This window comes from Streptomyces sp. NPDC050704, assembly GCF_040654355.1.
In the GTDB taxonomy this organism is placed as follows: Bacteria; Actinomycetota; Actinomycetes; order Streptomycetales; family Streptomycetaceae; genus Streptomyces.
In genome coordinates this window covers 57672-113738 of sequence record NZ_JBFAHW010000027.1, presented here as the reverse complement: position 1 = coordinate 113738, position 56067 = coordinate 57672, and the positions used below count along the sequence as shown (strand labels likewise).

Sequence of the window (56067 nt, the reverse complement as noted above, 5' to 3'; positions counted from 1 at the left end):
GCAGGAGGGTGGCGAGGGCGGTGGGGGTGGGGTGGTCGAAGACCAGGGTGGCGGGCAGCCGCAGGCCGGTGGCCGTGTTCAGCCGGTTGCGCAGCTCCGTCGCCGTCAGCGAGTCGAACCCCAGGTCCTTGAACGGCCGGTCGGCCGCGACCTCGGCCACGTCGGAGTGCCCCAGCACGGCTGCGGCCCGGGAACGCACCAGGTCCAGCAGTGCGGTTCGCCGCTCGCCCTCGGTGAGGTCCGCGAGCCTGCGCCGCAGCGCGTCGGCGCTCGTACCGCCGTCGCCCGCCGATTCGGTGGGCTCGCCGGCGTCGTCCCCGGCGCTCAGCGCGCGGGCGGCCTCCGGGATGTCCTCGATCAGCGGGCGGCGGCGGGCGCCCGCGTAGACGGGGGTGAACCGGGACCAGTCCGTGTCGGTGACGGTGAGGGCGGTCTCGCCGTGCTCCACCGCCTCCCGCATGACGGACAGGGCGAGTCCCGGGTCCATCAGCGCGAGCCCCATGCGGGAGAGGGACTCTTCGTCCAGGTCTGCCGCCATTCCCTCGGAGCGCCAGGTGCCCCACGCCAGGGAGGTGGCGGGCAGTCCGCGAGCCCGGCGTTCGTGGGCGAGGCCGTCGAGGTGGGCGTTCGCGGCGGCGTAGGCACCCTGCGAACCGCCGCCCCAGGTCGCGGCGCCGGAGGAGAAGAGGACGAAGGCGTCCAGGTCGAGGTGGGCGGTCAGTTCGTCCAGGTGCCGGGCACCCGCCGCCTTGCCGGAGACCACCTCGTCGAGCTCTTCGGGGATCAGGTCCCGGACCTTGGTGTAACGCACGATGCCGGCGGCGTGGACGACGGCGGTCAGCGGGGTCTCCTGCGGAACGTCCGCCAGTACGGCGGCCAATGCCTCCCGGTCGGAAACATCACAGGCCGCGAACGTCACACCGGCGCCAAGAGCCCGCAACTCCCCCGCCAGCACATCGCTCCCCGGAGCCGCGGCACCCCGACGACTCGTCAGCACCAGATGCTCCGCCCCCTCGGCGGCCAGCCACCGCGCCACATGCGCACCCACACCACCCGTACCACCCGTCACCAAAACCGTCCCCCGCGGCTTCCACGGACGCACCGGACCACGCCCCGCCAACGGCGCCCGCACCAACCGCCGGGCAAACAGGCCCGTCCCGCGCACGGCCACCTGGTCCTCACCGCCGGTCGCGGCCGTGAGAACGCCTGCGAGCAACTCGCCCGTGTCGTCGGCCCATTCGGCGGGCAGATCGACGAGCCCGCCCCACCACTTGGCCTCCTCAAGACCCACCACCTGGCCGAGCCCCCAGAGTTGGGCCGCTCCCGGCCGCACGGTGTCGTCGGGAACGACCGCGACCGCGTGCTCCGTCAGCCACCACAGCGGCACCTTCAGGTCGTCGGAGCGCAGATCCTGTACGAGGGAGACCGCGGCCGCGGCCGACTCCGGCAGCGCCACGACTCCCGTGAAGTCACCGGGGACAACGCGGGTCTCGACCTCCACCTCGGCACCGGCGGCCCGCAACGCCGCCGCCACCTTCGTGCCGACGCCCTCTCTCGGCGCGACCAGCAGCCATCGCCCGGCCGGCTCCCTGGTCCCGGCCGGGGCACAGGGACGCCACACGACCCGGTACCGCCAGTCGTCCACCGTTCGGCCGCGGCCCGCGCTCACGGCGGTTCGGGGCCAGTAGCGGCGGTGCTGGAAGGGGTACGTCGGCAGGTCCACCCGCCGCGCCCCGGTACCGGCGAACACCGCCGCCCAGTCCACCTTCGCGCCCCGCACATGCGCCGGCGCCAGCGCCGACACCAGCGCGGTCGCCTCGTCCCGGTCCCGGCGCAGCGCGGGTACGCCCACCAGCTCCGGCTCGGTCTCCTCGACCATCGACACCAGCGAGCCGTCGGGGCCCAACTCCAGTACCGTGCCGACACCTTGTGCCCGCACCGCACGGACCCCGTCGGCGAACCGGACCGTGGCGCGTACGTGCCGCACCCAGTACTCCGGGGTGCACAGCTCCTCCCCCGCCACCTCCCCGGTCACGTTCGACACCACCGGAATCACCGGCTCGTGGAAGGCGACGTCGGACAGCACCTCGGCGAACTCGGCCAGCATCGGCTCCATCAGCCCGGAGTGGAACGCGTGACTGACCGCCAGCCGCTTCACCCGACGCCCCTGAGCGGCGAACCCGTCCGCCACCTCCCGCACGACCTCCTCCGCGCCCGACACCACCAGCGACGACGGACCGTTGACCGCCGCCACCGACACACCCGGCACGTCCCCGATGTCGGCCTCCGAAGCCTCGACCGCCCACATCGCCCCACCCGCCGGCAACGCCTGCATCAACCGCCCACGCGCCGCCACCACCCGGCACGCGTCATCAAGCGACCACACGCCTGCCACGTGAGCCGCGACCACCTCACCCAGTGAATGCCCGAACACCACATCCGACCGCACCCCCCACGACTCGACCAACCGGAACAGCGCCACTTCCAGCGCGAACAGCGCGGGCTGCGCCCAGCCCGTGGACTCCAACTCCTCCGCCGGACCGCCGAACACCACGTCCCGCAACGACCCCGGTACCAGCCCCTCGAAGGCCGCGCACACCTCGTCGAACGCCCCCGCGAACACCGGGAACGCCTCGTACAACCCACGCCCCATACCGACCCGTTGTGACCCCTGACCCGAGAACACCAGCCCCAGACCACCACCGCCCGGAGCGATCCCCTGGACCAGCCCCGGCGCGTCTTCCCCCTCCACGAGGGCGCGGAGTGCGGTGGTCAGGCCGGGCAGGTCCGTGGCCGTGACGGCGGCGCGGTGGTCCATCGGTGCGCGGGTGGTGGCCAGTGAGAACGCGAGGTCCGGCAGGCGGAGGTGGGGCCGGCGATCGAGATGAGCTAGGAGACCGGCGGCCTGGTCTCGCAGCGCGGTCTCGCTCCGGGCGCTGAACGTGACGGGCACGGCGGGGAGGGGCCGGCCGTCGTCCTGGTCGGGCGCCGGTTCGTCCTCAGGGGCTTGTTCGAGGATGACGTGGGCGTTGGTGCCGCTGATTCCGAACGACGACACACCCGCCCGCCGCGGGCGCCCGGCATCCGGCCACGGCTGGTCCTGCGTCAACACCCGCACCGCGCCCGCGGACCAGTCCACCTGGCGCGTGGGCTCGTCCACGTGCAGGGTGCGCGGCAGCACCCCGTACCGCAGTGCCATCACCGTCTTGATGACACCCGCCACTCCGGCGGCGAACTGGGTGTGGCCGATGTTGGACTTGATGGAACCGACCCACAGCGGCCGGTCGTCGGGCCGCCCCTGGCCGTACGCCGCCAGCAGCGCCTGCGCCTCGATGGGGTCGCCGAGCCGGGTCCCCGTCCCGTGCGCCTCGACCGCGTCGACCTCCGTCGGTGCGAGGTCCGCACTGGCCAGCGCGTCCCGGATCACCCGCTGTTGGGACGGGCCGTTCGGCGCGGTCAGTCCGTTCGACGCGCCGTCCTGGTTCATGGCCGAACCCCGCACCACCGCCAGCACCTGATGACCATGGCGGCGGGCGTCCGACAGCCGCTCCACCACCAGGACCCCGGCACCCTCGCCCCAGCCGGTGCCGTCCGCCGCCTCCGCGAACGCCTTGCACCGGCCGTCCGACGCCGATCCGCCCTGGCTGTCGAACTCGCCGTAGATGGCCGGGGTCGTCATGACGAGGACGCCGCCGACGAGGGCGAGGTCGCATTCGCCGCCGCGCAGTGACCGGCCCGCGAGGTGGAGGGCGACGAGGGAGGAGGAGCAGGCCGTGTCGACGGTCAGTGCCGGGCCCTCCAGGCCCAGCAGGTACGCGATGCGGCCGGACATGATGCTGGCGGGCAGGCCCGTGATGGCGTAGCCGTCGGTGTCCTCGGGCGAGTCGGCGAGGAGGGCTCCGTACTCCTGGGGAGCGCCGCCGACGAAGACGCCGGTGCGGCTGCCGCGCAGCGCCGACGGGGCGATACCGGCCCGCTCCACCGCCTCCCACGACACCTCGAGGAGCAGCCGCTGCTGCGGATCCATCGCCAGCGCCTCACGCGGCGAGACGCGGAAGAAGCCGGCGTCGAAGCCGGGGGCCGAGTCGAGGAAGGCTCCTCGGTGGCCGGGGTCGAAGGAGGCGCGGTGTTCCCAGCCGCGGTCGGCCGGCGGGCCGCCCATGGCGTCGCGGCCCTCGGCGACGAGCCCCCACAGGTCCTCGGGGCTGTTCACTCCGTCGGGGAAGCGGCAGCCGATGCCCACGATCGCCAGGGGTTCCGTGGCGTCGGAGGTGAGCTGCTGGTTGTGCCGGCGCAGCCGTTCGTTCTCCAGCAGGGAGGCACGCAGTGCGTCGATGACCTCGTCCGGGGATGTGTTCATGCCTCTGGCTCCCACTGGTTCTGCCGCCGGGGCTCCGTCAAGCGCAGCGTTCCGGCGAGGGGGAAGTGGATCTTCTGCGGGATCTTCGGTGGGCCTGGGGCCGGTCGCGGGCTCCGCGGCTCCGCCCACCGTTGTCACCAGGCGACGGGAATACTGAGTGCGCCGTGCACCATGTTGTAGCCGCGGTACGTCACTTCCTCGCGGGGCACCGCGAGGTGGAGGCCGGGGAAGCGGCGCAGCACGGCGGGGAACGCGATCCGCATCTCCAGCAGGGTCATGGCGCCGCCGATGCAGCGGTGGAGTCCATGGCCGAAGCCGACCTGCTGGGCCGGTGTGCGGGTGAGGTCGAGCCGGTCGGGGTCCTTGTAGTGGGCCGGGTCGCGGTTGGCGGCGGCCAGGGCCGGTACGACGTACTCGCCGGCCTTGATGGTGACGCCGCCGAGTTCCAGGTCCTCGGTGGCCGTGCGCCCGCTGGTCGCGGAGACGACGCTGAGGTAGCGCATGAGTTCCTCGACGGCGGTGTCGAGGACGGAGGGGTCGTCGCGCAGCAGGGAGAACTGGTCGGGGTTCTCCAGGAGGGCGAGGATGCCGAGGCCGATGGTGTTGGCGACGGTGTCGAACCCCGCGGACAGGAACATGTTGCTGATGCCGACGATCTCCTCGTCGTCGACTTCGTCCCCGTGCTCCTTGACCAGCATGCCGATCATGCCGTCGCCGGGGTCGGCACGTTGCGCGGCGACGGCGTCGCCCATGAAGCGCTCGGCCGCCGCGATGAGTGCCTGGCCTTCTTCGACGGTGGCGGCCAGCCCGGGCGCCGAGCTGACGATGCGGATGTACTCCTCGCGCTGCGTGTCGGAGAGGCCGAGCAGTTCGCAGATGGCCAGCAGCGGGAAGGGGAACGCGAACCCGGCCATGAAGTCGACGGGCGGGCCGGTGTGTTCCATGGCGTCGAGGCAGTTCTCGGCGATCTGCTCCAGGCGCGGGGCGAGTTCGCGCATGCGCCGGGCGGTGAAGGTGGCGGCGACCGTCCGGCGCAACCGTGTGTGCTCCGGTGGGTCCATGTTGACGAAGCTGCCCCGGGGGACCTGCAAGCCGGTCTCGTCGATGCCGGGGAGCATGAGGGTGAGCGGGGTGAGGGCGCTGCTGAGGCGCGGGTCGGTGAACATCTGCCGTACGTCGTCGTAGCGGGTGACGACCCAGATGTCCTGACCGTCCAGCAGGCGGTACCTGTGGACCGGGTCCTTCTCCTGGACCTCCCGCAGGGCGGCTCCCGGATCGAACGGGCAGACGGGGTCGCGCTGGTAGGGCAGCGGCGTTTCGACGTCGAGGGGCATCGCGCTCCTTGGGGTGGCGGGGCCCTGGCCGCGGCCGGACGCCCCGGCCCTGGGCCGATCGTGACGCTACGGCGCCGGGCCTGCCCTGGAACCCCCAGAAGCGGTTCGGTCACCCCCCTGACCTTGCCGGCCGCCCTGGCAGGGGGACGGCGTCCCGCGCCCCTGAAACCGCAGGTCGACCGGGGGTAGGGGTTGGCCCCGGGGGCGGTGCCGGAGCAGTCTGGCCGCCAGGATGCGGGTCCGGCAGCCAGGCGCCGCTCACTCGCGCGTCGCCGCCGTGGGAGTGACCCGTCCGGCGGCGGGGCCGACCCGCTTCACCCAGCCGCCGGAAGGATGCCGCCTGATGCGTGTGCTCTTCGCCACCCATTCCGAGAGAACCCACTTCTACAGTCTGATCCCGCTCGCCTGGGCGCTGCGCGTCGCGGGGCACGAGGTGTACGTGGCGTCGCAGCCCGCGCTGACGGACGACATCACCCAGGCGGGGCTGACCGCCGTGCCGGTCGGCGAGGACCACACGTTCCACGAGCAGGTGCGGCGGATGCAGGAGTCCGCCGACTCGGATGGGGCCGCCCAGGCCGACGGCGTCGAGCCGCCGCCCACCTGGGAGGGGCAGGGCCTGCTGTACCGCGCGTTCGTCGACCACTACATGAAGGGGGTCAACAACGACGCCTTCGTCCACGGGCTCGTCGAGTTCGCCCGCGGTTTCCGCCCGGACCTGGTCGTCTGGGAGCCGTACACCTTCGCGGGGCCGGTCGCCGCGCGTGCCGTCGGCGCGGCGCATGCCCGGCTGGTGTTCAGTCCGGACCTGTTGCAGCAGATGCGCGCGACCTTTCTGCGGCTGCGCGCGCAGGCCCCCGAGAGCGAGCGCGTCGACCCGTTGGAGTCCTGGCTCGGCCCGCTGCTCGCACGGTACGGGGCGGGCGAGTTCACCCAGGACGTCGCGGTGGGGCAGTGGACCATCGACACGGTTCCCGAAGAAGTGCGGTTGCCGCTGGGCCTGCGGACCGTCCCCATGCGGTACGTGCCGTACAACGGGCCCGCCGTGGTGCCGGAGTGGCTGCACGTGCCGCCCGCCCGGCCCCGGGTCTGTCTCACGGGTGGACTGACCCAGCGCGACCAGGCCGGACAGGATGCCTTCCCCGTCGCCGGCCTGGACGTCTTCGACGGTCTCGACATCGAGCTCGTCGCCACTTTGAAGCAGGCCCCGGGCGAGGCGGCGGCGGTACCCGGCAACACCCGGCTCGTCGACTTCGTGCCGCTGCTGGCGTTGCTGCCGAGCTGCTCGGCGGTCGTCCACTACGGCGGCGGCGGGACGTGGAACACGTCGCTGGGCGCGGGGGTCCCGCAGTTGCTGATCGCCAACAGCTGGTACGGACTGCTCAAGGGCCGGCATCTGGAAAGGGCCGGTGCCGGGCTGTACGTCGCCGACCGGCGGGCACTGCGCGAGCCACTGGTGCGGCTGCTGGAGGACCCGTCGTTCGGCCGGGCGGCGCGCCGGTTGCGGGACGAGCGGATCCTGGCTCAGCCGACTCCAGGTGAACTGGTGCCGGTCCTGGAGAAGTTGACGGCCGAACACCGCTGACGGCGTGCCGCGGCCCCGACCCCGGCCTGCTGCCGGGAGTCGGGGCCGGAGTGGTTCCGCTCCTCCGTGCTTCTACTGACGTGCTTCTACTGGGTGCTCCTGCCGACGGGCTTCTACCGGTGGGCCTCCATGGCCTTGCGCAGTGCCGTCGCCACCGAGCGCACGTCCGAGTCGTCGAGCCCGGGATGCAGCGGCAGGCACAGGGTGCGGTCCGCGGCCTGGTCGGAGTGCGGCAGGACCTGGTCGGCGGCCCCGTAGACGGGGACTTTGTGCAGGGGCGGGTAGCGGAAGGTGGTGTAGACGCCGGCCGCGAACAGCTCGCTCGCGACCTTGTCCCGTACGTCCGGATCCATCTGCACCCAGTAGAAGTAGTACGTCGAGCGATGGCCCGCGGGGAGCGGTGGGGGCAGCAACAGCCCGGGGATCCCCGCCAGTTCGCGGTCGTAGAGCTCGACGATCTCCTGACGGCGGTCCACGAACCCCGGCAGCCTGCGCAGTTGTACGGTTCCGATCGCCGCGGTCATGTCGTTGCCGACGATGCGCCGGCCGACCTCGGGGACGTCCAGTTCCCACCAGCGGGACGACACGCGGGCCTGGCCGAAGCCGCTCGGCCGCGCGAGTCCGTGATAGGCGAGCCGCCTGGCCCGCGCGGCCTGCTCGGCGTCGCGGACGTACAGCATGCCGCCGTCCCCGCAGACGAGCACCTTCATGGCGTCGAAGCTCCACACCGCCAGGTCGCCGAAGGTGCCGGCGGCCTTCCCGTCGGCGCGGGACGCCACCGCACAGGCGGCGTCCTCGATCAGGGTGATGCCCCGCTCGCGGCAGTAGTGCGCGATCGCGGCTATGTCCCCGGGGAGTCCGCCGTAGTGCAGTACCAGCACGGCCTTCGTACGGGACGTGACGGCGCGCTCGACATCGGTCACGGTGGGGTTGAGTGTGCGGGGGTCGACATCGCAGAACACCGGCCGGGCGCCACTGGCCGCCACGGCGTTGGCCGCGGCGACGAAACTGAGGGACGGCAGCACGACCTCGTCGCCCTCGGTCAGTCCCAGGAGCTCGGTGGCCAGGAACAGTCCGGCGGTGGCGCAGTTCAGGAAGACGAGCTGCTCGGGCTCGACGTCGAGGTGTTCGGCGAACTGCGCCTCGAACGCGGCGGTCCGGGGCCCGTGACCGATCCAGTTGCTGTCGAACACCTCGGCGACGGCGGCGAGTTCGTCCGCGCCCAGTTGCGGCTGGAACACCTGGATCACGGCGTGCTCCGCGGCGCGACACCGACGAAGAGGCCGCGGCCGTTGGGGCCGCCCTCGATGTACTCGACGGCGAGGCCGGCCCGCGTGAACGCGGTCTCGTACTCGTCGCGGGTGAACAGCGAGAGGATCTCGTGCGCGGTGAACTCCCGGATGCCGGTGGCACTCTCGGCCACGGTGTACCGCACGGTCAGCTTGGTGGCGTTCCCCTCCCGGACGGAGTGCGAGAGCCGGCTGACGACCCGGCCGTCCTCCTGCGCCACGGCACCCGTGACGAAGCCCTCCAGGAACCGCTCGGGGAACCACCAGGGTTCGAGGACGACCACCCCGCCGGGCTCCACGTGGTGCGCCATGCGGTCGACGGCCCGCTCCAGCTCGTCGACGGCTGCCATGTAGCCGACCGAGAAGCACAGGCAGGTGACCGCGGAGTAGGTGCCGTGCAGGTCGAAGGTCCGCATGTCACCGAGGTGGACCTCGGTTCCGGGCAGCCGCCGCTGGGCGATACGCCGCATTCCGGCGGAGAGTTCGACCCCCGCGGCCCGTGTGAAGCGGCGTCGGAAGGTGTCGAGGTGCTGGCCGGTGCCGCAGGCGACGTCGAGGAGCGAGTCGGCTTCCGGGTGGCGCTCGGTGACGAGGTCGGAGATCGCTTCCGCCTCGGCGGCCCAGTCCCTGCCGCGTGCGGAGTGGATGAGGTCGTAGATGTCGGCGTGGTCGTCGCTGTAGGCCATGACCGGGCGAGGAGTGGCGGAGGTCAACGGAGGTCCCTTCTGGTGCTGTTGGAGGTGCGTGCCCCGTACGAGAGCCGGTGGTCAGGGGATGCGTACGGAACTCCTGAAGCTGTTCTCGATCTCGAGGCACTCCTCGTAGACGGGCAGCAGGCCCAAGGCCTGAGCCTCGGCGAGGGTGGGAGCCGCCCGGTCGCGTGCGGAGAGGGTGACCTCTCGCTCGGCCGTGACGGGCAGTGCGATGGCGGGGTCCAGCGGCGATACGGCGTGCTCCTGGTCCGCCACGTACTCCCCCGACAGGACGTACGACATGACGGTGTCGTCGCTGAGGGCGAGAAACGCGTGTCCCACCCCCACGGGGAAGTACACGCCGCTGGGCCGGACGGTGGCGTCGATCGTCACCGCGTCCCAGGCCCCGAACGTGGGCGACCCCACCCGGAGGTCCACCACCATGTCCACGACCCGGCCGTGGGCGCAGTACACGTACTTGGCCACGCCGGGCGGCGTACGGGTGAAGTGCACGCCCCTGAGCACCCGGCGCCGTGACGTGCTGCAGTTCACCTGCCGCACCGCGGGGAACGGATGCCCGACCGCGTCGACGAAGGAGGACTCCTGGAAGGGGGCGGTGAAGCGCCCCCGGTCGTCCGGGAACACCTCGGGGAAGAACTCGAAGGCGCCCTGGACCGCCAGTGTGCGATATTCCATGATCAGCTCTCCGGGGATACGGCTCATGAGGGATGAGATGAGGGGCACCTGGGGTCCGGGATCGCCGGCGGCGGTGCGAGGGAGCGTTCGCCTCAGCGGTCCCACCAGGTCCTGTTGCGGCGGTACCACTCGACCGTCTCCGCGAGGCCGCGTTCGAAGTCGTGGCACGGTCGGTAGTCGGACGTCCGGCGCAGCTTGTCGTCGCAGATCGCGTAGCGGCGGTCGTGGCCCTTGCGGTCGGGCACGTGCTCGACCGCGCTCCGCTCCCGGCCGCAGGCGGCGAGCAGCAGTGCGGTGAGTTCGCGGTTGGTCAGCTCGGTGCCGCCGCCGATGTTGTAGATCTCGCCGGGCCGTCCCTGCGTCCGGACGGCTTCCACTCCACGGCAGTGGTCCGCGACGTGCAGCCAGTCCCGGACCTGCTGTCCGTCCCCGTACAGCGGCACCGTCCCGCCGCTGAGCAGTCTGGTCACGAACAGCGGGATGATCTTCTCGGGGAACTGGCGTGGGCCGTAGTTGTTGCTGCAGCGGGTGATCCGGACGTCGAGGCCGTGTGTGCGGTGGTAGGCGAGCGCGACGAGGTCGGACGCCGCCTTGGACGCGGCGTAGGGCGAGTTGGGGTCGAGGGGATCGGCCTCGGACCTGGAACCGGTCTCGACGGAGCCGTAGACCTCGTCGGTGGACACGTGCACGAAGCACTCCACGCCCTGCCGCAGGGCCTGGTCCAGCAGGGTCTGGGTGCCCAGCACGTTGGTACGGATGAACGCGTCGGGCTGTGTGATCGAGCGGTCCACATGGGACTCGGCCGCGAAGTGCACCACGTGGTCGGCGCCGGCCATCGCCTCGGCGACGGCTGCGGGGTCGCAGATGTCGCCGTGGACGAAGGTCAGCCGGGGATCGGTGAGATCGAGGTTCTTCGTCCGGCCGGCGTAGGTGAGCTTGTCCAGCACCGTCACCCGGGGCGCCTCGGGGCCTTCCGGAGCACGGGCGAGCAGCGCTCTGGTGTAGGCGGAGCCGATGAAGCCCGCGCCTCCGGTGACCAGGACCTTCACGCCTCCTCCAGAGAGGTCGGCGGCCAGTGGTCGGCGGTGTGGGCCCGGGCGCGTTCCATGAGGTACTGGCCGTAGGGCGACGTCGACATGGCCTCACCCAGCAGGTGGCACTCGTCCGCGCTGATGAAGTTCATGTACATGGCGATCTCCTCGACGCAGCCGATCCGTACCCCCTGGCGGCGCTGCACGTCGCGCACGAAGTGACCGGCGTCCAGCAGGCTTTCGTGCGTACCGGTGTCCAGCCAGGTGACGCCCCGACCCAGCCACACCAGCTCGGCCCTGTCCCGCTCCAGGTAGCCGCGCAGGACGTCGGTGATCTCCAGTTCGCCGCGGGCCGAGGGGGTCACCCCTTTGGCGATGTCGACCACGTCGTCGTCGAAGAAGTAGAGGCCGGGGATGGCGAGATGGGACCGCGGGTGGGCGGGCTTCTCCTCGATGGACCGGAGCCGACCCTGTCCGTCGACCTCGGCGACGCCGTAGCGCTCCGGGTCGGCGACGTGATGGCCGAAGAGCACGCACCCGTCCAGCCGCTGCGCGCTGCGGCGGAGCAACGCCGGCAGATCGGCGCCGTGGAAGAGGTTGTCGCCGAGGATCAGGGCGCAATCGTCGCCGAGGATGTGCTCGGCGCCCACGAGGAACGCGTCGGCGACCCCGCGTGGCTCGTCCTGGACCGCGTAGTCGATGGTCATGCCCAGCTGCCGGCCGTCCCCGAGCAGGCCGCGGAACAGGGCGAGTTCCCCGGGGCGGGTGATGATGAGCACCTCTCTGACACCGGTGAACATGAGAATCGAGAGGGGGTAGTAGATCATCGGCTTGTCGTAGACCGGCACCAATTGCTTGGACCCGACGAATGTAAGCGGCTGCAGTCGGGTTCCGTTTCCGCCCGCGAGGACGATCCCTTTCATGGGAAATCTCTTCGCCGTGCGGCCGCCGGAGCCTCCGGCGACCATTTCCTGGAGTAACACTCCGTCCGGGAAAGCAAATCGGTCACTTCCTTCCTTTTCCTCTTGACTGCCGTCACGAGTGACGAAGCTGCATGGAAAAGCGTCGCCGTAAAGGACTGCCCACCGATCATAGAATCCGCACGGCCCGGTGAGGTCAGCATCAATGCCCCTTAAATGCATGGCGGACCGCCCCTGTACGCCGAACCACGCCCCCTATCTCCCCCTGTTCGACCGGGAATCCTCTTCGCGCGGCACCCCTAGAATCCTTCCCGACCTCGATCCGGACAGGTCGGGCGTGGATACCCTGTGACTGTTTTTCTGTGGCCGCATTTACCGCGACCCATCCTTCTTCCCGGAGTGAACGGGTGACAGGGAGTCAGGATATGAGCACTGCCGGAGAGATCCACCACTTTCCGCTCGCCGAACCCAGCGGATTCGAATATCCCCCCTGCTACCGCAGGATCCAGGCGCAGGAACCAATGGCCCGGATACGTATGGCGTACGGCATGGACGCCCGGCTGATCACCCGGCGCGAGGACGTCAGGACCGTGCTGTCCGACCCTCGGTTCAGCCGGGCCGCGACGTTGGGTGCCGACGTGCCGCGGCCGACGCCGGTGCTGATGGAGGGCAAGTCGATCGTCAGCATGGACCCCCCGGAACACAGCCGGATGCGCAAGCTCATCGCCAAGGCGTTCACGATGCGCGGCATCGAGGCGCTGCGCCCGCGGATCGAGAAGGCGGTGGCCGCCCTGCTCGACGCCATGGAGGAGCAGGGCCCGCCGGCCGACCTGGTGACTGCGCTGGCGCGGCCGCTGCCCCTCACCGTCATCGGCGAGATCCTCGGGGTGCCCGACTTCCAGAGCGACACCTTCCGGCGGCTGGCGCACATCCTGTTCACCAGCTCCGAACCGGGCGAGGTGGAGGCGGCGTTCGGCGAGCTGCTGGCCCTGGTCTCCGAACTGGTCGCCCGGCAGCGGCAGTCGCCCTCCGACAGTCTGCTCGGCAAGCTGGTCTCGGCCCGTGCCGACGACCGGCTCAGCGAGGAGGAACTGGTCGGGTTCGCCCTCGACCTGATCGTCGGCGGATTCGAGAACACCGCTCACGAGATCGCCAACTTCGCCGCCTTCGTCCTGGGGAGCCCCACGCACCTCGCGGAGCTGCGCGCCGACCCGGCACTCGTGCCCTCCGCGGTGGAGGAGCTGTTGCGCGTCGTGCCGATCTCGCTCACCGGCGGGCTCGTGCGGATCGCCGTCGAGGACACACCGCTGAGCACCGGGATCATTCGCAAGGGCGAGGCCGTGGTGGTGGACACCCAGAGCGCCAACCTCGACCCGGCCACCTTCGACCGTCCGGCCGAGGTGGACTTCCACCGCTCCCCCAACCCCCATCTCATCTTCGGCCACGGCACCCACCGCTGCGTCGGCGCGGAGCTCGCCCGGCTGGAGCTGCAGATCGCCCTGGGCTCCCTGCTGGAGCGCTTCCCCGGCCTCGCGCTCGCGGTACCGGTCGGGGACATCGAGTTCACCACCGGCATTCTGCGCGGCCCGGTCGCCCTGCCGCTCACGTGGTGAACCCCGTGGTGGATCCTTCGGTGACCGCGCCGGAGACCGGCACCGACTCCTCCGTCTGGGTCGCCGAGCGCGCACAGCTGAACACCCAGCACGTCGAGACCATCCCGTTCTCCGCCCTGTCCGGCTGGGACTTCGACCCCGGGACCGGCGATCTGCGGCACCACACCGGCCGGTTCTTCAGCGTCCGGGGACTGCGGGTGCGCGGCGCCGGCGAGGGTGCCGTGCCCGAGTGGTGGCAGCCCGTCATCGACCAGCCGGAGATCGGTGTCCTCGGGATTCTCGCCAAGCGGTTCGACGGAGTCCGGCACTTCCTGATGCAGGCCAAGGTGGAGCCCGGCAACGTGAACGGCGTACAGCTGTCCCCGACGGTGCAGGCGACCCGCAGCAACTACACCAGGGTGCACCGGGGAACCCCCGTCGCGTACCTGGAGTACTTCGCCGGCCACCGGGGCCGGGTGCTGGTCGATGTGCTGCAGTCCGAGCAGGGCTCGTGGTTCCTGCGCAAGAGGAACCGCAACATGATCGTCGAGACCGATGCCGAGGTGCCGGTCCATGAGGACTTCCGCTGGTTCACCCTCGACGAGATCAGAACACTGCTCCGCCGGGACAACATGGTCAACATGGACGCCCGTACGGTGCTCTCCTGTCTGCCCGGGAGTCATGGGGCGACCGCGCGGGCCGGTGGCGCGAGTGGCGCCGGGCAGGCGTTCACGGCCTCGCTGGCCGCGCTGTCCCCGGCGGCCGGCTCGGCGCACTCGATGACGGAGGTGCTCAGCTGGTTCACCGAGGCCAAGGCCTGGTACGGGCTGACGGCCGGCGTCGTCCCGCTCACCGGCCTCCCCGGCTGGCACCGGACGTCGACCGAGATCGCACACGACGAGGGCGGGTACTTCCGCATCATCGCGGTGGACGTCACCGCGCCGCACCGTGAGGTGCCGCGCTGGACCCAGCCCATGCTGGCGCCCACCAGCCGCGGCCTGCTGGCCCTGCTGTACCGGACGATCGGCGACGTGCCGCACTTCCTGGTCCAGGCGCGGGCCCAGCAGGGCAGCCTGGACGCGCTGGAGATCGGACCGACCGTGCAGTGCTCCCCGGACCGGTACCGGGAGCTGCCGCCGGAGGACCGGCCGCCCTATCTCGACCACACGCTCACCCTCGCCGCACGCTCCCCCGACCGGATCCGCTACGACCATGTCCAGTCGGAGGAGGGCGGCCGGTTCTTCGCCGCCGAGAATCGCTATCTGGTCGCGGAGGTGGAGGCGGACTTCCCGGTGGAAGCGCCGTCCCGGTTCTGCTGGGTCACGCTCGGGCAGCTCAAGGAGCTGCTGCGGCACAGCTACTACCTCAACATCGAGGCGCGCACGCTCGTGGCCTGCGTGGAGTCCCTCGGATGAGCGTCCCCGACGGGTCCGGCGCCCAGCGGACGGTCCGTGTCGGCGTCCTCGGCTGCGCGGACATCGCCTGGCGGCGGACGCTGCCCGCGATCGCCGCGGAGCCGAGGACACGGCTGGTCGCGGTCGCCAGCCGGGACGGGGCGAAGGCCCGGCGGTTCACCGACCGGTTCGGTGGCGAACCGGTCACCGGGTACGAACGGCTGCTCGACCGCACGGATCTGGACGCCGTCTACATCCCGCTGCCCAGCGGGATGCACGCGCGGTGGACCGTCGCGGTCCTCAAGTCCGGGCGGCACGCACTGGTGGAGAAGCCCCTGGCGACCTGCCGCGCCGAGGCGGACGAGATGGTCGCCGCCGCCCGCGCCGGCGGCCTGGTCCTGATGGAGAACCTCATGTTCCTCCACCACAGCCAGCACGAGGCGGTGCGGCGCATGGTCACGGCGGGCGAGATAGGCGAACTCCGTTCCCTCAGCAGTTCCTTCGGCATCCCCTCGCTGCCCGCCCACGACGTGCGCTACCGGTCGGAACTCGGCGGGGGCGCGCTGCTCGACGTCGGCGTGTACCCCCTGCGCGCGGCACGGCTGCTGCTCGGCCCCCGGCTCGATCCGCTCGGCGCGGTCCTGCGGATGGATCCGGCGCTCGGCGTGGACGTGGCGGGCCATGTGCTGCTCACCACCCCGCGGGGTGTCACCGCCGAGCTGTCCTTCGGGTTCGAGCACTTCTACCGCTGCTCGTACGAGCTGTGGGGCAGCGCCGGCCGGATCGTCCTCGACCGGGCCTTCACTCCTCCGCCGGCCCTGCGGCCGGTGATCCGGCTCGAACGGCAGGACCATGTGCAGGAGTTCACCCTGCCCGCCGACGACCAGTACGCCGCGGTGCTGCGGAGCTTCGCGGCGTCCGTGCTCGACGGCGCCGAGCCGCTCGACGGGCACGACGACGTGCTCGGCATGAGCGACCTGCTGGACCGCGTCCGAACCTGCGCCCGGCGGATTCCCTAGACTCCGTCGCCTCGTTCGCGCCACCTGCCCGACTGCCCGAGGGGTGGGCCCCACGTCTCCGTGGGGCCCACCCCTCTTGCCCTTCTTGAGCGAGCCCAGGCAGCAGCCCGGCCGCTCCCGGTTCACCGGATGCCGAACTCGTCCCCGATGAGGCTCAGGAGTTCCTCCGCGCTGGCCGCGCCCAGGTCGCTGTCCACGTCATGGCCGTTCCGGTCCGCGACGGCGGGTCCGGCGGCGCCGGGTGCCTCCTCCAGCTTGGCGAGGAGCACGCGCAGGCGTACGGCGAGCGAGGCCTCGCGGCCGGGGACGTCGGTATCGGTCCGCAGGGCGGTTTCGAGGGACTGGAGGGCGAGCAGGGCCGGGTCGGGCGCCTGTACGGCGGTCAGGCCGAGCCCCTCGTGCAGGAGTTCGGCCAGGTCGTTGGGGGTCGGGTGGTCGAAGACCAGGGTGGCGGGCAGCCTCAGGGCGGTGAGGGCGGAGAGCCTGTTGCGCAGGTCCACGGCCATGAGGGAGTCGAAGCCGAGGCTCTTGAACGGCTTGCCCTGCGGCACGGCGTCCGCCGACGACAGCCCGGCGGCGGTGGCCGTCTCGGCCCGCACCAGCTCCACCAGGGCGGTGCGGCGGTCGGCCGCCGAGAGCGGCAGCAACCGCTCGCGCAGCCCGCCCGCGGGTGCGGCGGGCGCCCGTTCGCCGCCGCGCGAGCCGGCGGCGAGTCCGCGCAGAAGGACGGGGGTCGTGGGCGAATCCGGGTCGAGGGCCGAGGTGTCGAGCCGTACGGGGACGGCGACGCTCTCGCCGGCCGCGAGGGCGGCGTCGAACAGGGCCATGCCTTCCCGGGGGTCGAGCTGGCGAAGTCCCGCCCGGGCGATGCGTTTCAGGTCGCTCTCGGCGACGCCCGCGGTCATGCCCTCGCCCCGCTGCCAGGGCCCCCAGGCGAGCGAGAGCGCGGGCAGCCCGGCCGCGGCGCGGCGGACGCACAGTGCGTCCGCGAAGGCGTTGGCGGCGGCGTAGTTGGCCTGGCCGGCGCCGCCCATGGTGCCGGCCAGGGAGGAGAAGACGACGAAGGCGTCCAGGCCGAGGTGGGCGGTCAGTTCGTGCAGGTGCTCGACGGCCTCGGTCTTGACCGGCAGGACCGTGTCGACCTGTTCGGGAGTGAGGGCGGTGAGGGTGCCGTCGTCGACCGTGCCGGCGGTGTGGACCACGGCCCTCAGGTCCTCGACGGTGTCCAGGAGCGCGGCGAGCGCGGCACGGTCGGTGACATCGCAGGCCACCGCGCGGGCCGTGGCTCCGAGGTCCGCGAGTTCGGCGAGCAGTTCCGCCGTGCCGGGGGCGTCGGGGCCGCGCCTGGCGGCGAGCAGCAGGTCGCGTACACCGTGCCGGGTGGCCAGGTGCCGGGCGACCAGGCGGCCGAGGGTGCCGGTGGCGCCGGTGATCAGGACGGTGCCGGTGGCCGGCCAGGCGTCGGTCGCCGGTTCGCCGTCGGGGGCCGCCAGGCGGGCGAGCCGTGGAACGAGCAACTCGTCGCCGCGCAGGGCCAGTTGGGGTTCACCGGCGGCCAGGGCCCGGGCGACGGCCTGGGACAGCCGGATGGTGCTGCCGGGCAGGTGGTCGACGAGCAGGACGCTGCCCGGGTTCTCCAGCTGCGCGGAGCGGGCCAGCCCCCATACAGCGGCGCCCGCCGGGTCGGCCACCGTGTCGTCGGCGGCGGCCCGTACGGCGCCGGAGGTGCACAGCACCAACTGGGTGCCGGCCAGGGCGTCGTCGGCGGTCCACTCCTGGAGCAGCGCGAGGACCCGGTGCACGGCGTCGCGGGCGGCGGCCGCCGTCGGTGCGGCGAGCGGCAGCGGGACGACGACCACGTCGGGCACCGGTCCGCCGGCTCGCAGGGCCGCGAGGTCCGGGTGGTGCTCGACGGCCTCGGCGGTCTGGAGCAGGGGTTCGGCGTGGGCGTACGCGGCGGTGTCGCCGAGGACCGCGAACCGGCCCGGGAGCCGTCCCTCGGGCACGGCCGGTACGCCTTCGAGGGTGGTCCATTCGGTGTGCAGGAGCCATTCGGGGCGGATCCGCACGGTGTCCAGCCGGTCGGTCGAGGTGGGCCGCATGTGCAGGGCGGCGACGGCGGCGACGGGGCGGCCCGAGGGGTCGGTCAGCTCCACGGACACCTGGTCCCCGGTGAGATCGCGGACGTGCACCCGCAGGGTGGTGGCCTCCTGCCCGTACGTGGTGACACCGCGCCAGGCGAACGGCAGCAGCGGACCGCCCGACGTGGGTGCCGAGGGGCGGAAGGCCAGGGAGTGCATGGCGGCGTCGAGCAGGGCGGGGTGGACGGTGAAGCCGCCGCCCGCGGGCGCGGGCAGCCGCACCTCGGCGAAGACCTCGGTGCCGCGTCGCCAGGCGGCGGTCAGGCCGCGGAAGGCGGGGCCGTAGGTGAAGCCGTGGTCGACGAGGTCGTCGTAGAAGGTGTCCAGGTCGACCGGCTCGGCGTCCTGCGGTGGCCAGACGGCCGGAGTCACGTGTGGCGTGTCGGGCGCTTCCGGGACCAGCGTGCCCTCGGCATGGGCGGTCCATGGGCCGTCGGGGTCGGTGCGGGAGTGGACGGACAGGGCGCGATGGCCGGTGTCGTCGGCGGGGCCCAGCGTGAGCTGGAGCTGGACCGGCGCGTCGGCGGGCACCAACAGGGGGGCGGCCAGCGTGAGTTCGTCGAGGTGGCGGCAGCCGGCCTGGGCGCCCGCCCACAGGGCCAGTTCGACGAATCCGGTGCCGGGGAAGAGCACGGTGTCGAGGACGGCGTGGTCGGCGAGCCAGGGGTGGGCGTCCGTGGACAGCTCGCCGGTGAAGAGCGTGGTGCCGTCGGTGGCGGAGGTGACACGGGCGCCGAGCAGCGGGTGGCCGGCGGAGCGCAGGCCGAGCGCGGCCAGGTCGCCGCTCGCCCCGGCCGGGCGGGGATCGGGCCAGTAGCGGCTGCGCTGGAAGGCGTACGTCGGCAGGTCCACGTGGCGGGCGCCGGTGCCCGCGAGGACGGCGGACCAGTCGGCGTCCGCACCGGCGAGATGGGCCCGGGCCACGGCGGTGAGCAGGGCCTCGTTCTCGGGAGTTCCCTTGCGCTGGGACGGTACGCAGACCGGCGGCTCGGCATCGGAGTTGTTGGTGGGGTCGGTGTCGAGGCAGCTCTGTGCCATGCCGGTGAGGATGCCGTCGGGACCGGCCTCCAGGAAGACGGTGACCCCTTCGGCGGCCAGGGTGCGCACCCCGTCGGCGAATCGGACCGTCTCCCTGACGTGCCTGACCCAGTACTCGGGTGAGCAGGCCTGTTCGGCGGTGAGGAGCCCTCCGGTGACGTCGGAGACCACGGGGATGCGCGGCGGGCGCAGGTCGAGGCCGGCCACGACCTGGGCGAACTCGTCGAGCATGGGCTCCATCAGCGGCGAGTGAAAGGCATGACCGACCGTCAGGAAGCGGGTGCGCAGGCCCTCTTCGGTGAACCGCCGGTGGAGTTCGGTGAGGGCGGGGGCCGGGCCCGAGAGCACCACGGAGCCGGGCGCGTTGACCGCGGCGACGGCGGCTCCGGGGTGGTCGGCGAGCGCTTCGGCGGCGCGTGTCTCGTCGGCGGCGACGGCCAGCATGGCGCCGCCGGGCGGCAGTTGCTGCATCAGCCGGCCGCGGGCGGCGATGAGCCGGCAGGCGTCGGGCAGCGTCAGCACGTCGGCGAGGTGCGCGGCGGTGATCTCTCCGACGGAGTGGCCGAGGAGGTAGTCGGCGCGCACGCCCCAGCTCTCCAGCAGCCGGTACAGGGCGGTTTCGAAGGCGAACAGGGCGGGCTGGGTGTACTCGGTGCGGTGGATGGCCTCGGGGTCGGGGGCGTCGGTGTCGCTGCCCAGGACGATCTCGGCGAGCGGGCGCGGCAGTTGCGGGTCGAGGTGGACGCAGACAGCGTCGAAGGTCTCGGCGAAGACCGGGTGGGCCGCGTACAGGTCGCGGCCCATGCCGAACCGCTGGGCGCCCTGCCCGGTGAACAGCACCGCGAGCGCGCCTTCGCGGGCGGTGTCTCGCATCAGCCCGGGTGGCAGCTCCCCGGCGGCGAGAGCGGTGACGGCGGCGGTCGCCTCGGCGCGGTCGTGGACCGTGGCGGCGGCGCGGTGTTCGAGCGCGGCCCGGGTGGTGGCCAGCGAGTGGGCGAGGTCCGCGAGGGCGAGATCGGGTGCGGTCTCCAGACGGTCGAGGAGCCGGGCGGCCTGTTCGCGCAGGGCCTCTTCGTCGTGTGCGGAGAGCAGCAGGGGCCAGGGGCGAGGTGTGCCGGTTGAAGGGTCCTCGGCGGTGAACTCGTCGGCGGCGGGCGCCTGTTCGAGGATGACGTGGGCGTTGGTGCCGCTGATCCCGAACGACGACACACCCGCCCGGCGCGGCCGTCCCGCCTCCTGCGGCCACTCCCGGGCCTCGGTCAGCAACTCCACCGCGCCCGCCGACCAGTCGACCTGCGGCGACGGCTCGTCCACATGCAGGGTCTTCGGCAGCGTCCCGTGCCGCATCGCCATGACCGTCTTGATGATTCCGCCGACGCCTGCCGCCGACATGGTGTGGCCGATGTTGGACTTCAACGACCCGAGATACACGGGCTGTTCGCGGTCCTGTCCGTAGGTGGCGAGCAGAGCGTGCGCCTCGATGGGGTCGCCCAGCCGCGTGCCCGTCCCGTGCGCCTCCACCACGTCCACATCGGACGGTACGAGCCTGGCGTCGGCCAGCGCGTCCCGTATCACCCGCTGCTGCGCCAGACCGTTCGGCGCGGTCAGCCCGTTCGACGCACCATCCTGATTGACCGCCGAACCGCGTACGACGGCCAGCACCGGATGCCCGTTACGACGAGCGTCGGACAACCGCTCCACAAGCAGCACACCCACCCCCTCCGACCACCCCGTCCCGTCCGCCGCCGCCGCGAACGCCTTGCACCGACCGTCCACCGACAACCCACCCTGCCGTTCGAAGTCGGCGAAGAGCGAGGCGTCCGGCATCACGCAGACGCCGCCGGCCAGCGCGAGGTCGCACTCGCCGCCGCGCAGCGCCTGCGCGGCGGTGTGCAGGGCGACCAGGGAGGAGGAGCAGGCCGTGTCGACGGTGACCGCCGGGCCCTCAAGACCGAGGACGTACGAGACCCGGCCGGACACCACGCTGGTGGCGGTGCCGGTGACGGCGTACCCGGCCATCTGCTCCGAGCCGGGCGGGAAGAGCAGCGAGTAGCCGAGGGCGGCGGCTCCGACGTAGACGCCGGTCCGGCTGCCGCGCAGTGTCGTCGGGTCGATCCCCGCGCGTTCGACGGCCTCCCAAGAGGTCTCAAGGAGGAGCCGCTGCTGCGGGTCCATGGTGAGCGCCTCACGCGGGGTGATGCCGAAGAACCCGGCGTCGAAGCCGGCCACGTCGTCGAGGAATCCGCCGCGGGCGGTGTCCTGGGCGCGCCAGCCCCGGTCGCGGGGGAAGCCGGTGATCCCGTCGCGGCCGTCGGCGAGCAGGTTCCACAGTTCTTCGGGGCTGGTGACGCCGCCGGGGAAGCGGCAGGCCATGCCCACGACGGCCAGCGGTTCGTCGTTGGCGGCGCGGCGGCGGGCGGTGGCGGCGGCCGATGTCGCCGGGACTGCCGGAGCGTCCTGGGCACCGAAGAGTTCCGCGTACACGGCCTGGACCATGCGTCGCGGGGAGGGATGGTCGAAGACCACGGAGACGGGCAGGCGCAGCCCGGTGGCCGTGGCGAGCCGGTTGCGGAAGTCCACGGCGGTGAGCGAGTCGAAGCCGAGTTCCTTGAACGGCCGGGTGGCCTGGACGGCGTCGGGATCGTCGTGGCCCAGGGCCGCGGCGGCGGTGTCGCGGACGAGCAGGAGCAGGGCCCGGGTGCGCTCGGTCTCGGTCAGCGGGGCGAGCCGGCCGCGCAGTGAACCGGGATCGACGTCACCCGGGGTGTCGGCGACGGCCGTGCGGCGGGCGGGCCGCGTCGCAGGTGCGGAACCGCCGCGCGCCGGCCGGTCGACGGGCGGCGGCGCGGTGAGCAGTCCGGCGGGGCCGGTGGGGCGCAGCAGCAGGGAGTCGACCACGGCCACCGGGGCGCCGGTGGTGTCGGCCAGCAGCAGCGAGACGGTGCTGTCGCCGGTACGGGTCAGCCGGACCCGTAGCCGGGTCGCGCCGGCGGCACGGAGTTCGACGCCGCTCCAGGAGAACGGGACGGCCATGTCTCCCTGGTCGCCGCCGAGGGCGTACAGCGCGTGCAGGGCGGCCTCGGAGAGGGCGGGGTGGAGTCCGAAGCGGGCGGCTTCGACGCCCTCTCCGGCGGGCAGCCGCACCTCGGCGAAGACCTCGCCCTCGGCGCGCCACAGCTCGGTCAGCAGTCGGCGCTGCGGTCCGTAGGAGAAGCCGTCGGCGGCGAGCCGCTCGTAGAGGCCCTCGACCGGTACGGGTCCGGCGCCGGCCGGCGGCCATGCCGTCAGGTCCGGGGCGGAAGCGCCGGTTTCGGGGACCAGGGTGCCGGAGGCGTGCAGGGTCCAGTCGGGATCGGCGCCGGTGTCTGAGCCGGGCGCGACGGCCGAGGAGTAGACGGCGAGGGTGCGGCGCTTCCCGCCGTCGGCGCCGATCCTGACCTGGAGGCCGACGGCACCGTCCGGCGGCAGCAACAGCGGGGTGTGCAGGGTGAGTTCCTCGACCCTGCCGTGGCCGAACTGGTCACCGGCGAGGACGGCGAGTTCGACGAAGGCGGTGCCGGGCAGCACCGCCCGGTCGCCGAGCGAGTACCCGGCGAGCCAGCGGTGGTCGTGCGGGGAGAGCCGGCCGGTGAGGACCGCGCCGTCGTCGTCGGCGAGCCGCACCATGGCGCCCAGCAGGGGGTGGCGCAGCGGGCCGAGGCCGACGGAGGTCACGTCGCCGCCGCGGCGCGGGCCTTCGGGCCAGTGGCGGCGGCGCTGGAAGGCGTACGTGGGCAGGTCGACGCGGCGGGCGCCGGTGCCGGCGAAGACGCGCGGCCAGTCGATGTGCGCGCCGCCGGTCCACGCCTGGGCGAGGGCGGTGCGAAGCCGGCCGGGGCCGCCCTCGCCGCGGCGCAGGGTGCCGGTCACGACGGCCTCGTGGTCGCCGGCCTCGACGCACTGCTGGACGGAGGTGACGAGGACCGGGTGCGGGCTGGGTTCGACGAACAGCCGGTGGCCGTCGGCGAGGAGCGCGCGGAGGGCGCCCTCGAAGCGGACGGGCTCGCGCATGTTGCGGCACCAGTAGGTGGCGTCGAGGCCCGCGGTGTCCAGCTGCCGGCCGGTGACGGTGGAGTAGAAGGGCACCTGGCCGGTGCGCGGCGCGAGGTCCGCGAGGTCGGCCATGAGCTGCTCGCGCAGCGGTTCGACGTGCGGGGAGTGGCCGGGGCTGGCGGCGCCGGGGATCCGGCGGGCCTGTACTCCGTCGGCCGTGCAGGCGGCCACGAACGCGTCGCAGGCGTCGGGGTCGCCGGTGAGCGCGACGGAGGCGGGTCCGTTGACGGCGGCGATCCACAGCCGGTCGGCCCAGGGGGCGAGCCGGTCACGGACCTGGTCCTCGGGCAGCAGGACCGAGGCCATGCCGCCGCGTACGGTCAGGGTCCGCAGCGCGCGGCTGCGCAGGACGACAACGCGTACGGCGTCCTCAAGGGTGAGACCGCCCGCGATGTGGGCGGCGGCGATCTCGCCCTGCGAGTGCCCGACCACCGCGGCGGGCTCTGTTCCATAGGCCCGCAGGGTGTGCGCCAGCGACACCATGACGGTGAACAGGACGGGCTGGATGACGTCGATACGGTCGGTGTCGACGGGGCCGGGTTCGCCACGCAGCACGTCGAGGACGTTCCAGTCCACCAGCGCCTGCACGGCGGCCGCGCAGGCGTGCACGCTGTCGGCGAACACCGGTTCCGCGTCGAGCAGTTCACGGGCCATGCCGAGCCACTGGGAGCCCTGGCCCGGCAGCACGAACGCCGTCTTGCCGGTGACCGCGGAGCCCTCGGTGAGGGTGTCGTGCGGGCGGCCTTCGGCGAGCGCGGTCAGTCCCGCGAGGAGGGTGTCGCGGTCGCCGGCCAGGACGGCGGCCCGCTGGTCGAGGGGCGTGCGGGTGGTGGCCAGGGAGTGGGCGACGTCCGCGACCGGGACGTCGGGCCGGGCGGTGAGGTGCTCGGCGAGACGGCGGGCCTGTGCGCGCAGGGCGGTGGTGTCGCGGGCGGACAGAACGGCCGGCAGGGCGGTGGGCGGGAGGGCCGGATCGTCGGCGGGTGACGAGGCGTCGGGCCCGGCCGGTTGCGCGTCGGCCGCGGGCCTCGCTCCGACGGGCCCGGGCCGCCCGGCGGCGGGTGACGGTTCTTCGGCGGGTGCCTGCTCCAGGATCACGTGGGCGTTGGTGCCGCTGACGCCGAAGGAGGAGACGCCGGCCCGGCGCGGGGTGTCGGCGTCCGGCCAGGCGCGCGGTTCGTCGAGCAGTCGTACGGTGCCGGAGGACCAGTCGACGAACGGTGTGGGTTCGTCGGCGTGCAGGGTCCGGGGCAGGGTGCGTGCACGCAGCGCGAGCACCATCTTGATGATGCCGCCGACGCCCGCGGCGGCCTGGGTGTGACCGATGTTGGACTTCAGCGAGCCCAGCCACAGCGGGCGTCCCTCGGGTCGGGCGGCGCCGTACGTGGCGAGCAGCGCGTCCGCCTCGATGGGGTCGCCCAGCCGGGTGCCGGTGCCGTGCGCCTCGACGGCGTCGACCTCGGCGGCGGTCAGCCCGGCGTCGGTGAGGGCGTCCCGGATGACCCGTTGCTGCGAGGGGCCGTTGGGAGCGCTCAGGCCGTTGGAGGCTCCGTCCTGGTTGACGGCGGAGCCCCGTACGACCGCCAGTACGGGGTGGCCGTTGCGCCGGGCGTCGGACAGCCGCTCGACGACGAGGATGCCGGCGCCCTCGCTCCAGCCGGCGCCGTCGGCGGCGGCGCCGAACGCCTTGCAGCGGCCGTCGGGGGCGAGCGAGCCCTGCCGGGAGAGCATCACGTGCACGTCCGGCGTGGACATCACGGTGACACCGCCGGCCAGGGCCAGATCGCACTCGCCCGCCCGCAGTGCCCGTGCCGCGAGGTGGAGGGCGACCAGCGAGGACGAACAGGCGGTGTCGACGGTGAGCGCCGGGCCTTCGAGCCCGAGGACGTACGAGATGCGCCCGGACAGCACGCTGTTGGAGACGCCGGTCGAGCCGTGGCCGTCGATGCCGCCCTCGGTGGTGGCCAGCAGGGTGGCGTAGTCCTGCTGGGAGACGCCCGCGAACACGCCGGTGCGGCTGCCCTTCAGCGCCCGTGTGTCGATGCCGGCGCGCTCCAGCGCCTCCCAGGAGGCCTCCAGGAGCAGCCGCTGCTGCGGGTCCATGGAGTGTGCCTCGCGCGGTGATATCCCGAAGAACGCGGCGTCGAAGGAGGCGATGTCGTCGAGGAAGCCGCCCTCGCGGACGTAGCAGGTGCCGTCCTTCGACGGGTCGGGGTCGTAGAGGGCGGCCAGGTCCCAGCCGCGGTCCTCGGGGAAGGAGTCCACCGCGTCGCGGCCCTCGGCGACGAGCCGCCACAGGTCGTCGGGCGAGTGCACCCCGCCGGGGTAGCGGCAGGCCATGCCGACGACGGCGATCGGTTCGCGGGCCGCCGACTCCAGCTCACTCAGCCGCCTGCGCGTCCGGTGCAGGTCCGCGGCGACCTGCTTGAGGTAGTCGCGGAGTTCCTTGTCATCAGCCATGTGGACCGTTCACTCCTTGCCGAGTTCCGAGCGGATGAAGTCGAGCAGTTCGTCGTCCGAGGCCCCGGCGAGCCGCGTGCCGACGTCCTCCGTGGCCCCCGCGATCCCCGCCGCGTCCTGCGCGGCCCCGGTCTCGCCGACGGTTGCCGGCACACCCACGATCGCCAGGGTCCGTAGTCGGGCGGCGATCCCCGGGCGTTCCGGGTCCCCGGCCGCCAACTCGGCGAGCGCTGCCTCCAGTTGATCGAGGAGAACGGGGACGGCGAGCCGCCTCGCCGGGCCGGCATGGTCGGCCTGGTCAAGGAGGCGGCGCTCCAGTTGCTCGGCCAGGGCGGCGGGGGTCGGGTAGTCGAAGACCAGGGCGGCGGGCAGCGGCAGGCCGGTCGCGGCGGCGAGGCTGTTGCGCAGCTCCACCGCGGTCAGCGAGTCGAATCCGACCTCGCGGAACGACCTGCGCGGGTCGAGGCCCTCCGGCGACGGATAGTCGAGGACGGCCGCGGCGCGCGCCCTGACCAGGTCCAGCAGGCGCTGGGCGCGTTCGGCGGCGGGCAGGGCCGCCAGCCGCCGCGCGTACCCGGGTCCGGACCCGGCCCCGGCATCGTCGGCCGGCCGTGCCTGCGGTGCCGGGACCAGGGTGCGCAGCATCGCGGGCAGCGTGCCGGCCGCGGCGCGGCCCCGCAGGACGGCCGGGTCGGTGCGCATGGGAACCAGGACGGCCTCGTCGCCGGCCCACGCCCGGTCGAACAGGTCGAGGCCCTGCCCGGCGTCCAGCGGCAGCACACCCGCCCTGGCCATGCGCCGCAGGTCCACCTCGCCAAGCCGGCCGCCCATACCGCCGCCGGTCCCCCACAGCCCCCAGGCCAGGGAGGTCGCAGGCAGCCTGTGCGCCCGGCGCCTGCGGGCCAGCGCGTCCAGATAGGCGTTGGCGGCGGCGTAGTTGGCCTGGCCCGCGCCGCCGAAGGTGCCCACGGCGGAGGAGAAGAGCACGAAGTGCGACAGGTCCAGGTCGCGGGTCAGTTCGTGCAGGTGGTGGGCGGCGTCGGCCTTGGGGCCGAGCACGGTGTCCAGCCGCTCCGGTGTGAGCGCGGTGACCACACCGTCGTCCACCACGCCCGCGGTGTGCACCACACCTGTCAGCGGCCGGTCGGCCGGTATCCCGGCGAGGACGGCGGCCAGTGCGTCCCGGTCGGCCACGTCGCACGCGGCGAAGACGGCCCGGGCGCCCGCCCGTTCCAGGTCGGCGGCCAGTTCGCCGGCCCCCGGCGCCTCGGCGCCTCGGCGGCTGACCAGCAGCAGGTCCGGTACGCCGTGCACGGCCGCCAGGTGCCGGGCCACCAGCCCGCCCAGTTCGCCGGTACCACCGGTGACCAGCACCGTGCCGTGCTCGCGCGGCGTCGGACCGCCGGGCCGAGTCCCGGCGGCGGTCAGGCGAGGTGCGTACACCTTCCCGTTCCGGACGGCGAGTTGCGGCTCGGCACCGGTCAGCGCGGTGGCCACGGCGGAGGCCAGCGCGGGCGCGTCGGTGCCGTCGTCCGCCAGGTCGACCAGCACGAACCGGTCGGGGTGTTCGGCCTGCAGCGACAGCAGCAGCCCCTGTGCCGCCGCCTGCGCGGGGTCGCCGGTGGTCGCTCCGCAGGTCACGGCCACCACCCGGGCGCCGGACAGCCGCTCCTGCCCGAGCACGGCCTGGACACGGCTGAGTGTGTCGTACGTGGTGTGCCGTACGGCGGCGGGATCGGCGCCGTCGGCCTGCTCCCGCCCGCTGTCGGGCACCGGTTCCAGGGCCAGCACGAGGAGATCGGCGGACTCGTCGAGGGTGTCGGGTCCTGGGTGGACGTCGGCGACGCCGCCGCGGTGCAGGGCGAGCGCCTTGGCCAGGGTGCCGGCCCGCCCGTCGGCCCGGCCGAGCACCGCCCAGTGCGCGCCGGGCTCCGGTGCGGCGACCGTCTCCACCGGCTGCCAGACCGGTGTGTACAGGCCCTCGGAGGTCTCCGCCTCCGTCTGCTGCCGGGTCGTCTCCAGCCAGTAGGCGCTGCGCTGGAAGGCGTACGTCGGCAGGTCCACCCGCCGCGCGCCCGTCCCGGCGAGGAGCGCCGACCAGTCCACGGGCACCGACCGGACGTGCAGCCGTCCGAGCGCGCCCACCAGGGAACGCGTCTCGTCCCGCCCCTTGCGAAGAGCTCCGAGGGCGAGGAGGTCCGGAGCCGTCTCCTGAACCATGGAGGCGAGCAAGCCGTCGGGGCCCAACTCCAGTACGGTACCGATGCTTTGGGCCCTCAGGGTGCGGACGCTGTCGGCGAACCGGACGGTGGCGCGCACGTGCCGCACCCAGTACTCCGGGGTGCACAGCTCCTCCCCCGCCACCTCCCCGGTCACGTTCGACACCACCGGAATCACCGGCTCGTGGAAGGCGACGCCGGACAGCACCTCGGCGAACTCGGCCAGCATCGGCTCCATCAGCCCGGAGTGGAACGCATGACTGACCGCCAGCCGCTTCACCCGACGCCCCTGAGCGGCGAACCCGTCCGCCACCTCCCGCACGGCCGCCTCCGCGCCCGACACCACCAGCGACGACGGACCGTTGACCGCCGCCACCGACACACCCGGCACGTCGGCACTCTCGGAAACCTCCGCCTCTGAAGCCTCGACCGCCCACATCGCCCCACCCGCCGGCAACGCCTGCATCAACCGCCCACGCGCCGCCACCACCCGGCACGCATCCGCCAGCGACCACACTCCTGCCACATACGCGGCGACCAACTCGCCCAGGGAATGCCCCAGCACCGCATCCGGACGCACCCCCCATGACTCCAGCTGCCGGAACAGCGCGACTTCCACCGCGAACAACGCCGGCTGCGCCCAGCCCGTGGACTCCAACTGCTCCGCCGGACCGTCGAACACCACGTCCCGCAACGGCTTCGGCAACAGATCGTCGAAGGCCGCGCACACCTCGTCGAACGCCCCCGCGAACACCGGGAAGGCCTCGTACAACTCACGCCCCATACCGACCCGTTGTGACCCCTGACCCGAGAACACCAGCCCCAGACCACCGTCCGACGGTTCGTCGGCGGTGAGGGCGCCGTTCTCGGCGAGCGTGGTGAGTTCCCGGTGGAGTTCGTCGTGATCGGCGGCCACCAGGACGACGGCGGTGGGCAGGACGGCCCGGGTCGTGGCGAGGGAGAACGCCAGGTCGGGCAGGCGGATTCCGGGTTCGTCGGCCAGGAGTCCGGCGTACCGGGCGGCCTGGGCGCGCAGTGCCTCGTCGTCCCGCGCGGAGACGACGGCCGCGACGACGACCGGTGCCGTCTCACCGGGGTCCGGTTCCGATTCCGGTTCTGGTTCCGGTTCGGGACGGGTGTCGGCGTCGGCGTCGGCCTGTTCGAGGATCACGTGGGCGTTGGTGCCGCTGATCCCGAACGACGACACACCCGCCCGGCGCGGACGTCCCGCTTCCTGCGGCCACTCCCGGGCCTCGGTCAGCAACTCCACCGCGCCCGCCGACCAGTCGACCTCGGGGGTGGGCTCGTCGACGTGCAGGGTGCGGGGCAGCACGCCCTCTCGTAGGGCCATCACGGTCTTGATGACACCGCCGACACCGGCCGCGGCCTGCGTATGACCGATGTTCGACTTCAACGATCCGAGATACAGCGGCTGTTCGCGGTTCTGCCCGTACGTCGCCAGCAGCGCCTGCGCCTCGATGGGGTCGCCCAGCCGGGTCCCGGTGCCGTGTGCCTCGACGGCGTCCACGTCCACCGGCGACAGTCCCGCGTCGCCCAGCGCCGCGAGGATCACCCGCTGCTGGGAAGGGCCGTTCGGCGCGGTCAGGCCGTTCGAGGCACCGTCCTGGTTCACCGCGGAGCCGCATACCACGGCCAGCACCGGGTGCCCGTTGCGCCGCGCGTCCGACAGGCGCTCCACCACCAGCATGCCCGCCCCTTCGGCGAGGGCGAAGCCGTCGGCCGCGGCCGCGAAGGACTTGCTGCGGCCGTCGCGGGCCAGCGCGTGCTGACGGCTGAAGCCGACGAAGGAGGCGGGCTCGGACATCACGGTCGCGCCGCCCGCGAGCGCCAGGTCGCACTCCCCCGCCCGCAGGGCCTGCACCGCCAGGTGCAGGGCGACCAGGGAGGAGGAGCAGGCCGTGTCGACGGTGACCGCCGGGCCCTCCAGGCCGAGGGTGTACGAGATTCGGCCGGAGGCCACGCTCGCGGCGGCCCCGGTGGCGAAGAACCCCTCGACGTCGGTGGCCGCGTTCAACAGGCGGGCGGTGTGCCCCTGTTCGCTGACGCCGACGTAGACAGCCGTACGGCTGCCGCGCAGACCCGACGGGTCGATGCCGGCCCGTTCCAGCGCCTCCCAGGAGGTTTCGAGGAGCAGCCGCTGCTGCGGGTCCATCGCCGGCGCCTCGCGCGGCGAGATGCCGAAGAACGCCGGGTCGAAGTGGGCCGCGTCGCCGAGGAAGCCGCCGTGGTCGACGTAACTGGAATCGGGGGTGGCCTCGTCGGGGTCGTGCAGCCGGTGCAGTGGCCAGCCGCGGTCGGTGGGGAAGGCGGTGATGAGGTCCGCCTCCTCGCCGACGGCCCGCCACAGGTCCTCGGGGGACCCGATGCCGCCAGGGAAGCGGCAGCCCATCGCGACGACGGCGATGGGGTCGTCGCGGTCGGCGGCCCTGACCACCACGGGGGCCGGGCGGTCCTGTGCGCCGAAGAGACGGTCGCTGAGGAAGCCGGCCAGCGCGGTCATGGTGGGGTGGTCGAAGACGAGCGTGCTGGGCAGCCGTACTCCGGTGGCCGTGGTGAGCCGGTTGCGCAGGTCGACGGCGGTGAGCGAGTCGAAGCCCAGCTCCTTGAAGGCGCGTCGGGGGTCGACGGCGTCCGGATCGGGGTGTCCGAGGACGGCGGCGGCGTGTTCACGTACGAGGTCGCGCAGGGCCCGGGTGCGCGCGGCCTGGTCGACACCGGCCAGGCGGCGGGCGAGTTCCGGGGCCGGAGCGCCGGCTTCGACCCCGGGCGTCTGCTCGGGTGCGGCGGGCCGGGCTTCCGGGATGTCGTCCAGCAGATGGCTGCGGCGGCCCGTGGTGAAGACCTCGGCGAACCGCTCCCAGTCGACGTCGGCGAGGATCACCGAGGTCTCGCCGTCGGCGAGGACGGTACGCAGGCCCGCGATCGCCGTCTGCGGATCGATGACGGGCAGGCCGGTCAGGCGGAGTTGGTCGTAGATGGTGTCGGAGACCATGCCGCCGCCCGCCCACGGCCCCCAGGCGACGGAGAGGGTCGGCACGCCGTCGGCACTGCGCCGCTCGGCCCGCGCGTCGAGCACCGCGTTGCCCGCGGCGTAGACGCCGTGGTCGCCCGCGCCCCAGACGGCCGTGATGGACGAGAAGTAGACGACCGCGTCGAGCTGTTCCGGGTCGAGGACCGCTTCGAGGTTCTCGATGCCCGCGACCTTGGCGGCCAGCACCGTGACCAGATCCTCGAACGGTGCCTCCGCGACGGGACCGAGGACGCCGACGCCGGCCGCGTGCACGACGGCCCGGATCCGGTCGCCGCCTCCGTAGCCACCTCCGACTCCGCTGCCGTCTCCGGGTCCGTCGCCGTCACCTTCGATGTCGGCGAGGGCGGCGGCCAGGGCGGCGCGGTCGTTGGTGTCGCAGGCGACCAGTGTGACCCGTACGCCCGACTCCTCCAGTTCGGCGCGGAGTTCGCCGGCACCCGGGGCGGCGGCCCCCCGCCTGCTGAGCAGAACGAGGTGGTCAGCGCCGTCGCGGGCGAGCCAGCGGGCGACATGGGCGCCCAGGGCGCCGGTGCCGCCGGTGACGAGCACGGTGCCGCGCGGGGTCCAGCCCTCGCGCGCCGGGGCGGTGGCGTGGACGAGACGGCGGGCGAAGATCCCGCCGGCCCGCAGCGCGACCTGGTCCTCGCCGTCGTCCGCGGCGAGTACGGCGAGGAGCTGCTCCTGCGTGGCCGCGTCGGCGGCGGTCGGCAGGTCGATCAACCCACCCCAGTGCTGCGGCAGTTCGACGGCGGCGCAGCGGCCCAGTGCCCAGACGGCTGCCTGGGCGGGGTCGGCGGGTCCGGCGTCGTCCGCGGTGCCCACGGCACCGCGGGTGAGGCACCACAACGGGGCGGCCGCGCCCGTCCTGACGAGCGCCTGGACAAGGGCCAGGGTCGTGGCGAGTCCGGTCGGCACCACCGGGTCGGCGGGGTGCGGTGTGGTGTCGGCGCCGGTGAGCGCGACCACTCCGGTAGGCCCGACGGCCCGGACCTCGTCGGCGAGGGTGTCCGCGGTGTCGTCCGCGGACACGGCCAGCAGTACGGCGTGCTCGGCACGCTCCTGTACGGCGGCGGCCGCCGCGGCGAGCGCCGGATCGTCGGACAGGGCCTCGGGTACGGCGATCAGCCAGGTGCCCGGGAGCACGGCGGGAGCGGCCGGCCGGGTCAGCGGGCGCCAGTCGACGGTGTAGCGCCAGGCGTCCACGGCGGTGCGCTCGCGACGCTCCCGGCGCCAGGAGGAGAGCGCGGGCAGGACGGTGCGCAGCGCCGGTTCGTCGGCCGACAGGGCCAGGGCGGCGGCGAGGGCGGTGACGTCCTGCTCCTCGACGGCCCGCCAGAACTCCTCGTGTGCCGGGTCCGCCACGGGAGTGCCGGGCAGCGTCTGCGGCCAGTGACGGCTCCGCTGGAACGGGTAGGTCGGCAGCTCGACCGGCGCCTCGGGCGATGCGGGCCGGTGGTCGGCGTAGGCCGGCGTCCAGTCCACGCGTACACCGGCCACGGCCAGTTCGGCGAGCGAGGCGAACACACGGGCGAGGCCGGACTCGCCCCGGCGCAGGGTGCCCGCGACGAGCGGCTCGACGCCCGCGCGTTCGGCGGTCTCCGCGATGGGCGCGGTCAGTACTGGGTGCGGACTGATCTCGACGAACACGTGGTGTCCGGCCTCGACCAGACCGGTGACGGTGGGTTCGAGGCGGACGGTGGAACGCAGATTCCGGTACCAGTACTCGCCGTCCAGCCCCACCGTGTCGAACCGGTCCGCGGTGACCGTGGAGTGGAAGGGCACGCGGGAGGCACAGGGTGCCAACCCGTCGAGCACGTCGAGGAGTTCATCGCGGATCTCCTCCACCTGCGCGGAGTGCGAGGCATAGTCCACCTCGACCCGCCGGGCCCGCACCCCCAGCGCGACAGCCTCGGCGACCACCTCATCGACGTCGGCGGGAGCGCCCGCGACGACCACCGAGGACGGACCGTTGACGGCGGCCACGTCGACTCGACCGTCCGCCACCGCGCCCAGGGCGCGTACGTCGTCGACCGGCAGCTGCACCGAAGCCATCGCGCCCTGCCCGGACAGCGCCAGGATCGCCTGCGAGCGGAGTGCGACCACCTTGGCGCCGTCCTCCAACGTCAGCGCTCCCGCCACCACCGCGGCGGCGATCTCCCCCTGGGAGTGGCCGACCACGGCGGCCGGCTCCACCCCGTACGAGCGCCACACCTCGGCAAGGCACACCATCACCGCCCACAGCACCGGCTGGACCACGTCCACCCGGTCCAACTCCCCGCCCCCGCGCAGGACTTCGATCAGCGACCAGTCCACGAACGCGGACAGAGCCTGCTCACACTCACCCATCCGCCCCGCGAACACCGGCGAGGACTCCAGCAACTCCACCCCCATCCCCACCCACTGCGACCCCTGACCCGGAAACACGAACACGGGGCCGCGGCCGACCGGTCCGGTGATACCGCTGATCACCGTCGGGGCGGTGGCCGTGCCGTCGGCGAGGGCTCGTACGCCGGTCAGCAGTTCGGCGCGGTCGTGGCCGATGACGACCGCTCGGTGCTCGAAGAGCGAGCGGCTGTTCAGCAGTGCCCTGCCGACGGCTGCCTCGTCGGCGTCGGTGTGGTCGAGATGGTCGGCGAGGCGGGCGGCCTGGGCGCGCAGGGCCTCAGGGGTTCGGGCGGAGAGGAGCCAGGGGCGTGCGGCGGTTTCGTCGCCCTTGTCAGCGCCGCCGGGTACTTCAGGGGCGGGTTCTTCAGGGGCGTGTTCGAGGATGAGGTGGGCGTTGGTGCCGCTCATGCCGAACGACGACACGCCCGCCCGGCGCGGGCGCCCCGTCTCCGGCCACGACTGATGCTCCGTCAGCAGCCGTACCGTGCCCGCCGACCAGTCCACCTGACTCGTCGGCTCGTCCACGTGCAGGGTGCGTGGCAACACACCCTCCCGGAGCGCCATCACTGTCTTGATGACACCCCCGACACCGGCTGCCGCCATGCTGTGGCCGATGTTGGACTTCAGCGAGCCCAGCCACAGGGGCCTGTCGACGGGTCGGTCGCGGCCGTACGTCGCCAGCAGCGCCTGCGCCTCGATCGGATCGCCCAGCCGGGTGCCCGTCCCATGCGCCTCCACCGCGTCCACATCTGTCGGAGCGAGCCCCGCAGTCGCCAACGCCGCCCGGATCACCCGCTGTTGGGACGGGCCGTTCGGCGCGGTCAGACCGTTCGACGCACCGTCCTGGTTCACCGCCGAACCCCGCACCACCGCCAGCACCCGATGACCGTTGCGCCGCGCGTCCGACAGGCGCTCCACCACCAGTACGCCCGCGCCTTCGGCCCAGCCGGTGCCGTCGGCGGTGTCCGAGAACGCCTTGCACCGGCCGTCCGACGCGAGGCCGCCCTGGCGGGCGAACTCCAGGAAGCCTCCGATGGTGTTCATGACGGTGACGCCGCCCGCGAGCGCGAGGTCGCACTCACCCGCCCGCAGGGCCTGCCCCGCGAGGTGCAGGGCGACCAGGGACGAGGAGCAGGCCGTGTCCACGGTGACCGCCGGGCCTTCGAGACCGAGCACGTACGAGATGCGCCCGGAGACGACGCTGCCCGCTGTGCCGGTCATGACGTGGCCCTCGGTCTCGGCGGTGGCCGCGAGTACCTCGGCGTAGTCGGAGCCCGCGATGCCCGCGAAGACGCCGGTCCGGCTGCCGCGCAGGGAAGCCGGGTCCAGGCCGGTGCGTTCCAGGGCCTCCCAGGAGGTTTCGAGGAGCAGCCGCTGCTGCGGGTCCATCGCCAGCGCCTCACGCGGTGAGATGCCGAAGAACGCCGCGTCGAACTCGGCGGCGCCGTGCAGGAATCCGCCGGTGGTCGGGGTGCGGCCGTCGATCCGGCGCCGCTCGGACAGGTCCCAGCCCCGGTCGCGCGGGAAGGCGGTGACGCCGTCACCGGCCGAGGCGACCAACTGCCAGAGGTCTTCGGGACTGCTGACACCGCCCGGGTAGCGGCAGGCCATGCCGACCACGGCCAGCGGTTCGTCCGAGGCACGGGAGCGGGCGCTGACGATGGTGTCGGTGTGTTCGTCGTTGAGATGGCGGACGACCGCTTCGGGGGTCGGATGGTCGAAGACCAGTGTGGCGGGCAGCGGCAGTCCGCTCTCCTCGGCGAGGCTGTCGCGGAACCGCACGGCGGACAACGAGTCGAAGCCGAGTTCCTTGAAGGAGCGGTCCGGTGGGACGGCGTCCAGGGAGGAGTGGCCGAGCACGGCGGCGGCGACCCGTCGCACCAGGTCCAGATCGATGGAATGGTCGAGGTCGATGGAGCGACCGGATACGGCGGTCCGCCCGTCGGCGGCGGGCGGCGGAGCGCTCAGCAGTACGGCGCCGGTTCCGGCCGTGGCGGGCAGCCAGAAGCGGCTGCGCTGGAACGGGTAGGTCGGCAGGTCCACTGCGGGGCCCTCGGAGAGGCCGAGCACGGCGGCCCAGTCGACGGCGACTCCGCGGACGTGGAGTTCGCCGAGCGCGGTCAGCAGGGCGGTCGGTTCGTGGTGGCCGCGCGGCAGCGAGGCGACGAGCGCGGGGGCGGCGCCGCCGGGCAGGTCGGCCAGGCTGTCGCGGGCCAGCACGCTGAGGACGCCGCCGGGGCCGAGTTCCAGGCAGGCTCCGACGCCGAGTTCGCCGAGCAGGCGTACGCCGTCGTGGAACCGTACGGTCTCGCGCACGTGCCGTACCCAGTAGTCGGGCGAGCGGAGTTGCTCCTCGGTGGCGAGTCCGCCGGTGACGTTGGAGACGACGGGGATGCGCGGCGCGTGGAAGGTCAGGCTCTCGGCGACCTCGCGGAACCGGTCGAGCATCGGTTCCATCAGCGGGGAGTGGAAGGCGTGGCTGACCTGGAGGCGCCGGGTCCGCAGACCGCGTTCCGCGCAGAGCGCGGCCGTGGCGTCCACCGCGTCGGCCGGGCCCGAGAGCACGGTGGCGCGCGGGCCGTTGACGGCGGCGACGGCGAGCAGGGCGGCGGTTCCGGCTGCGTCGAGGAGGCCGGGTACGTCGTCCTCGGCGGTCTCGACGGCGAGCATGGCGCCGCCTTCCGGGAGCGCCTGCATGAAGGTGGCACGGGCGGCGACCAGGGTGCAGGCGTCGTCGAGGGAGAGCACGCCGGCGACGTGCGCGGCGGCGAGTTCGCCGATGGAGTGGCCGAGCAGGTAGTCGGGCGTCAGGCCCCAGTGTTCGAGGAGCCGGTAGAGGGCGACCTCGAAGGCGAACAGGGCCGTCTGTGTGTACGCGGTCCGGCCGATCAGCTCCTCGGAGTCGAGGGCTTCGGCGAGTGGTCGGTCCAGGCGGGGGTCGACCCGGGTGCGTACGGCGTCGAAGGCCGCCGCGAACACCGGCTGGGCGGCGTACAGTTCGCGGCCCATGCCGGCTCGCTGGGCGCCTTGGCCGGTGAAGAGGAACGCGAGCGGTCCGGCCCGGCCCTCGGTGCCGCGCACGACGCGGGCGTCGGGGCGGCCGTGCGCGAGGGCGTCGAGTCCCGCGAGGAGTTCGTCGCGTCCGGTGCCCACGACGACGGCCCGGTGCGCGAAACGGGCGCGGGAGCCTGCGAGCGCCCGCGCGACGGACAGCGGCGCGGGAGCGTGCTCGCGCGCCACGAGGTCGCGCAGCCGCCCGGCTTGGGCACGCAGTGCTTCGGGGCCGCGGGCCGAGAGGAGCAGGGGTACGGGTAGGGGTACCGGGGTGTCGTCGGCCGGAGACTCGACAGCGGCATGGATCTCGGGAGCCGAAGTCCCGACGCCGACGGCAGCCGGGGCGGAGGCCGCTTCGGGGGCTTCCCCAACAGCCGAACCCGCCGGCACGGCACCCGAGGCAGCAGGAGCCTCGGCGACGGAGCCCGCAGCGGCAGGGTCCACGCCGGCCGCCCCCGCGACCGCGGGCTCTTCGCCTGCGGAGCCCGCAGGAGAGGGGGTTGCCGCCACGGATGCCTCCGTGGCAGGGGCCTGTTCCAGGATCACGTGGGCGTTGGTGCCGCTGATCCCGAACGACGACACCCCTGCCCGGCGCGGGCGGCCCGTCTCCGGCCATGCCCGCTCCTGGGCCAGCAACTCCACCGCGCCCGAAGACCAGTCCACCTCGGTCGTGGGCTCGTCCGCGTGCAGGGTGCGTGGCAGTACGCCCTCCTGGAGTGCCATCACGGTCTTGATGACACCGCCGACGCCGGCCGCGGCCTGCGTATGGCCGATGTTGGACTTCAGGGAGCCCAGCCACAGGGGTCGCCCCTCGGGCCGGTCCTGGCCGTAGGCGGCGAGCAGTGCCTGGGCCTCGACGGGGTCCCCGAGCCGCGTGCCGGTGCCGTGTGCCTCAACGGCGTCGATCTGGGCGGGGCTGAGCCCGGCGTCGGCCAGCGCGGCACGGATGACCCGCTGCTGGGAGGGGCCGTTGGGAGCGGTCAGTCCGTTGGAGGCACCGTCCTGGTTGACGGCGGTGCCGCGTACCACGGCGAGCACGCGCTGCTTCTCGCGCTGCGCGTCGGACAGCCGGCGCAGGGCGAGGACGGCGACGCCCTCGCCCCAGCCGGTGCCGTCGGCGGCGGCCGAGAAGGACTTGCAACGGCCGTCGCCCGCCAGGCCGCCCTGCAGCAGGAACTCCTCGTACAGCCCGGGGTCGGCCATCACGGCCGCGCCGCCGACCAGCGCGAAGGAGCATTCACGGGCACGCAGCGCGCGGGTGGCCAGGTGCAGCGCGACCAGGGAGGAGGAGCAGGCCGTGTCGACGGTCAGCGCCGGGCCCTCCAGGCCGTAGAAGTAGGAGAGGCGGCCGGAGGCGACGCTGCTGGTGGTGCCGGTGAGCACATGGCCCCGGACCTCGCGCAGGGCCTCGTCGTCCCGCGGTCCGTACTTCTGGTCGGTCATGCCGACGAAGACTCCGCCGTCGGTGCCCTTGAGTGCGGCCGGGTCGAGGCCGGCGCGTTCGACCGCCTCCCAGGAGGTCTCCAGGAGGAGCCGCTGCTGCGGGTCCATCGCCAGCGCCTCACGCGGCGAGACGCCGAAGAAGTCGGCGTCGAACTCGGCCGCGCCGGGCAGGAATCCGCCCTCCAGACGGACGCCCGCGGCCTCCAGCGCGTCGGTGCGCCAGCCCCGGTCGCCAGGGAACTCGCCGATGGCGTCCCGGCCTTCACGGACCAGGTCCCACAGGTCCTCGGGGGCGTTCACCCCGCCGGGGAAACGGCAGGCCATCGCCACGATCGCCACGGGCTCCCGGCGGTCCGTCTCCAGTTCTAGCAGCCGCTTGCGGGTGCGCTGGAGGTCGGCGGTCACCCGCTTGAGATAGTCAACAACCTTGTCGTCGTTCGCCACGGGTACTCCGATTCGGCCGTACGGTACGGGGGTCAGGTGAGGTCGCCGAACTGGCTGTCGATGTAGGCGAGAACCTCGTCGGCGGTGGCCGCGTGGAGCGTCTCCCCGCCGTCGGCCGTTTCGGCCGCGGCGGACGTGGGGGCGTCGAGCCGGTGCAGGATTCTGCGCAGTCGGTCGGCCACCTCGGCATGGTCCGGATCGTCGGGTGTCAGTGCTTCCGCGGCCGTCTCAAGACGGTCGAGGTCGCGTCGCAGCCGCTCCTGCGGGCCGGGCCCGGCGGGCACGGCCTGCCGGAGCAGGTGGTCGGCGAGTGCGACGGGCGAGGGATGGTCGAAGATCAGCGTCGCCGGGGCGGTCAGTCCGGTCGCCGACCGGAGCTGGTTGCGCAGTTCGACCGCGGTGAGCGAGTCGAAGCCCTGGTCCTTGAACGCCTGGTCGGGATCGACGTCGTCGGCCCGTGCGTGGCCGAGGACCTGGGCGGTGTGGTCCAGGACCAGGGCGAGGACGTAGGCGGTGCGCTCGTCGGCGGGCAGCGCGGCGAGCCGGGCGGCGAAGTCGGCGCCGGGGTCCGCGGCCCGGTGCCGTACGGCGGTCGCGGCGCGGCGCGGGCCGGTGGCGAGGAGTTCGCGCAGCAGGGCGGGCGCGGGCCGGTCCCGGTGGCGGGCGCGGAGTGCGGCGAGATCGAGGGGGGCGGCCGTGACCGTGCGGCCCGAGGCGGTGAGCGCGGTGTCGAAGAGGGCGAGGGCGCGCTCGGTGGACAGGGCGGTGGTGCCGGTACGGCGCAGCCGCTCCCGGTCTCGTTCGCCGAGCGCGGCGGTCATGCCGCTGGTCTGCTCCCACAGGCCCCAGGCGATGGACACGGCGGGCAGTCCGTCGGCCGCGCGCCGCTCGGCGAGGGCGTCGAGGTAGGCGTTGGCGGCGCAGTAGTTGGCCTGTCCGGCGGCGCCGAAGGTGGCGGAGGCCGAGGAGAACAGCACGAAGTGCGACAGGTCCAGGTCGCGGGTCAGTTCGTGCAGGTGGCGGGCGCCGTGGGCCTTGGCGTGCAGGACGGGACCGAGGCGGTCAGGGGTGAGGGAGGTGAGGACTCCGTCGTCGACGGTTCCGGCGCAGTGCACGACGCCGGTGAGCCGGTGGCCGTCGGCGGCGATCCGGTCCAGCAGGGCGCCGACGGCGGCGCGGTCGCCGATGTCGCAGGCCGCGACGCGTGCCTCGGCGCCGGCTGCGGCGAGGTCGGCGAGCAGCGCGTCGGCGCCCGGGGCGGCCGCGCCCGAGCGGGAGGTCAGCACGAGTCGCCGGACGCCGTGCCGGGCGGCCAGGTGGCGGGCGACCTGGGCGCCGAGGGTGCCGGTGCCGCCGGTGACGAGGACCGTGCCGTCCGCGGCGGGGCCGGGGGCGAGGGTGAGGACCGCCTTGCCGACGAGGCGGGCCTGGGCGACGGCCCGGAACGCCTCGGGCGCGCGGCGCACGTCCCAGGTGGTGACGGGCGGCGCCGTGAGGTCGCCGTCGGTGAAGAGCGCGGACAGGCCGGCGAGTATCTCCTGGATGCGGTCGGGGCCCGCGTCGCCCAGGTCGAAGGCCCGGTAGCGGACGCCCGGGTGGTCGGCGGCGACCTGGCGGGGGTCGCGCGGATCGGTCTTGCCGATCTCGATGAAGTGGCCGCCGCGTGGCAGCAGTTCGAGTGAGGCGTCGATGAACTCGCCCGCGAGGGAGTTGAGGACCACGTCCATGCCCTCGCCGGCGGTGTACGCGAGGAACCGCTCGCGGAAGCCGGTGTCGCGGGAGTCCGCGATGTGCGCGTCATCCAGTCCGGCCGCGCGCAGCGCGGGGTGTTTGGCGGCGCTCGCGGTGGCGAACACCTCGGCGCCGAGATGCCGGGCGAGCCGGACGGCCGCACTGCCGACGCCGCCCGCCCCGGCGTGCACGAGGACGCGCTGCCCCGGGCCGAGCTCTGCGAGGTCGCGCAGCCCGTACCAGGCGGTCAGGTAGGCCACGGGCACGGCGGCGGCCCGCGCGAAACTCCACCCGTCGGGTACGGGGGCCAGCAGCCGGTGGTCGGTGACGGCGACCGGCGAGAAGGCGGCGTCCAGCATGCCCATGACCCGGTCGCCGGGCACGAACCCGGTGACGCCGGGACCGGTCTTCAGGACCACTCCGGCGCCCTCGATGCCGAGTTCGGCCTGTCCCGGATACATGTCGAGGGCGATCATGGTGTCCCGGAAGTTGACTCCCGCTGCGCGGACGGCGATCCGCACCTCGCCGGGGGCGGGCTCCCGTTCTACGTCCGGGTGGTGGACCAGCGCCAGGTCGGTGATCGAGCCGCGGCGGGTGGAGTCCAGCCGCCACGGGCCGGACGGTTCGGGTTCGGTGAGGGGCGCCCTGTCCGTGGCGCGCAGCAGGCGGCGGCCGTGGAGGCGTCCGGAGCGGACGGCGAGGTCGGGCTCTCCGCAGGCGAGGGTCTCGGCGACGGGCAGTTCGACGGGTGCTGCTCCGTCGGCGTCCAACAGCAGGAAGCGGCCCGGGTGTTCGGCCTGTGCGGCGCGGACCAGGCCCGCCGCGGCGGCATGGGCGAGCGCCTCGGCCGCCCCGTCGGTTCCACCGGTCCCGTCGGTTCCGTCGCCGGGCCGGACCGCCTCCCCCAGCAGGCCCGCCTCCGGTACCGTCGCGGCCCCTCTGGTGACGACCACCAGGGGCGTGTCGGCGAACCGTTCCTCGGCCAGCCACTCCTGAAGCAACCGCAGTACGAAGGCGGTCGCGTCCTGCACATCGCCGGGCGGGCAGTACGCGACCACGGCGTCCGGCCGCCCCGCGATCCGGCCGGGGCAGGGGTGTCCGTCGTCGGTGACGGGCAGGGCGAGCCACTCGACGGGGGCCGTCGCCCCGGCCGGCGGCAGGGCGGTCCAGCCGATCCGGAACAGGGCGTCGGGATCGGCCGGGCCCGCGCCGGCCGGCAGCCGGTCCGGCGTCACCTCGCGCAGCACGAGTCCGTCGACGGTGACCACGGGAGCGCCCGCGACATCCACCGCCGTCAGCGCGACCGACCCGTCCGCGCCTCGGGTCAGCCGGACCCGCAGGGCGTCGGCGCCGGTCGCGTGGACCCGTACGCCGGTCCAGGTGAAGGGCAGCCGGGCGGGCGTGCCGGGCGGCAGGTCCACGCCGAGGGCGTGCAGGGCGGCGTCCAGCAGGGCGGGGTGCACGGTGAACCGCGCTGCCGACGTCCGTTCCTCCTCGGGCAGTTCCACCTCGGCGAACAGCACGTCCGGTGTGTCGTCGGCGCGCCGTACCGAGCGAAGGCCCTGGAAGGACGGCCCGTAGTCGAACCCGGCCTCGATCAGGCCCGGGTAGAAGTCGTCCAGCGGAACGGGCGTGCAGGCGGCCGGCGGCCAGGCCACGGCAGGGACGGGCTCCGCTGCCGGCACCGGTGCCGAAGACGTGGCGGGCGACGTCGTGGGGGTCCCCCCGGGCGAGCGCGGCCGAGCGTGGGGGGACGTGCTCTCGGCGTGCCGGCCGGCGGCCCCCGCAGCGGCCTCCGTACCGGACGTACTCGGGTCTTCGGCCGGTGCGGCGAGTGAGGGCACCAGCACTCCCTCGGCGTGCCGTGTCCAGGGCCGGTCGTCGTCCGGTGGGCCGTCAGCATTCGTCGAATCGTCGCCGGCTGCGGCCGCGACGGGCCGGGAGTAGACGGCGACCGTGCGGCGCCCCGCCCCGTCCGCCGTTCCCACCACGAGGTGGAGGTCGGCTGCCGTGTCGCCGGGCAGCGCCAGCGGGGTGTACAGGGTCAGCTCGGACAGCTCCGGGCAGCCGAGCCGCTGCCCGGCCCAGCACGCCAGGTCCAGGAAGGCGGTGCCGGGCAGCAGGACGGTGCCGAGCACCGTGTGGTCCGCCAGCCAGGGATGCGTCGCCGCCGAGAGCCGGCCGGTCGCGAAGGCCTCGCCGCCGGAGGCCGGGACGAGCCAGGTGTGCAGCAGGGGGTGGCCGGCCGCGCCCAGTCCCGCGGCGGCCAGTGTGGCGGCCGAGGGCGCGCCGTCGGTGCGCGGCCAGTAGCGGCGGCGTTGGAAGGCGTACGTCGGCAGCTCCGTGCGCCGGGCTCCGGTTCCGGCGAACACCGCGCGCCAGTCGACGTCGGCGCCGCGCACGTGGAGCCGCGCCAGCGCGGACAGCAGCGCGGTCGCCTCGTCCCCGTCCCGGCGCAGCGCCGGGACTCCGGCCAGCTCCGGTTCGCTCTCCTCCACCATCGACATCAGCGAGCCGTCGGGGCCGACCTCCAGCACGGTGCCCACGTGCCGGGTCCGCAGTGTCCGGACGCTGTCGGCGAACCGGACCGTGGCGCGTACGTGCCGTATCCAGTAGTCCGGGGAGCACAACTCCCCCGCGGCCACCTGACCGGTCACGTTCGACACGACAGGGATGGTCGGCTCGTGGAACGCGACGCCCGCCAGCACCTCGGCGAAGTCGTCCAGCATCGGCTCCATGAGCGCGGAGTGGAACGCGTGACTGACCGTCAGCTGTTTGACCCGGCGCCCGTCCGCGGCGAACCGCTCGGCCTGCTCCCGTACCGCGTCCCGCACCCCGGACAGCACCAGCGAGGAGGGGCCGTTCACCGCCGCGACCGACACCCCGGGCAGGTCCGCGATCTCGGTCTCCGCGGCCTGGACGGCCCACATCGCACCGCCGGACGGTAGCGCCTGCATCAGCCGGCCCCGCGCCGCGACGACCCGGCAGGCGTCCCGCGTCGACCACACGCCCGCCACGTGCGCGGCGACCAGTTCGCCCAGCGAATGTCCCAGCAGGACATCCGGTCGTACCCCCCACGACTCCAGCAGCCGGAACAGGGCCACCTCCACGGCGAACAGCGCGGGCTGGGCCACCCCCGTGGTGTCCAGCTCGTCCGCCGGGCCGTCGAACACCGACTCCTTCAAGGGGCGCGGCAGCAAGTCCCCGAAGGCCGCGCACACTTCGTCGAAGGCGGCGGCGAACACCGGAAAGGCCTCGTACAGTTCACGCCCCATCCCGATCCGCTGCGATCCCTGGCCCGAGAACACCACCGCGAGGCCCGCCTCGGCGGCCACCCCGCGCAGGAGCCCTCGGACGGGACGGTCCTCGGCCAGCGCGTCGAGGGCGGCCAGGGCGGACTGCCGGTCGGGGGCCGGCACGGCGGCTCGGTGATCGAGTGCGGCGCGGTGGACGGCCAGCGTCAGGCCGACGTCGTGCAGGGACGCACCGTCTCCCCGCTCGGCGTCTGCCTTCATGGCGTCCCGCAGGCGGGCGGCCTGAGCACGCAGGGCCGCCGGCCCCCGCGCGGACAGGAGCAGGGGTACGGCGGGGAGCGGCCGGGCGGGGTCCGCCGACGGCACATCCTCGGGGATCTCTTCGAGGATGACGTGGGCGTTGGTCCCGCTGATCCCGAACGCCGACACACCCGCGCGGCGTGCCCGCCCCGTCCGCGGCCACTCCCGTTCCTCCGTCAGCAGCTCCACCGTGCCCGCCGACCAGTCGACTTCGGGGGTGGGCTCGTCGACGTGCAGGGTGCGGGGCAGTACGCCGGTCCGGAGCGCCAGCACGGTCTTGATGATTCCGGCGACGCCCGCGGCGGCCTGCGTATGACCGATGTTCGACTTCAACGACCCCAGATACAGCGGCCGTTCACGGTCCTGCCCGTACGCCGCCAGCAGCGCCTGCGCCTCGATGGGGTCGCCCAGCCGGGTGCCCGTGCCGTGTGCCTCCACCGCGTCCACGTCGGTCGGCGCGAGCCCGGCGCTCGCCAACGCGTCCTGGATCACCCGCTGTTGGGACGGACCGTTCGGCGCGGTCAGGCCGTTCGAGGCACCGTCCTGGTTCACCGCGGAGCCGCGTACCACCGCCAGCACCGGGTGCCCGCCCCGCCGCGCGTCCGACAGGCGCTCCACCACCAGTACGCCCACACCCTCCGACCAGCCCGTACCGTCGGCGGACGCCGCGAACGCCTTGCAGCGGCCGTCGGGGGCGAGGCCGCCCTGGCGGGCGAACGCCTCGTACGCCACGGCGGTGGACATCACCGCGACGCCCGCCACGAGGGCGAGGCCGCACTCGCCGTCGCGCAGCGCCCGGACTGCGTGGTGGAGGCCGACGAGCGAGGAGGAGCAGGCCGTGTCGACGGTGACCGCCGGGCCCTCCAGGCCGAGGGTGTACGCGATCCGGCCGGAGGCCACGCTGCCGGCCGAGCCGGTGAGGGCGTAGTCCCGGCCCTCCTCGGTGGTGACGGCGAGCGTGGCGTAGTCGAAGTTCCCCGCGCCGACGAAGACGCCGGTGCGGCTGCCGCGCAGCGACAGGGGGTCGATGCCGGCCCGCTCCAGCGCCTCCCAGGAGGTCTCCAGGAGGAGCCGCTGCTGCGGGTCCATCGCCAGCGCCTCACGCGGCGAGATGCCGAAGAACGCGGCATCGAAGTCGGCGAGGTCGTACAGGAAGCCGCCCTCGGCCGTGGGGACGGAGGCGGCGGGCCGCCAGCCCCGGTCGGCGGGGAAGGCCGTGATGCCGTCGCGGCCCTCGGCGACCAGCCGCCACAGGTCCTCGGGCGAGCGGACGCCGCCGGGCAGCCGGCAGGCCATGGAGACGACGACCACGGGGTCCTCCGCGACCGGGCGGGCGCCGGAGGCCGACGCGGCGGCCAGGGCCGGGGCCGGAGCCGAGGTCGGGGACGGTTCGGTGACCAGCAGCACGCGCAGGGCGGCGGCCACGGCGGCGGGGGTGGGGTGGTCGAAGACGAGGGTGGTGGGCAGTCGCAGGCCGGTGGCCGCGGTGAGCCGGTTGCGCAGGTCCACGGCGGTGACGGAGTCGGTGCCGAGGTCGCGGAAGCTGTCGGAGGCCGTGATCGCGTCGACGCCCGCGTGGCCCAGGGCGGCGGCCGTGGCGGACCGTACGAGATCGAGCAGCAGACGGTCGCGCTCGCGCTCGGTGAGGCCGGTCAGCCGTCCGGCGAGGGCGGAGGTGTCCGCCGTACGCCCCTGGGGCTCGGCGGTGTGCGCCGCGGGGGCGGCTTCGGGGATCTCGTCGATGAGGGTGCGGCGCCGGGCGAGGCCGAAGCTCCGTCCGAACGCCGCCCAGTCCATGTCCGTGACGGCCGGCTGGGTCTCGTCGCGGCCCAGGGCGTCCCACAGTGCGGTGAGGGCGGTGTCCGGCTTCATGGACCGTACGCCGATCCGCTCGAACACGCGCTGGATCCTGTCGTCGACCATGCCGCCGCCGGCCCAACTGCCCCAGGCCACCGAGGTGGCGGTCAGTCCGCGCGCGCGGCGGCGGGCGGCGAGGGCGTCGAGATGGGCGTTGGCCGCGGCGTAGGCCGCCTGGTGGGAACCGCCCCACACGGCGGCGACGGAGGAGTACAGGACGAAGGCGTCGAGGTCGTACCCGGCGAGGAGTTCGTCCAGATGGCGTGCACCGTCGACTTTGCCCGCGGCCGTCGCGGCGAGGTCGGCGGGGGTGGTCGTGTCGAGCCGCTCCAGAGCGCTGACGCCCGCGGTGTGCACGACGGCGGTGAGCGGGTGCTCGGCGGGGATCGCCGCGAGGACGCCGGCCAGCGCGTCGCGGTCGGCGGCGTCGCAGGCGGCGAGGGTGACGCGGGCGCCGAGGTCGCGCAGTTCCCGGGCGAGTTCGCCCGCGCCGGGCGTCTCGGCGCCGCGGCGGCTGGTCAGCACCAGGTGCTCGGCGCCCTCGCGGGCCAGTCGACGGGCGACGTGACCGCCGAGGGCACCGGTCCCGCCGGTGACCAGCACCGTGCCGCGGGGTCGCCAGCCGCGGGCGGGCCGGACGGTGCGGCGCGGGGCCCGGACGAGACGGCGGACCCGGGGTCCGTCATCGCGCAGTGCCCATTCCTGCTCGTCTCCGGGCTCGGCGAGTACGGCGCACAGCGTGCGGGCGGCAGCGGCGTCGAGCCGTGGCGGCAGGTCGACCAGACCGCCCCAGGCGGCGGGCGCCTCCAGCCCGGCGACCCGGCCGAGTCCCCAGATCTGCGCCTGTTCAGGGCTGATCTCCGCCTCGGCCGGGCCGTCGGAGCCGTCGTGGGTGGTGACCGCGCCCCGGGTCAGGCACCACAGCGGGCCGGTCGTGCCGGCGTCCAGGGTGGCCTGTACGGCGGTCAGGGTGGTGGCGACGCCGACCGGAACGGACGGATGGCCGGGGTGGGGGGCCGCATCGACTCCGAGGAGCGAGACGACTCCGGCGGCGGGCCCGTGCGCGCGCAGCAGCCCGGCGAGTTCCTCGCGTCCGGTCGCGGCGTCGACCGGGATCCGCTCCACCCGGGCGGCGCCGTGCTCGGACAGGGCGGACGCGGCCCAGGAGACCAGGTCGGCGCCGGGGGCGTCTGCTCCACCGGGCACCAGGAGCAGCCAGTCCCCGGAAAGCGCGGCCCCCTCCGGCGCGGGCACGGCCTTCCAGGTGACCCGGTAGCGCATGCGGTCGAGCACGGCGGTCTGCCGGGCGTCGGCCCGCCACGCGCCCAGGGCGCGCACGGTGCTGTCGAGGGAGTCGTCGGCCGGTACGCCCAACTGCTCGGCGACGGCGGGCAGGTCCCCGCGGTCGACGGCCTCCCACAGGGCGGCGGTGCCGGGGTCGGCAGCGGTCTGGTCGGGTCGGTCGAGCCAGTGCCGGGAGCGCTGGAAGGCGTACGTGGGCAGTTCGACGCGGCGGGCGCCGGCGGCGCAGCCGGTGAGCAGGGCCGTCCAGTCGACCGGTGCTCCGTGCGTGTAGGCCTCCGCGAGCGCCTCGACGAACCGTTCGGGCCGGCCGCCCGGCCCACGGCGCAGCGTGCCGAGGGCGGCGGCGCCGTCGGTGCCGGAGGGCGATGCGGCGATGCCCGCGGTTCCTGTGTGCTCGGTGCCTGTGTGCTCAGTGCTTGTCTGCTCCGTGCCGGTCTGCTCGATGCCGGTGTGCCCGGTGACGCTGTCGATCGTGCCCTGGAGGGCGGCGACGAGGACCGGGTGGGGGCTGACCTCGATGAACAGGGTGTGGCCGTCGTCCAGGAGGGCGCGGGTGGCCTCCTCGAAGCGGACGGTGTGGCGCAGGCTGCGGTACCAGTAGCCCGCGTCGAGCCCGGTGGTGTTCAGGCGGCTGCCGGTGAGCGGTGAGTAGAAGGGGGTGGCGGCGGCGCGGGGCCGTACGGGGGCGAGGAGTTCGGCGAGCCGCTCCTCCAGGACATCGACCCGCCGCGAGTGGGACGCGTAGTCGATGTTGACACGGTGGGCGCGCACCCCGTCGCGCGCGCAGTCGGCCGCCAGCTCGTCCAGCGCGCTGTCATCACCCGCCACGACCACCGAGGAGGGGCCGTTGACGGCGGCGATGTCGAGGCGGTCCGGTCGGCCGGCCAGCCGGGCGCGCGCGGCGTCGGCCGGTTCGGTGAGCGACAGCATGCCGCCGCGGTCGGGCAGTTCGGTCAGTGCCCGGGAACGCAGGGCGACGACACGGGCGCCGTCCTCCAGGGTCAGCGCACCGGCGACGACGGCGGCTGCGATCTCGCCCTGGGAGTGGCCCACGACCGCGTCCGGCCGTACACCGCAGGACGCCCACAGTTCGGCGAGCGACACCATGACCGCCCACAGTGCGGGCTGGACCACGTCCACCTTCGTGAGCAGCTCGGCGGCGTCGGGGGCGCGCAGTACGTCGGTGAGGGTCCAGTCGGTGAACGGGGCGAGGGCCGCCTCGCACGCGGCCATCCGGCGGGCGAACACCGGGGAGGCGTCCAGCAGGTCCACCGCCATGCCGGCCCACTGGGAGCCCTGGCCGGGGAAGACGAGGACCGTGCGGGCGGGGCCGGAAGCGGTGCCGCGGACCACTCCCGGCACGGTGGCGCCGTCGGCGATCCGCTCCAGCAGGACGTGCAGGCCGTCGCCGTCGGGGGCGAGGGCCACCGCGCGGTGTTCCATGGCGGTCCGGGTGGTGGCGAGCGACCGGGCGATGTCGGCGGGTGACGCGTCGGCCGCGGCCGACCGGGCGTACCGGTGCAGGGTGCGGGCCTGGGCGCGCAGCGCCGCCTCGGAGCGGGCGGTGAGCGGCCAGGCCAGGAAGGGCGGCGCGGCGAAGGGCTCGGCGCGCGGAGCTTCGGGACCGGCCGGGTCGATGCCGTCGTCGGCGGGCGGCTGTTCGACGATGACATGGGCGTTGGTGCCGCTGATCCCGAACGACGACACGGCCGCCCGGCGCGGTCGCCCCGTCTCCGGCCAGGGCTGAGGCCCCGTCAGCAGCTGTACCGCGCCCGAGTCCCAGTCCACCTCACCGCTCGGCTCGGCCACGTGCAGGGTCCTCGGCAGCACGCCTTCCCGGAGGGCCAGCACGGTCTTGATGACCCCGGCGGCACCGGCGGCGGCCTGCGTGTGTCCGATGTTCGACTTCAACGAGCCCAGATGGAGCGGCCGTTCACGATGGTGTCCGTATGTCGCCAGCAGCGCCTCGGCCTCGATGGGGTCTCCGAGCCGGGTGCCGGTGCCGTGTGCCTCCACCGCATCCACGTCGGCGGCGGTCAGTCCCGCGTCGGCGAGCGCGGCCCGGATGACCCGCTCCTGCGCGGGGCCGTTGGGCGCGGTGAGGCCGTTGGACGCGCCGTCCTGGTTGACCGCCGAGCCCCGGACGACCGCGAGGACCGGATGGCCGTTGCGGCGAGCGTCCGACAGCCGCTCGACGAGCAGCAGCGCGGCGCCCTCGGACCACCCCGTGCCGTCCGCGCCCGCGCCGAACGCCTTGCAGCGGCCGTCCGCGGCCAGCCCGCCCTGCCGCTCGAAGCTCAGGAACGTGCCGGGCGTGGACAGTACGCACACCCCGCCGGCCAGGGCCAGGTCGCAGTCACCGCGCCGCAGCGCGTCGGCCGCCAGGTGCAGGGCGACCAGGGAGGACGAGCAGGCGGTGTCCACGGTGACCGCCGGGCCCTCGAAGTCGAAGGTGTAGGCGATACGGCCGGAGGCGACGCTCGCCGTCGTACCGGTCAGGACGTGTCCGCCGACGTCGTCGGGTGCCTCGTCCAGCCGGGGTCCGTAGTCCTGCGCGACGAGCCCGGCGAACACTCCGGTGCGCTTCGCGGCGGCCGACCGGGGGTCGATCCCGGCGCGCTCGAAGGCCTCCCAGGCGGTCTCCAGGAGCAGCCGCTGCTGCGGGTCCATGGCGGCGGCCTCGCGCGGTGAGATCCCGAAGAACGCGGCGTCGAAGCCGGCCACGTCCGGCAGGAAGCCCCCGGGGAACGAGACGTCCCAGCCGCGCTCGGCGGGCACCTCACCGATGGCATCGCGGCCGGCGGCCACGAGTTCCCACAGGTCCTGCGGGGAGTTGACGCCCCCGGGCAGCCGACAGGCCATGCCGACGATCGCGATCGGCTCACGCAGGCCGGCCTCCGCCCGGCGCAGCCGCCCCCGGGTCTCGTGCAGTTCGGCCGTGACGCGCTTGAGATACTCGACCAGCTTCTCTGCTTCAGCCATGTCCCGTCACTCTCCGAGCTCTTGCCGGCCGGCACCGAATGTCTGGTCGCCGAATTCCCGGTGACCGGTTGCCTGTTGACCGAATTCCTGGTGACCGAATTCCTGGTCGATGAAGGAGAAGATCTCGTCGACGCTCGCTGCCTCCAGTGCCGTGCGGACGCCCTCGTCTCCGGCCGGTCCCGGGGTGACGGCCGGAGCCGTGAGGGCGTACCGCTCCTCGCACCGGGCGAGCAGGGCGCGCAGCCGTTCTGTCACGCCGTCCAGGTCCAGCTGGTCGGCGGGCGCGTTCGCCACGCGTTCCTCCAGCCGGCCGATCTCGTCGGTGAGGGATCCGGTCGCGGGCGCGGCGGACGGGCCGATCCGAGCGCGCAGATAGCGGGCGACCGCCTGCGGGGTGGGCTGGTTGAACAGCAGCCCGGCGGGCATGCGCCGGCCGCTGGCCGTGGTCAGCCGGTTGCGCAGTTCGACCGCCATCAGCGAGTCGAAGCCCAGTTCCTTGAAGGTGCGGGCCGCTTCGACGCGCCTGCCGTCGCGGTGCCCGAGGACCGCGGAGGCGTGGGCGCGGACTTGTTCCAGGAGCAGGGTCTCCTGCTCCTGGTCGGAGCGGCCGGTGAGCAGCTGGTCGAGGGTGGTGCCGCCCGATGCGGACTCGGCCGTGGCGGTAGCGGCCGCGGCGGGGTCACGCCAGGCGGATCCGGCCAGTTCGCGGTGGAGCGGAAGTCCGTGCCCCTCGTGTGCCGCACGGCGCACGACCGGCAGGGACAGCGCCAGCGGCACACGCAGGGCCGGACCCGGCCGGAGCAGCGCGGTGTCGAAGAGCGCCAGCCCGTGCTCCGCGTGGAGGGGCAGCAGCCCCGTGCGACCCATGCGCCGCAGATCGGTCTCGGTGAGCCGGCCGGTCATGCCCCCAGTGGGAGCCCATGGGCCCCAGGCGAGCGACACGGCGGGCAGTCCCCGGTCCCGGCGCAGTTGGGCCAGGGCGTCGAGGAAGGTGTTGCCCGCCGCGTAACCGGCCTGCCCCGCCGCCCCGTTGACGCCGGAGACGGAGGAGAACAGCACGAAGGCGGACAGGTCGGCGGCTGCGGTCAGTTCGTGCAGGTTCCAGGCGGCGTCGATCTTGGGTCGCAGCACGCGGTCGAGGTCGTCGGGGTCGATGGCCTCGACCACCGCGTCGTGGATGACGCCCGCGGTGTGCACGACCGCCGTCAGCGGGTGCTCGGCGGGAATGTCCGCGAGTACGCCGGTCAGCGCGGCCCGGTCCGCCGCGTCGCAGGCGGCGACGGTGACGTGCACGTCCGGATACGTCCTGAGTTCGGCGAGTGTCTCCCGGGCGTTCGGCGCGTCGGCGCCCCGGCGGCTGATGAGCAGCAGTCGGCGGGCCCCGTGCCGGGTCACCAGGTGACGGGTGATCAGCCGTCCCAGAGCACCGGTGCCGCCGGTGAGGAGAACGGTGCCGTCGGGGTCGAAGGCTCGCTCCGCGGCTGCGGTGGCCGGTGGCGCGGGCCGTACCATCCGCGGGGCGCGCAGTCGGCCGCCGCGCACCGCGAGCTGCGGTTCACCGCAGGCCACGGCAGCGGGCAGGGCGGCTCGCGAGGCGGGGTCGTCGTCGAGGTCGACCAGCAGGAAACGGCCGGGGTGTTCGGTCTGAGCGGAGCGGAACAGGCCCCAGACGGGCGCCTGTCCGGCGTCGCACGGGCCGCCGTCGACCGCGACCGCCCGCCGGGTGGCGACGACCAGTCGTGTGTCGGCGAGACGCTCCTCGGCCAGCCAGGCCTTGACCAGCAGGACGGCCCGATGCGCGGCGGTACGAGCGACCTGGGCGACCTGGTCCGTTGCGGCAGCGTCCGGTCCGGTACCGCAGAACGCGACCACCACATCGGGCGGGGGGCCGGCTGCGATCAGCGAGGCCAGGTCCGGATGGTGCTCGGCGCCGGGCAGGACCTGGGAGCGGGCGTCGGCCGGGACGGGCCCCATGTCGCCGACCGTCGCCCAGCGCGCACCCTGCCTGCCGGGCGCTGCTTCAACGGGACGCCAAACCACCTCGAACGGCACGTCACCGTCGTACGCGCCCCGCGTCGCACCGGCGTCGACCGGCAGGGGGCGCGGGACGAGCGCACCGATGACCGCCACGGGCCGCCCTTCGCAGTCGGTGAGCCGGACCGCGACGGAGCCGATGTCAGTGCCGGGGCCCGGGCCAAGGCCGGGGCCGGTGTCAGTGCCGGGGCCGAGGCCGGTGTCAGTGCCGGAGCCGGTGTCAGTGCCGGGACCGGTGTCATCGTCAACGGGGGTGATCCGGGCCCGCAGGCGGCCGGTCGCGGACCTGGACACGGTGACCCGGCGGTACTCGGCCGCGAGCCAGGTCCCGGCGCTGTCCGGCCGGGCGATCCGCAGAGCGTGCAGCACACCCTCCAGCACTCCGGGGTGCAGTGCGAACCCGCCGGGGTCGGTGCCGTCCGTCTCCGGCGGCGTGAGTTCGGCCCAGACCTCGCTCCCGCGTCGCCACACCTCGACCGGCCCGGCGAAGGCCGGCCCGTACGCCGTCCCCGCTGCGGCGGCCCGGTCGTGGTGATCGGCGATCGACTGCCCGCCGACCGGCTCGGCGCCTGCCGGCGGCCACTCCCCCGGTTCGCCGGTGGGGGTGGCGGCCTGGGGCGGACCGGCGGCGAGCACTCCCTCGGCGTGCCGGGTCCACGAAGCGGTTCCGCCCTCGGGACGGGTGTGCAGGGACACCGGGCGTCGGCCGTCGGCACCGTCCGCCCCGACCACGACCTGCACCTCGAGCGCTCCGTGCCCGGGCAGCACGAGGGGTGCGGCGGGCCGCAGTTCGAGGACCTGTCCGGCGCCGGTCTCCCGCGCCGCGGTGACGGCGAGGTCGAGGAGCACGGAGTCGGGTACGAGCGCGCTGCCGTGCACGGTGCGGTCGGCGAGCCACGGCTGGGTGTCCCGGCGCATCCGGCCGCTCAGCAGGGTGTGCCCGGCCTCCGCCAGGGTGACGGCAGAGGTGAGCACGGGGTGGTCGAGCGGTGTCGCGCCGGGCGCGGCCGTGCCGCCCGGCGCGGTGGGAGCGACCCAGTAGCGGCGGCGCTGGAAGGCGTACGTGGGCAGGGCGTCGGGGGCGGCGGTCGGGTGTCCCGCGAAGACGGCGCCCCAGTCGGGGCTGTGGCCGGCGAGGTGCAGCCGGGCGGGCACGGCGGCGGCGCTCCGCGGCTCGGGGTGGTCCCGGCGCAACACGGGCACGATCAGCGGTGAGGCCCGCACCGCCTCGGCGGCTTCGGCGGCTCCGGATGCCTCGGCGGCTTCAGCGCCCTCCGCGGCCAGGGACTCCTGGACCATTGCGGACAGCACTCCGTCGGGTCCCAGTTCCACGTACCGGGTCACGCCCAGGGCACGCAGTCGACGGACGCCGTCGTGGAAGCGGACGGTGTGGCGGACATGGCGGACCCAGTGGCCGGGCGAGCACAGGTCGCTCTCCCCCGCAGGTTCCCCCGTCAGGTCGCTGAGCACGGAGAGGGCCGGCGGGTGGTAGGTGACCGAGCGGGCGACCTCTTCGAATCCGGCGAGCATCGCGTCCATGTGAGGTGAGTGGAACGCGTGGGAGACCCGCAGTATCCGGGTCCGGCGGCCACGCCCGGCCCAGCCGCGCGCGATCTCGTGGACCGCTTCGGTGTCCCCGGAGATCACCACGGCCGTCGGGCCGTTGACGGCTGCGAGGGCGACCTCGTGCTCGCGTCCGGCGAGTTCGGCCAGGACCTCCTCCTCAGCGGCCTCGACGGCTGCCATGGCTCCGGTCCCGGGCAGCGCCTGCATCAGCCGGCCCCGGGCGGCGACGAGCGCGCAGGCATCGGCCGGCGACAGGACGCCGGCCACGTGCGCGGCCGCGAGCTCCCCGACGGAGTGCCCGAGCAGGTGGTCGGGGGCAAGCCCCCAGTGCTCCAGCAGCCGGAAGAGGGCCACTTCGAGGGCGAACAGGGCCGGTTGGGCGTACTCGGTGCGGTCGAGCAGTTCCGGCTCGTCGGCCAGCACCTTCAGCAGGGGGTGCGCCAGGTGCGCGTCGAGGTGTGCGGCGATGTCGTCCAGGGCGTGCCGGAAGACGGGCTGGGCGGCGTACAGCGCCAGGCCCATGCGCGGCCGTTGACTGCCCTGGCCGGTGAAGAGGAACGCGGTCCGTCCCGTATCGGCCACCGACCGGAACACGGTGGGGGTGCGTGCCCCGGCGCCCAGGGCGTCGAGCCCGGCCAGCGCCTCCTCGCGGTCGGCGGCGACGACAGCGGCCCGGTGCGGCAGGGCGGTTCGGGTGACGGCCAGCGCGTGTCCGATGCCGCCGAGCACGGCTCCCGGCGGGGCTCCGGCCAGCCGCGTCCGCAGCCGGTGGGCCTGGGCCCGCAGCGCGTCCTCGGTCGCGGCCGAGAGGACCAGCGGCACCGGGACCCCGGGGACGCTGTCGGCCTCCACGGGTGACGCCTGCTCCAACTCCCGTGCCCAAGGCGCCTGTTCGAGGATGACGTGGGCGTTGGTGCCGCTGATCCCGAACGACGACACACCCGCCCGGCGCGGCCGTCCCGCCTCCTCCGGCCACGCCCGGGCCTCGGTCAGCAACTCCACCGCACCCGCCGACCAGTCCACCTGCGGCGACGGCTCATCCACATGCAGCGTCTTCGGCAACGTCCCGTGCCGCATCGCCATGACCGTCTTGATGACTCCCGCCACACCGGCCGCGGCCTGGGCGTGACCGATGTTGGACTTCAACGACCCCAGATACAAAGGACGTTCGCGGTCCTGTCCGTAGGTGGCGAGCAGGGCGTGCGCCTCGATGGGGTCGCCCAGCCGCGTGCCCGTCCCGTGCGCCTCCACTGCGTCGACGTCCCTGGGCGAGAGGTCCGCACTCGTCAGCGCGTCCCGTATCACCCGCTGCTGCGCCAGCCCGTTCGGCGCGGTCAGCCCGTTCGACGCACCATCCTGATTCACCGCCGAACCACGCACCACGGCCAACACCGGATGCCCATTGCGACGAGCGTCGGACAACCGCTCGACAAGCAGCACACCCACCCCCTCCGACCACCCCGTCCCATCCGCCGCCGCCGCGAACGCCTTGCACCGACCGTCCGCCGACAACCCGCCCTGCCGCGAGAACTCGGTGAACAGCCCCGGGGCGGCCATCACCGCCACTCCTGCGGCGAGCGCCAGCGAGCACTCCCCGCGCCGCAGCGACTCGGCGGCGAGATGGAGGGCCACCAGGGAGGAGGAGCACGCGGTGTCCACCGTGAGGGCCGGGCCTTCGCAGCCGAAGACGTAGGAGAGGCGGCCGGAGAGGACTCCGGCCGTGTTCCCGGTGAGCAGATGTCCGCGCAGGTGGTCCGGGGACTCGTGGAGCCGGGGTCCGTACTCCTGGGACATGGCGCCGACGTAGACGCCGGTCCGGGTGGAGCGCAGTGCCGACGGGGCGACGCCGGCCCGTTCCAGTGCCTCCCACGCGGTTTCCAGGAGGAGCCGTTGCTGGGGATCCATCGCCAGTGCCTCGCGCGGTGAGATGCCGAACAGTTCGGCGTCGAACTCGGCGGCGTCGGCGAGGAAGCCGCCGCGGTGCCCCGCGTCGCCCCAGCCCCGGTCGGACGGTGGCGCGGAGATCGTGTCGGTCCCGTCCAGGACGTTCTGCCACAGCTCCTCGGGGCTGTTGATGCCGCCGGGCAGGCGGCACGCCATGCCGACGACCGCGATCGGCTCGTCGGCCCGGGGGGATACCGGTCCGGGCACCGTCATGGAGCCGGTGGCCGGGTCCCGGCTCAGATGGTGGGCCACGGCCGTGGGTGTCGGGTGTTCGAAGAGCAGGGTGGTGGGCAGCCGTCGCCCGGTCGCGGCACTCAGCCGGTTGCGCAGTTCGAGGGCGAGGTGCGAGTCGACACCGAGATCCTTGAAGGTCAGTTCAGGCGCGACGGCGGCCGCGTCGTCATGGCCGAGAACCACGGCCGCCTCGGCCCGTACGAGGTCCAGCAGTTCGGCCGGAGTGGCGTGGGCGGCAGGGGCCGTACGGGTGGGGAGCGCCTGGGTCCCTGACTCCACCGCGGCTTCGGCGGACGGCGTGGGGGACGCGGCCGCCGACGGCTGCGGGCGCCGTCCGTCGGGCGCGGCCAGCCAGTGGCGCGAGCGCTGGAAGGCATAGGTGGGCAGCTCGGCGCGGACGGCGGGACGGTACCCGGCGAAGGCCGCCGTCCAGTCCACGTCGGTGCCCCGGACGAAGACCTGGGCCAGGGCCGATGCCAGCTGGTCGGGGCCGCCGTGGTTGCGGCGCAGGGTCGGCACCACCACGGGATCGACGCCCGCCCCCTCGGCCGCGGCGGCCACCGCGGTGGTGAGCACCGGATGCGGGCTGATCTCGATGAAGGTGCGGTGTCCCGCCTCGGCCA

15 protein-coding genes (1 of these 15 cut by a window edge) are annotated in these 56067 nt (G+C 73.9%); 4 read left to right on the top strand and 11 right to left on the bottom strand.

All coding sequences use genetic code 11. The features are described from left to right. Both AB0I18_RS18295 and AB0I18_RS18290 read right to left on the bottom strand, forming a co-directional pair. The coding region (locus tag AB0I18_RS18295) for a type I polyketide synthase (RefSeq protein WP_363106519.1) at nt 1-4360 on the bottom strand (4360 nt) is incomplete at its 3' end. A gap of 134 nt (nt 4361-4494) precedes the next feature. Beyond that, complete coding sequence (locus tag AB0I18_RS18290) at nt 4495-5694, bottom strand: cytochrome P450 (protein ID WP_363106518.1); 1200 nt, start codon at nt 5692-5694, stop codon at nt 4495-4497. A 343-nt stretch (nt 5695-6037) separates the two neighbouring features. On the opposite strand from AB0I18_RS18290, the gene AB0I18_RS18285 reads away from it, so the two are divergent. Beyond that, nucleotides 6038-7276, top strand: a complete 1239-nt coding sequence (locus AB0I18_RS18285) for an activator-dependent family glycosyltransferase (RefSeq protein ID WP_363106517.1) — start codon at nt 6038-6040, stop codon at nt 7274-7276. Between the two features lie 113 nt (nt 7277-7389). On the opposite strand, the gene AB0I18_RS18280 is transcribed toward AB0I18_RS18285, so the two are convergent. From AB0I18_RS18280 to rfbA, 5 genes are all read right to left on the bottom strand, one after another. Then, nucleotides 7390-8526: a DegT/DnrJ/EryC1/StrS family aminotransferase gene (locus AB0I18_RS18280; RefSeq protein WP_363106516.1), complete on the bottom strand. Its 1137-nt coding sequence runs from the start codon at nt 8524-8526 to the stop codon at nt 7390-7392. Next, nucleotides 8523-9278, bottom strand: a complete 756-nt coding sequence (locus tag AB0I18_RS18275) for a class I SAM-dependent methyltransferase (protein WP_363106515.1) — start codon at nt 9276-9278, stop codon at nt 8523-8525. Before AB0I18_RS18275 ends, AB0I18_RS18280 begins: the two co-directional genes overlap by 4 nt. A gap of 54 nt (nt 9279-9332) precedes the next feature. Next, a complete protein-coding gene (rfbC, locus tag AB0I18_RS18270) occupies nt 9333-9953 on the bottom strand; it encodes a dTDP-4-dehydrorhamnose 3,5-epimerase (RefSeq protein WP_363106514.1) in 621 nt (206 codons plus the stop codon). Nucleotides 9954-10045: 92 nt separating this feature from the next. Further along, a complete protein-coding gene (gene rfbB, locus AB0I18_RS18265) occupies nt 10046-11002 on the bottom strand; it encodes a dTDP-glucose 4,6-dehydratase (RefSeq protein ID WP_363106513.1) in 957 nt (318 codons plus the stop codon). Continuing rightward, nucleotides 10999-11907, bottom strand: a complete 909-nt coding sequence (gene rfbA, locus AB0I18_RS18260) for a glucose-1-phosphate thymidylyltransferase RfbA (RefSeq protein ID WP_363106512.1) — start codon at nt 11905-11907, stop codon at nt 10999-11001. The genes rfbB and rfbA overlap by 4 nt, the downstream gene beginning before the upstream one ends. A gap of 422 nt (nt 11908-12329) precedes the next feature. Here rfbA and AB0I18_RS18255 point away from each other — a divergent pair, with 422 nt between their 5' ends. The 3 genes from AB0I18_RS18255 to AB0I18_RS18245 are packed head-to-tail and all read left to right on the top strand — an operon-like array spanning nt 12330 to nt 15909. Then, nucleotides 12330-13517 (top strand): cytochrome P450, encoded by a 1188-nt coding sequence (locus AB0I18_RS18255; protein ID WP_363106511.1) that lies wholly within the window; start codon nt 12330-12332, stop codon nt 13515-13517. 5 nt (nt 13518-13522) lie between these two features. Continuing rightward, nucleotides 13523-14911 carry an NDP-hexose 2,3-dehydratase family protein gene (locus AB0I18_RS18250; protein WP_363106510.1) on the top strand — a complete coding sequence of 463 codons (1389 nt, stop codon included), beginning with the start codon at nt 13523-13525 and terminating at the stop codon, nt 14909-14911. Beyond that, nucleotides 14908-15909 carry a Gfo/Idh/MocA family oxidoreductase gene (locus AB0I18_RS18245; RefSeq protein ID WP_363106509.1) on the top strand — a complete coding sequence of 334 codons (1002 nt, stop codon included), beginning with the start codon at nt 14908-14910 and terminating at the stop codon, nt 15907-15909. The genes AB0I18_RS18250 and AB0I18_RS18245 overlap by 4 nt, the downstream gene beginning before the upstream one ends. A gap of 122 nt (nt 15910-16031) precedes the next feature. Here the strand turns inward: AB0I18_RS18245 and AB0I18_RS18240 are convergent, their stop codons facing one another. The 4 genes in view from AB0I18_RS18240 to AB0I18_RS18225 are tightly spaced (at most 32 nt apart) and all read right to left on the bottom strand, a layout consistent with a single transcriptional unit that may run on beyond the window. Continuing rightward, the gene (locus tag AB0I18_RS18240; RefSeq protein WP_363106508.1) at nt 16032-25640 is read right to left on the bottom strand and encodes an SDR family NAD(P)-dependent oxidoreductase; all 9609 of its coding nucleotides are present in this window, start codon (nt 25638-25640) and stop codon (nt 16032-16034) included. Nucleotides 25641-25649: 9 nt separating this feature from the next. After that, nucleotides 25650-38237: a type I polyketide synthase gene (locus AB0I18_RS18235; RefSeq protein WP_363106507.1), complete on the bottom strand. Its 12588-nt coding sequence runs from the start codon at nt 38235-38237 to the stop codon at nt 25650-25652. Nucleotides 38238-38269: 32 nt separating this feature from the next. Next, on the bottom strand, nt 38270-49666 hold the full coding sequence (locus tag AB0I18_RS18230; protein ID WP_363106506.1) for a type I polyketide synthase: 11397 nt from the start codon (nt 49664-49666) through the stop codon (nt 38270-38272). Nucleotides 49667-49672: 6 nt separating this feature from the next. Beyond that, on the bottom strand, nt 49673-56067 hold the 3' portion of the coding sequence (locus AB0I18_RS18225) for an SDR family NAD(P)-dependent oxidoreductase (protein ID WP_363106505.1). It continues 2395 nt past the right edge of the window; 6395 of the gene's 8790 nt are visible here — the last part of the coding sequence; its start codon lies beyond the right edge, outside the window; it ends in the stop codon at nt 49673-49675.

Bases quoted from the DNA above. Each gene is read 5' to 3' on its own strand.
- AB0I18_RS18290 (WP_363106518.1), bottom strand. From the start codon at position 5,694: ATGCCCCTCGACGTCGAAACGCCGCTGCCCTACCAGCGCGACCCCGTC.
- AB0I18_RS18285 (WP_363106517.1), top strand. From the start codon at position 6,038: ATGCGTGTGCTCTTCGCCACCCATTCCGAGAGAACCCACTTCTACAGT.
- rfbC (WP_363106514.1), bottom strand. From the start codon at position 9,953: ATGGAATATCGCACACTGGCGGTCCAGGGCGCCTTCGAGTTCTTCCCC.
- rfbA (WP_363106512.1), bottom strand. From the start codon at position 11,907: ATGAAAGGGATCGTCCTCGCGGGCGGAAACGGAACCCGACTGCAGCCG.
- AB0I18_RS18255 (WP_363106511.1), top strand. From the start codon at position 12,330: ATGAGCACTGCCGGAGAGATCCACCACTTTCCGCTCGCCGAACCCAGC.
- AB0I18_RS18245 (WP_363106509.1), top strand. From the start codon at position 14,908: ATGAGCGTCCCCGACGGGTCCGGCGCCCAGCGGACGGTCCGTGTCGGC.
- AB0I18_RS18240 (WP_363106508.1), bottom strand. From the start codon at position 25,640: ATGGCTGATGACAAGGAACTCCGCGACTACCTCAAGCAGGTCGCCGCG.
- AB0I18_RS18230 (WP_363106506.1), bottom strand. From the start codon at position 49,666: ATGGCTGAAGCAGAGAAGCTGGTCGAGTATCTCAAGCGCGTCACGGCC.